At 69.9% G+C, this 42,545-nt stretch carries 44 protein-coding genes and 1 pseudogene (1 of these 45 only partly in view); 34 read left to right on the top strand and 11 right to left on the bottom strand.

The window, feature by feature from the left end; translation table 11 throughout:
• The first annotated feature begins 141 nt into the window (after nt 1-141).
• The 8 genes from AB0J66_RS44735 to AB0J66_RS44700 all read left to right on the top strand — a co-directional run bounded on the left by AB0J66_RS44735 (nt 142) and on the right by AB0J66_RS44700 (nt 6,682).
• Nucleotides 142-1,215 carry a Gfo/Idh/MocA family oxidoreductase gene (locus AB0J66_RS44735; RefSeq protein WP_364674119.1) on the top strand — a complete coding sequence of 358 codons (1,074 nt, stop codon included), beginning with the start codon at nt 142-144 and terminating at the stop codon, nt 1,213-1,215.
• Nucleotides 1,216-1,372: 157 nt separating this feature from the next.
• Nucleotides 1,373-2,065: an HAD-IB family hydrolase gene (locus AB0J66_RS44730; protein WP_364674116.1), complete on the top strand. Its 693-nt coding sequence runs from the start codon at nt 1,373-1,375 to the stop codon at nt 2,063-2,065.
• On the top strand, nt 2,062-3,408 hold the full coding sequence (locus AB0J66_RS44725) for a fatty acid--CoA ligase family protein (protein ID WP_364674114.1): 1,347 nt from the start codon (nt 2,062-2,064) through the stop codon (nt 3,406-3,408). The genes AB0J66_RS44730 and AB0J66_RS44725 overlap by 4 nt, the downstream gene beginning before the upstream one ends.
• A complete protein-coding gene (locus AB0J66_RS44720; protein ID WP_364674112.1) occupies nt 3,405-4,145 on the top strand; it encodes an SDR family oxidoreductase in 741 nt (246 codons plus the stop codon). Before AB0J66_RS44725 ends, AB0J66_RS44720 begins: the two co-directional genes overlap by 4 nt.
• The gene (locus tag AB0J66_RS44715) at nt 4,139-4,420 is read left to right on the top strand and encodes a phosphopantetheine-binding protein (protein ID WP_364674109.1); all 282 of its coding nucleotides are present in this window, start codon (nt 4,139-4,141) and stop codon (nt 4,418-4,420) included. Before AB0J66_RS44720 ends, AB0J66_RS44715 begins: the two co-directional genes overlap by 7 nt.
• Nucleotides 4,413-5,444, top strand: coding sequence for an AvrD family protein (locus tag AB0J66_RS44710; RefSeq protein ID WP_364674106.1), 1,032 nt, complete (start codon nt 4,413-4,415; stop codon nt 5,442-5,444). Before AB0J66_RS44715 ends, AB0J66_RS44710 begins: the two co-directional genes overlap by 8 nt.
• Nucleotides 5,441-6,157: an alpha/beta fold hydrolase gene (locus AB0J66_RS44705; RefSeq protein WP_364674104.1), complete on the top strand. Its 717-nt coding sequence runs from the start codon at nt 5,441-5,443 to the stop codon at nt 6,155-6,157. Before AB0J66_RS44710 ends, AB0J66_RS44705 begins: the two co-directional genes overlap by 4 nt.
• Before the next feature lie 105 nt (nt 6,158-6,262).
• The gene (locus tag AB0J66_RS44700) at nt 6,263-6,682 is read left to right on the top strand and encodes a MarR family transcriptional regulator (protein ID WP_364674102.1); all 420 of its coding nucleotides are present in this window, start codon (nt 6,263-6,265) and stop codon (nt 6,680-6,682) included.
• Nucleotides 6,683-6,693: 11 nt separating this feature from the next.
• On the opposite strand, the gene AB0J66_RS44695 is transcribed toward AB0J66_RS44700, so the two are convergent.
• Nucleotides 6,694-7,524 carry a helix-turn-helix transcriptional regulator gene (locus AB0J66_RS44695; RefSeq protein ID WP_364674099.1) on the bottom strand — a complete coding sequence of 277 codons (831 nt, stop codon included), beginning with the start codon at nt 7,522-7,524 and terminating at the stop codon, nt 6,694-6,696.
• A 198-nt stretch (nt 7,525-7,722) separates the two neighbouring features.
• The gene (locus AB0J66_RS44690) at nt 7,723-7,962 is read right to left on the bottom strand and encodes a helix-turn-helix transcriptional regulator (RefSeq protein WP_364674097.1); all 240 of its coding nucleotides are present in this window, start codon (nt 7,960-7,962) and stop codon (nt 7,723-7,725) included.
• A gap of 402 nt (nt 7,963-8,364) precedes the next feature.
• Between AB0J66_RS44690 and AB0J66_RS44685 the strand changes: the two genes are divergently transcribed.
• The 4 genes from AB0J66_RS44685 (at nt 8,365) to AB0J66_RS44670 (ending at nt 11,149) form a co-directional block, all read left to right on the top strand.
• Nucleotides 8,365-9,069, top strand: coding sequence for an AAA family ATPase (locus AB0J66_RS44685; RefSeq protein ID WP_364674094.1), 705 nt, complete (start codon nt 8,365-8,367; stop codon nt 9,067-9,069).
• A gap of 15 nt (nt 9,070-9,084) precedes the next feature.
• A complete protein-coding gene (locus AB0J66_RS44680; protein WP_364674092.1) occupies nt 9,085-9,699 on the top strand; it encodes an ATP-binding protein in 615 nt (204 codons plus the stop codon).
• A 187-nt stretch (nt 9,700-9,886) separates the two neighbouring features.
• Nucleotides 9,887-10,198 (top strand): winged helix-turn-helix transcriptional regulator, encoded by a 312-nt coding sequence (locus tag AB0J66_RS44675; RefSeq protein ID WP_364674089.1) that lies wholly within the window; start codon nt 9,887-9,889, stop codon nt 10,196-10,198.
• A 114-nt stretch (nt 10,199-10,312) separates the two neighbouring features.
• Nucleotides 10,313-11,149, top strand: a complete 837-nt coding sequence (locus AB0J66_RS44670; RefSeq protein ID WP_364674086.1) for an NAD(P)H-binding protein — start codon at nt 10,313-10,315, stop codon at nt 11,147-11,149.
• A gap of 13 nt (nt 11,150-11,162) precedes the next feature.
• On the opposite strand, the gene AB0J66_RS44665 is transcribed toward AB0J66_RS44670, so the two are convergent.
• Nucleotides 11,163-12,002 (bottom strand): MBL fold metallo-hydrolase, encoded by an 840-nt coding sequence (locus AB0J66_RS44665; protein WP_364674083.1) that lies wholly within the window; start codon nt 12,000-12,002, stop codon nt 11,163-11,165.
• Nucleotides 12,003-12,170: 168 nt separating this feature from the next.
• On the opposite strand from AB0J66_RS44665, the gene AB0J66_RS44660 reads away from it, so the two are divergent.
• From AB0J66_RS44660 to AB0J66_RS44635, 6 genes are all read left to right on the top strand, one after another.
• Nucleotides 12,171-12,761 carry a GNAT family N-acetyltransferase gene (locus tag AB0J66_RS44660; protein WP_364674080.1) on the top strand — a complete coding sequence of 197 codons (591 nt, stop codon included), beginning with the start codon at nt 12,171-12,173 and terminating at the stop codon, nt 12,759-12,761.
• A gap of 55 nt (nt 12,762-12,816) precedes the next feature.
• Nucleotides 12,817-13,167 carry an SAV_915 family protein gene (locus AB0J66_RS44655; RefSeq protein ID WP_364674078.1) on the top strand — a complete coding sequence of 117 codons (351 nt, stop codon included), beginning with the start codon at nt 12,817-12,819 and terminating at the stop codon, nt 13,165-13,167.
• The gene (locus AB0J66_RS44650; protein ID WP_364674076.1) at nt 13,168-13,449 is read left to right on the top strand and encodes a hypothetical protein; all 282 of its coding nucleotides are present in this window, start codon (nt 13,168-13,170) and stop codon (nt 13,447-13,449) included.
• Nucleotides 13,449-14,618: a WXG100 family type VII secretion target gene (locus tag AB0J66_RS44645; protein ID WP_364674073.1), complete on the top strand. Its 1,170-nt coding sequence runs from the start codon at nt 13,449-13,451 to the stop codon at nt 14,616-14,618. Before AB0J66_RS44650 ends, AB0J66_RS44645 begins: the two co-directional genes overlap by 1 nt.
• Nucleotides 14,600-15,418 carry a PH domain-containing protein gene (locus AB0J66_RS44640; protein WP_364674071.1) on the top strand — a complete coding sequence of 273 codons (819 nt, stop codon included), beginning with the start codon at nt 14,600-14,602 and terminating at the stop codon, nt 15,416-15,418. The genes AB0J66_RS44645 and AB0J66_RS44640 overlap by 19 nt, the downstream gene beginning before the upstream one ends.
• Before the next feature lie 112 nt (nt 15,419-15,530).
• Nucleotides 15,531-16,082, top strand: coding sequence for an ATP-binding protein (locus AB0J66_RS44635; RefSeq protein ID WP_364674068.1), 552 nt, complete (start codon nt 15,531-15,533; stop codon nt 16,080-16,082).
• Between the two features lie 77 nt (nt 16,083-16,159).
• Here the strand turns inward: AB0J66_RS44635 and AB0J66_RS44630 are convergent, their stop codons facing one another.
• Nucleotides 16,160-16,594 (bottom strand): cupin domain-containing protein, encoded by a 435-nt coding sequence (locus AB0J66_RS44630; protein WP_364674066.1) that lies wholly within the window; start codon nt 16,592-16,594, stop codon nt 16,160-16,162.
• Between the two features lie 198 nt (nt 16,595-16,792).
• Between AB0J66_RS44630 and AB0J66_RS44625 the strand changes: the two genes are divergently transcribed.
• Both AB0J66_RS44625 and AB0J66_RS44620 read left to right on the top strand, forming a co-directional pair.
• Nucleotides 16,793-17,464, top strand: a complete 672-nt coding sequence (locus AB0J66_RS44625) for a hypothetical protein (protein WP_364674063.1) — start codon at nt 16,793-16,795, stop codon at nt 17,462-17,464.
• Nucleotides 17,465-17,547: 83 nt separating this feature from the next.
• Nucleotides 17,548-17,985, top strand: coding sequence for a peptidase inhibitor family I36 protein (locus tag AB0J66_RS44620; protein WP_364674060.1), 438 nt, complete (start codon nt 17,548-17,550; stop codon nt 17,983-17,985).
• A 44-nt stretch (nt 17,986-18,029) separates the two neighbouring features.
• On the opposite strand, the gene AB0J66_RS44615 is transcribed toward AB0J66_RS44620, so the two are convergent.
• Nucleotides 18,030-19,463 carry an MFS transporter gene (locus tag AB0J66_RS44615; RefSeq protein ID WP_364674057.1) on the bottom strand — a complete coding sequence of 478 codons (1,434 nt, stop codon included), beginning with the start codon at nt 19,461-19,463 and terminating at the stop codon, nt 18,030-18,032.
• Nucleotides 19,464-19,565: 102 nt separating this feature from the next.
• Here AB0J66_RS44615 and AB0J66_RS44610 point away from each other — a divergent pair, with 102 nt between their 5' ends.
• From AB0J66_RS44610 to AB0J66_RS44600, 3 genes are all read left to right on the top strand, one after another.
• The gene (locus tag AB0J66_RS44610; RefSeq protein ID WP_364674054.1) at nt 19,566-19,949 is read left to right on the top strand and encodes a MarR family transcriptional regulator; all 384 of its coding nucleotides are present in this window, start codon (nt 19,566-19,568) and stop codon (nt 19,947-19,949) included.
• 547 nt (nt 19,950-20,496) lie between these two features.
• Nucleotides 20,497-20,829, top strand: coding sequence for a helix-turn-helix transcriptional regulator (locus AB0J66_RS44605; protein WP_364674051.1), 333 nt, complete (start codon nt 20,497-20,499; stop codon nt 20,827-20,829).
• Nucleotides 20,830-20,879: 50 nt separating this feature from the next.
• On the top strand, nt 20,880-21,626 hold the full coding sequence (locus AB0J66_RS44600) for a permease prefix domain 1-containing protein (protein ID WP_364674048.1): 747 nt from the start codon (nt 20,880-20,882) through the stop codon (nt 21,624-21,626).
• A 33-nt stretch (nt 21,627-21,659) separates the two neighbouring features.
• Here the strand turns inward: AB0J66_RS44600 and AB0J66_RS44595 are convergent, their stop codons facing one another.
• Complete coding sequence (locus AB0J66_RS44595) at nt 21,660-22,706, bottom strand: low specificity L-threonine aldolase (protein ID WP_364674045.1); 1,047 nt, start codon at nt 22,704-22,706, stop codon at nt 21,660-21,662.
• 71 nt (nt 22,707-22,777) lie between these two features.
• Between AB0J66_RS44595 and AB0J66_RS44590 the strand changes: the two genes are divergently transcribed.
• Nucleotides 22,778-23,683: a LysR substrate-binding domain-containing protein gene (locus AB0J66_RS44590; protein WP_364674043.1), complete on the top strand. Its 906-nt coding sequence runs from the start codon at nt 22,778-22,780 to the stop codon at nt 23,681-23,683.
• 20 nt (nt 23,684-23,703) lie between these two features.
• On the opposite strand, the gene AB0J66_RS44585 is transcribed toward AB0J66_RS44590, so the two are convergent.
• Nucleotides 23,704-24,540, bottom strand: coding sequence for a helix-turn-helix transcriptional regulator (locus AB0J66_RS44585; protein ID WP_364674041.1), 837 nt, complete (start codon nt 24,538-24,540; stop codon nt 23,704-23,706).
• Between the two features lie 100 nt (nt 24,541-24,640).
• Here AB0J66_RS44585 and AB0J66_RS44580 point away from each other — a divergent pair, with 100 nt between their 5' ends.
• Complete coding sequence (locus tag AB0J66_RS44580; protein ID WP_364674039.1) at nt 24,641-25,228, top strand: Atu4866 domain-containing protein; 588 nt, start codon at nt 24,641-24,643, stop codon at nt 25,226-25,228.
• Entirely contained in the window at nt 25,225-26,553 is a 1,329-nt protein-coding gene (locus AB0J66_RS44575; RefSeq protein ID WP_364674036.1) for an amidohydrolase family protein, read from the top strand. The genes AB0J66_RS44580 and AB0J66_RS44575 overlap by 4 nt, the downstream gene beginning before the upstream one ends.
• A 73-nt stretch (nt 26,554-26,626) precedes the next feature.
• On the opposite strand, the pseudogene AB0J66_RS44570 reads toward AB0J66_RS44575, so the two are convergent.
• From AB0J66_RS44570 to AB0J66_RS44560, 3 genes and pseudogenes are all read right to left on the bottom strand, one after another.
• Nucleotides 26,627-27,016, bottom strand: a pseudogene (locus AB0J66_RS44570) (glycoside hydrolase N-terminal domain-containing protein); the annotation flags it as partial.
• A gap of 21 nt (nt 27,017-27,037) precedes the next feature.
• Nucleotides 27,038-28,735, bottom strand: coding sequence for a ThuA domain-containing protein (locus AB0J66_RS44565; RefSeq protein WP_364674033.1), 1,698 nt, complete (start codon nt 28,733-28,735; stop codon nt 27,038-27,040).
• Between the two features lie 14 nt (nt 28,736-28,749).
• Nucleotides 28,750-31,524, bottom strand: a complete 2,775-nt coding sequence (locus tag AB0J66_RS44560; protein ID WP_364674122.1) for a PQQ-dependent sugar dehydrogenase — start codon at nt 31,522-31,524, stop codon at nt 28,750-28,752.
• Between the two features lie 369 nt (nt 31,525-31,893).
• On the opposite strand from AB0J66_RS44560, the gene AB0J66_RS44555 reads away from it, so the two are divergent.
• From AB0J66_RS44555 to AB0J66_RS44545, 3 genes are all read left to right on the top strand, one after another.
• Entirely contained in the window at nt 31,894-33,324 is a 1,431-nt protein-coding gene (locus AB0J66_RS44555; RefSeq protein ID WP_364674031.1) for a ricin-type beta-trefoil lectin domain protein, read from the top strand.
• Between the two features lie 332 nt (nt 33,325-33,656).
• Entirely contained in the window at nt 33,657-34,997 is a 1,341-nt protein-coding gene (locus AB0J66_RS44550; protein WP_364674028.1) for a ricin-type beta-trefoil lectin domain protein, read from the top strand.
• Nucleotides 34,998-35,031: 34 nt separating this feature from the next.
• Nucleotides 35,032-36,372, top strand: a complete 1,341-nt coding sequence (locus AB0J66_RS44545; RefSeq protein ID WP_364674025.1) for a PHB depolymerase family esterase — start codon at nt 35,032-35,034, stop codon at nt 36,370-36,372.
• 97 nt (nt 36,373-36,469) lie between these two features.
• Here the strand turns inward: AB0J66_RS44545 and AB0J66_RS44540 are convergent, their stop codons facing one another.
• On the bottom strand, nt 36,470-37,174 hold the full coding sequence (locus AB0J66_RS44540; protein ID WP_364674022.1) for a FadR/GntR family transcriptional regulator: 705 nt from the start codon (nt 37,172-37,174) through the stop codon (nt 36,470-36,472).
• A gap of 221 nt (nt 37,175-37,395) precedes the next feature.
• Here AB0J66_RS44540 and AB0J66_RS44535 point away from each other — a divergent pair, with 221 nt between their 5' ends.
• The 5 genes in view from AB0J66_RS44535 to AB0J66_RS44515 are tightly spaced (at most 29 nt apart) and all read left to right on the top strand, a layout consistent with a single transcriptional unit that may run on beyond the window.
• Nucleotides 37,396-38,457: a sugar ABC transporter substrate-binding protein gene (locus tag AB0J66_RS44535; protein ID WP_364674019.1), complete on the top strand. Its 1,062-nt coding sequence runs from the start codon at nt 37,396-37,398 to the stop codon at nt 38,455-38,457.
• A 29-nt stretch (nt 38,458-38,486) separates the two neighbouring features.
• On the top strand, nt 38,487-40,004 hold the full coding sequence (locus tag AB0J66_RS44530; RefSeq protein WP_364674016.1) for a sugar ABC transporter ATP-binding protein: 1,518 nt from the start codon (nt 38,487-38,489) through the stop codon (nt 40,002-40,004).
• On the top strand, nt 39,997-41,034 hold the full coding sequence (locus AB0J66_RS44525; RefSeq protein ID WP_364674014.1) for an ABC transporter permease: 1,038 nt from the start codon (nt 39,997-39,999) through the stop codon (nt 41,032-41,034). The genes AB0J66_RS44530 and AB0J66_RS44525 overlap by 8 nt, the downstream gene beginning before the upstream one ends.
• Nucleotides 41,035-41,050: 16 nt before the next feature.
• Nucleotides 41,051-42,373 (top strand): enolase C-terminal domain-like protein, encoded by a 1,323-nt coding sequence (locus AB0J66_RS44520; RefSeq protein WP_364674011.1) that lies wholly within the window; start codon nt 41,051-41,053, stop codon nt 42,371-42,373.
• On the top strand, nt 42,363-42,545 hold the start of the coding sequence (locus AB0J66_RS44515; protein ID WP_364674008.1) for an amidohydrolase family protein. 714 nt of this gene lie beyond the right edge of the window; the window shows 183 of its 897 coding nt (coding positions 1-183); it begins with the start codon at nt 42,363-42,365; its stop codon lies beyond the right edge, outside the window. Before AB0J66_RS44520 ends, AB0J66_RS44515 begins: the two co-directional genes overlap by 11 nt.

Genomic DNA, 42,545 nt, shown 5'->3' with positions numbered 1-42,545 from the left:
GCCCACCTCACCACAAGACTGGTGGCCGAAGTGGTCGAGGGTGACGAGTCACCGGTGCTCAGTGGTGCAGACTCGTTGACGGTGGCTCGGCGATGTCGCTCCGGCCCCGGGGCCGGGTCCGCCCGACGAAAGGACAACCCCGTGCCACCGGCCATCGGCGTCGGCATCGTGGGCCTCAGCGCCCGCGGTGGCTGGGCCGCCAACGCTCACGTGCCCGCCCTGCGAGCGGTCGACGGAGTAGAGCTGCGCGGCCTGGCCGCGTCCTCGCGGGAGGCCGCCGATCGGGCCGCCGCGCGGTTCGACGTGCCCTGGGCCACCACCGACGTGGCCGAGCTGGCCGCCCGCCCCGACATCGACCTGGTCGTCGTCGCCGTCCCGACCCCCTTGCACCGCAAGCTCATCGAGCCGGTGCTCGAGGCCGGGAAGATGGTCCACAGCGAATGGCCGCTGGCCGTCGACGCGGCCGAGGCGGCCGACCTGGCCGAGCGGGCCGGCCGCCGGGGTGTGCGCACGGTGGCGGGACTGCAGGCCCGCTCGGTCCCGATGGTGCGCTACCTGCGCGACCTGATCGCCGACGGGTACGTGGGGGAGGTGCTCTCCAGCACCCTGGTGGGGTCCGGAGGCGGCTGGGGCGGTGCCGTCCCCAGCCGCCTCCTCTACACCCTCGACCGGGCGAGCGGAGCCACCATGCTCACCATCCCGTTCGGGCACACGCTGGCCGCCTTCACGATGTGCCTGTCCGGCTTCGCGACGCTCACCGCCACCACGGCCACCCGCCGGCCGGTCGCCCGGAACACCGACACCGGCGAGGACGTGCCGGTGCGCACGGCGGATCAGGTCGCGGTCAGCGGCGTCCTGGAGACCGGCGCCGTCGCGGCGCTGCACTACCGCGGCGGCTCCAGCCGGGCCACGAACCTACGGTGGGAGATCAACGGCACCGACGGGGACCTGGTCGTGACCGGCGGCTCCGGGCACCTGCAGATGGGCCAGGCGGTCCTGCACGGCGCCCGCGGCAAGGACACCGCCCTGGCCGAGCTCGCGGTGCCGTCGCGCTACCACGCCGTTCCGGAAGCGGTGGCGCCCTGGTCCGGCGTGGCGCACTCCTACGCCCAACTGGTGGCCGACATCCGCGAAGGCACCTCGGTCGTACCGGATTTCGCCGCGGCCGCCGAACACACCCAGCAGCTGGAGCGAATCGCCCGCGCGTCCGGATAAAACGTTTCTCACCCCCGCGGAGAGGCCCCACGGCGAAATGCCGTGGGGCCTCTCTATTCGTGTTGGTCCCAGCAATCCTCTTCCTGGCGGTGGTGTCAGTTCTTGTGGTGGCATTCGAGGCTGGGCCGGCACCGATTCGCGGTCGAGAATCGACGGTATGAGAGCAACGGAGAAGCGAATTGCTTTCTTCGACGTGGACGGAACATTGACCACGTCCTCGACCATGTTCCATTTTCTTCGGTTCTATCTGCGGGAGATCGGCCGGCCCGACGGCGAGTACGCCGAACGGCGCCGGGCGGTGCGCACGACGGCCGAGCGCGGCACCGCGCGGGAGGAGGTAAACCGGGCCTTCTTCGCCGGCCTCGCGGGCTTCGAGGTGGCGGCGGTCGAGGAGGCCGCGCAGCGCTGGTACCACGCGGCCCAGCGGGTCGGCGGCTTCTACCACCAGCCGGTGCTCGACCGGCTACGCGGCCACCAGCGGCGCGGCGACCGGGTGGTGCTGGTCTCCGGCGCGGTGCCGGCCTGCCTGCGGGTGCTCGCCGAGGCTTTGGGCGTCGACGAGATCCACAGCACCGAGCTCGAGATCGAGCGCGGGCGCTACACCGGCGCCCTCATCCGGCCGCCGATGATCGGCATCGCCAAGCTCCTGGCCGTCCTCGACGTCATGGCGCGCTGCGGCACGGCCTCGTCGGCCTGCTACGCGTACGGCGATCACATCTCCGATCTCCCCATGCTGCAGGCCGTCGGATCCCCGGCGGTCGTGCGGGGCGACGCCGCCCTGGAAGCCGCCGGCCGAGCCGGCGGCTGGCGCCTGCTGCTTCCCCCGATCGCGACGAAGGAGAACGCATGACCACCTGGTTTTTCGACCGGCTGCACGGCTTCGGCTCGGCCGAGGCGATCGTCCATCAAGGGCACACCGTCACCTACGCCCGTCTGCTCGAGCTGACCAAGCAGTGGCTCGACTACCTCGACCGCGGCGGCGTGCACGCGGGACAGGTGGTGGCCCTGGAGGCGGTCAGCGGCATCGACGCCTGCGCGGGCCTGCTCGCGCTGATCTCCACCGGCGCCGTCGCCGTTCCGCTGACCCCGCTGCCGGCGGCCAAGCGGGCCGAGTTCATCGAAGTGGCCGAGGTCGAGACGGTCATCACGGTGGACCCCGGCTCGGGTGAGCGGTCGCTGACCGGCACGGGGCGCCGCGCCGAGCACCCGCTCTACAGGCGACTGCGCGCCGACCGTACACCCGGCCTGGTGCTTTTCAGCTCGGGCACCACAGGCCGCAGCAAGGCCTCAGTGCTGGACTTCGCCAAGATGCTGGCCAAGTACCGCGCCGTCCGCCGGCCCACCCGGACCGCCGGCTTCCTCAACCTCGACCACATCGGCGGCATCAACACGCTCATGCACACGCTGAGCCAGGGCGGCACGCTGGTCACGATCGCCGAACGCACCCCGGACAGCGTCTGCGCCGCCATCGCCGAACACCGCATCGAGGTCCTGCCGACCACGCCGACCTTCCTCAACATGCTGCTCATCTCGGGGGCGCACACCCGTCACGACCTCAGCTCGCTGCGGTTGATCACCTACGGCACCGAGCCCATGCCGCTCGGCGTGCTGCAACGGCTGGCCGCGGCGCTGCCCGAGGTCAAACTCAAGCAGACGTACGGGTTGTCGGAGCTGGGCATCCTCTCCACGCAGTCGCGCGGCAACGACAGTCTCTGGGTGAAACTGGGCGGCGAGGGGTTCGAGTACCGCATCCGCGACGGCGTCCTGTGGATCCGCTCGGACATGGCGATGCTCGGCTATCTCAACGCCCCGGCGCCCTTCGACGAGGACGGCTTCTTCAACACGCAGGACGCGGTGGAGGTCGACGGCGAGTACGTGCGCATCCTCGGCCGCAAGTCCGAGATCATCAACGTGGCGGGCGAGAAGGTCTACCCCAGCGAGGTGGAGAACGTCCTGCTCGAGCTCCCCTACGTCGCCGACGCCACGGTGTCCGGGCGGCCCAGCCACGTCACCGGCCAGGTCGTCACGGCGACGATCCGGCTGACCGGGCCGGGCGACGCCCGCGAGATCGAGCGCCGGGTGCGGGCGCACTGCCGGGAGCGGCTGGACGCCTTCAAGGTCCCGCAGATGGTCACGATCACCGGCGAGGAGCAGCACTCCGACCGCTTCAAGAAGATCCGGAGCGCCTCGTGACGGCGCCGGCCGACAGCCGGGCCGCGGTGGTCACCGGCGGCAGCCGGGGCCTGGGCCGGGTCGTGACCGAGCGGTTGCTGGCCGAGGGCTGGCGGGTGGCCACGCTGAGCCGCAAGCCCAGCGAGTTCACCGAGGAGGCGACCCGGCAGTACGAGGACCGCTTCCTGTGGGAGCCGGTCGACCTCACCGACCTGGACGCCCTGCGCGGTTTCAGCAAGGTCGTCAGCGGGCGCTTCGGCCGGCTGGACCTGCTCGTCAACAACGGTGGCGCGCTGCACCAGGAGCTGTTCCTGACCACCTCGGCCCAGCGCATGCGCGAGATGGTCACCGTCAACCTGCTCGCCCCCATGGTCCTGGCCCAGCTGTGCGCGCGGCAGATGATGCTCGGCCAGGGCGGAACGATCGTCAACGTCTCGTCGATCAACGCCGTCCGCGGCTACCGCGGCGTGTCCGCCTACGCCGCGGCCAAGGGCGGTCTGGAGGGACTGAGCCGCAGCCTCGCGCGGGAGCTGGGCCCGCTCAACATCCGGGTCAACACGCTGATCCCCGGGTTCTTCGACAGCGACATGACCACCGGCGTCACCCCCGAGAACCGTTCCACCATCCGCCGGCGCACCCCGCTGGGCCGGCTCGGCAGCGTCGACGAGATCGCCGACGCTGTGCTGTTCCTCGCCTCACCCCGGGCCGGATTCATCACCGGCCAGACCCTGATCGCCGACGGAGGAATCACATGCTGAACGACACCGGCCTCACCGACCTGGTCCGGCGCGAGATCAACGCCGTGCTGCTCGACGACGAGGGCGACCTCGACTACACGCTCGACGACGAGGTCGTCGCGATCGGCCTGAACTCGCTGATGCTCGCCCAGCTGCTGCTGCGCCTGGAGGCGGCGCTCGGCGCCGACCCGTTCGGCGGTGACCGCTCGATCGCCGACGTGCGCACGGTGCGTGACCTGGTCGAGGCCTGCGCCGCGGTCCGGCCGGGCGCGGTGGAGGTGCGGAGCCTTGGCTGACGACCGGCTGACGCTGAAGTCCATCGACGACTACCTGGGGCCGGGGGAGAACCGCTTCTTCTCCCGCGGGTACCAGCGGGCCGAGTACGACGTCCGCGACATCGTGATCGACAGCGGTGACGGCGACGCGGCCGGGGTGCGGGCGCAGGTCAGCCTGAGCTACCCGCCGGGCTGGTCGAGCAAGGGCGGCGTGGACCAGCGCCCGCACCTGAGCACCGTCGACGCGCTGGTCCTGGGGGTGCAGATGGCCGAGATCCATCTGGCTCGCGTTCGCTCGCTGGGGCCCGCCGAACGGGCGAGCGCCGTGCTGCGCAAGGCCGTGGTGCGGGCCGGTGGCGCCCCGCAGGAGGATCTGACCGGCATCGTGCTCAGCGCCGTGCCGGTCAAGAGCGAGGACGCCGGCCCGGCCGGGCGCGTGCGGTCCACGTACGACTGCGTGGTGGGCAGTCTGCGGGTCCGGTACGAGATCGAGCACCCGGTGGGCACACCCACCACCGCGCAGGAGAAGTTCGGCGGGCCGGACGAGGTGCTGGAGCAGCCGGCGAGCCGCTTCTTCGGCGCCGGCTTCAAGCAACGGCGACACCACATCGGCGACGTCGAGGTCGACATGGGCTCGCTCACCGCGACCGCCGCCGTGCACTTCGAGCCCGAGGACCGCGTGGCGGCCCGGGGCATCGACGGCGACCGGCAGCCGGGCGTCACCGTCGTCGACACGTTCGTGGTGAGCCTGCAGCTCGTTCAGGTGCTGCTCTACGAGCTCGACTCGATACGGCGGGCCGACAGCCGGACGCTGTGGATGATGCGGACGGTGCTGACCGCGCCGGTCGATCCGCCGCCGCTGCCGGTCGGCCCCGGCCAGGCGCAGCCGGCCGAGGCGGCGCTGACCGGCCGGCGGGTGCTCGACATGCGGGGCGGCCGGTGGCGCAGCGTCGACGTCCGCGCCAATTACGCCGGGGTGGAGGTGCGCTGCAGCTTCGCGCACGAGCTGCCGCCCGGGACGGTCCCGGCCGAGGAGCGCCCATGACGCTGCGCGTGCTGCGGGCACCCGAGGACGCCGAGCTCACGCTCGTGCTGCTGCACCACGCCGGTGGGTCCTCGGCCGGCTTCCGGCCGTTCGTGCCGCACCTGCCCGAAAGCTGGCGGCTGGTCGCGGTGGACCTGCCCAACCGGCTGCTCGGGCCGGCCGGCGTGGCCTGCCGGAGCACGGCCACCGCGGTCGAGCATCTGCTGCGGGCGCTCGGGCCCGAGCTGACCGGGCCCTACGCGGTGTTCGGTCACAGCCTGGGCGGGTTGCTGGCCTACGAACTGGTCCGGGAGCTTGAACGACGGGGCAGCGACCCGCACTGGCTCGGTGTGTCGGGCTTCCCGGCACCGGCGGTGCCCCGGGCCACGCGGGACGAGGTCGTCGCCGCGGTGGGTGGCCCGGTCCGGCTCGGTGGACGGGACAAGACGATCAGCGCCGTCGTCGAGGCACGCTACACCCGGCTGCTGCGCGCGGACCTGGAGATCGTGCGCGGCTACACCTACCGGGACGGGCCGCCGTTGCGTACGGCCTTGACCGTCTTTCACGGCGACACCGACCCGATGACGCCGGTGGAGGTCGTGCGGCCGTGGTCGGGCTACGCCGGCACGGTCGACTTCCACGCCTGGCCGGGTGGGCACTTCGGTCTTTTCGACCAGCCGGCCGCGGTCTGCCGCCGCATGGTGGAGGCGTGCGCGAGACTCGCCCCCGTGTGAGGCTCAGTGTGCGGACCGGGCCGTGGCGCCGCCTGATCGGGCGGCGCCACGGCCCGGGCGATCGCGGCCTCGGATCCGGCGACGATCAAGAGCTACCATCGTTTCATGGCGCAAACCCGCAAGTCCGTGCCCGCCGACAGCGAGATGTGCGGGCTGGTCAATGCGCTGTCACAGGCGATAGACCGGCACACCCGCAAGGTGGCGGAGCAGTTCGGTCTCACCGCCGCGCAGACCATCGCGCTGCGCGAGCTTCCCGAGCCGCGCACGCTGGGCGCGCTGGCCGAGCGGATGCACTGCGAGGCCTCCAACGCCACGTTCGTCGCCGACCGGCTCGAGGCCATGGGCATGCTGGAGCGCCGGCCGCATCCCACCGACCGGCGCGCCAAGTTGTTGCATCTGACGCCCGAAGGCGTCGCGTTGCGCAAGCGCGTCGTCAAGCATCTGAATGTCGACGCGCCGCTGAGCCGGCTCAATGACCAGGAGCAGTCGCAGCTGCGCGAGCTGCTGCTGCGGACGGTCGAGTAAGGCGGCGTCGATCAGCCGGCGCTGCTGCCCTCGGCCGCCCACCGTCGCAGGCCCGCAGCGGCCCGGTCCGTGCGCGGCCGCAACAGGACCAGCTGATAGCCCGGCCGCGCGGCGACCTCCAGCGTGAGCCGTTCGAACGACTCCTGACCCAACTCCGGGTGACGCACCGTCTGGACGGTGCTGAGCTCGTCGGTCAGGTGATGCCGGTCCCACAGCCGGGCGAAAGTGGGGCTCATCTCGCGCAGAGCCGCCACCCTGTTCTCCAGGGCCGCGTCGCCCAGCAACTCGACGCTCTGCGAGCGCAGCCGGGCCACCGCGTCGGCCGCGTCCTTCTCCCAGTGCGGGAAGCGCCGCGCGACCTCCGGATCGCCGAACAGCAGCGTCAGGTAGTTGGTGCGGGTGACGTCCAGGCCGAGCAGGCGGGCCGCCGTGGTGTTGGCCGCGACGACGTTCCAGTAGCAATCCATGAAGTACGCCGGATTGGGCAGGAAGCCGTCGACGAAGCACCGGCCGAAGTCGTGGGCCGGCGGTGAGCGGCGCTCGGCCGGCGGCGCGTACCCGGCCAGCCGCATCATGTACCGGCGCTGGGCCGAGCCGAGCCGCAGGACGTCGGCGATCGAGGTGAGAATGCCGGGCGAGACGTTCTTGGCCCGGCCCTGCTCGATCCACGCGTACCAGGAGACGCCTACCCCGGCCAGCATCGCGACCTCCTCGCGGCGCAGGCCGCTGAGCCGCCGCGAGCCGGAGGACGGCAGCCCGACCTCGGCCGGGGTCACCTCGGCCCGGCGGGCGGCCAGGAAGGAGCCCAATTCCGTGAATTTGACTTCGTGGGTGGTTTGCATGATCTTCCGACTCCCCGTAGAACAGCGCGGAATGCTCTTACCGGCCGATGTGGACGTTAGGCAATTACGAATAACGTCGTCAAGGCAATGGCGGCCACCCGCCATTTCGCGCAATGCGGCCCCTTCGAAAAGTTAAGGAAGGGTTTCGTCATATCCCCTCGGTGAAACAATTTCTCAATGTTGGCGTCGCGGTCGCCGTCAGTTCCGGCGCGCGTCACCGGCCAGCCCCGCGCGCGCCGCGGCGACACCGGCTTCGAACCGGCTGCGAGCGTGCAGATGCCGCATGATGCGCGAGACGTGCCGTTGCACCGTCCGCAGCCCGAGGCCGAGGCGGTCCGCCACATGGTCGTCACTGCATCCCTGGGCCAGCAGTCGCACGATGGCCAGCTGAAGGGGAGTCAAGTCGCCCGGCGCGGCGCCGGGGTCGTTGTCGGTCACGTCAACATCCGTTCCGTCAGTGCTGTGGTGCTCCGGGGGCGGGCTTCATCGACCGGCCTCGCGCGGCACCGCCTTCACCGCATCACATCCGTTCACCGTACGTATTTATCACCTCACTGTCCGGGTAGCGCAACCGTCGTCGGAGACCGCACGTGCGCTTGCGCGAGTAGGTGTTCGCGCTGTTCCGGCTCATGGAACACCCAATGCCGGGCGCGAGTGTGATGTTGCAAACACTGCCCGATCGCACGTTGTTGGTGCCGCCAAGCGCATCCGTGACGGTGGTGACAGTGGAGTCTGGGGCACCCGCGGGCCCGCCGCCATGCTTTCGGGGAGTCGCCGGCGTGACGGTCAACAACGTCGTCCACTGTGCCCGGCCGGCCTCTGCCGACCCCAGGAGGAGCAATGAACCTGTCCGTATCGGGAACCTATTCGGTGGGTAAAACCCTGACCAGCATGGCGCTGGCCAACCTGACCGGCATTCCCCGCACGGCGGCGCTGACCATGCGGGAGCTGCTGCCCGTCTCGGTGCCCGGCAAGACGCTGGAGGAGTGCAACGGCGCCGAGATCATCATGCTGATCTCCCGGCGCAACCAGGGCCGGGCCGTGGCCGAGAGCCACCTCACCGACGGATTCGTCTCCGACGGCTCGACCCTGCACGAATGGGCCTACGCGACGGTGCGCGTCACCGTCGGCATCAACCCCAACGACTCGGTGAACCTCGACAACGTCGAGATGACCGACGAGATCCGCTTCTACGCCGAGGTCATGAAGCAGCTCGGCGTGCCCGCCAAGCAGCACGCCAAGAAGGCGTACGACGCCTTCATCCACCTGCCCATCGAGTTCCCCATCGTCGAGGACGGTCACCGGCCGGTGAACGAGCGGTTCCGCGCCCTCGCCGAGGAGCTGCTGCTCAAGACCCTCAACGAGCTGGAGATCCCGGTGCATGTCGTCGGCGGCTCGATTCCCGAGCGGCTGGAGAAGACCCTGGCCATCTTCGATCTGAAGCCGGTGATGACCATCGACCAGGCCATCGCGCTCGCCCAGGAGGAGTACGCCCAGCTCGATACCCGCAACGAACTCGACCGCGCGGCCGACGCCCGCGTCTGAACCCGAGGAGACGGCATGAGAATCGCATTCGTGGGCGCCTACGGCAACGGCAAGACCACGCTGACCACCGAGTTGTCCCGGCGGCTGGGTCTCGAGCGATCGCACGGCAGCGCCATGCGTGACCCGGCCGGCGGTGCTCGCAAGGCGCTGGAGGAGACCAGCGCCCCCGAGCTCATCCAGTTGGCCGTCCGGCGCTTCGCCGAGCGCGCGGCCGAGGAGGCCCGGATGGAGCGCGGGCTGGTGTCCGACGGCTCGGTGCTGCACGAGTGGGTCTACAGCAAGGTGCGCCTGCAGGCCGGCCGGCACCCGGAGCCGTCGGTCACCCTGGCCGACGCGCCCGCGCGCGACGACACCAGCCGGCCGTACGAGGAGGTGGTCGACCAGGCGGGACTGCTGGCCCAGGAGTACGCCCGCAGCCACTACGACCTCATCGTGCACTGCCCGGTGGAATTTCCGTTGCCGGCCGGGCACAGCCCGATCAGCGAGCGCTTCCGCACGCTCTCGGACGAGCTCATGCTGCGGATGACCGGCACCCTCGGCCTGCCCGTGCACATCGTCCGGGGCAGCCTGGAGGAGCGCATCGCCCAGGTGATGGCGCTGCCCGGGGTTCCGTCGCTCGTGCAGGCGTGAGCCCGGGCTGAGTCGGCGGCGAGGATCTCCGGTGCGGCGCCGCGCCGGAGATCTCGCCGTGGGCGGTCCGGTTCGATCCTGAAAATTTCTGATTAAAAACTTCCGAGTCATACATGTATCGCGAAGGAGGCGCCCCGGGTGGCTTAGACTGGCATCGATCGGTTGGCGTGACGGCTACGGGGGCGACGTGTCCAACGTGATAAAGAGCGTTGTCAATATCATCAAGCTGCGGTGGTCGGTCGACATTCTCCGCGCGCTGGCGAAGGAGCCACTCCGCTACACCGATTTGCAGCTGGTCATCACGGTTTCCACCGGCCGCACCGTCTACAACAGATCGTTTACCGAGGCGCTGCGGCGCCTCGAGGACGGGCGCCTGATCGAGCACCACATCGGGCCCGAGGGCACCGCCTTCTACGGCCTGACCCAGGTCGGCGCCGAGCTCATCTCGCTGCTCGACGGACTCGAACGGTGGGGCGCGCGGCACCCCGCGCTCTGCTGACCCTCCTTTGTGTACGCCGGTCGCTGTCACTCTGTGTCGGTGATCACTTCGGTCGATCACCGGCCGGTCGCTCTCGTTGGCATGGCATCACGTTCATTGCCAGGAAGGGCGATCATGATCCTGATCAGTGGTGCGGGCGGACATCTCGGGCGACTCGTGGCCGAGCGCTTGGCGCATCGTGACGACGTGGTGCTGGGCACCCGCGATCCGAACGGGTCCGGCGCGGCGGCCAGGCGCATCGACTTCGACGATCCGGCCACCCTCGGCCCCGGGTTCGACGAAGTGACCACCCTGCTGCTCATCTCCGCCGGCTACGCGGAGGACGACGTGGTGATCAGGCGGCACGGCGCCGCCATCGACGCCGCCGAGCGCGCCGGCGTCCGCACCATCGTCTACACCAGCCTGTCCGCGGCCGGGGACCATCTCACGTACGCGCTGGCCCACCGCTGGACCGAGCGCCGGCTGAGCCGCAGCCCGATCCCCTCGGTGGTGCTGCGCAACGGCCTTTACACCGAGCTCCTGCTCGACCTGACGGCCCCGGGCGACGACGGCGTCATCACCGCGCCGCTGGGCACGGGACGGCTGGCCGCGGTCGCCCGGGAGGACCTGGCCGACGTCGCGGCCCGGGTGACCGCCGACGCGCCGGTCCACGCGGGCCGCACGTACGAGCTGGTGGGCACCGAGGCGATCGGCGCCGAAGAGGTCGCCGCGCAACTCAGCCAGGTTCGTGGCCGGCCGGTGACCTACCGGCCGGCCACGCTGGCCGAGACGCGGACCGCGCTCGAGGCCGACCCGGCGTTCCAGTCGTTCCAGGTGCCCATGGTGTGCAGCACCTACTCGGCCATCGCGGGCGGCTTCCTCGCCGAGACCGGAGGCGACCTGCCCGAGCTTCTCGGCCGGCCCCCGCGGCCACTGAGCGCCGTCCGGCACGCCGCTCTCGCGGCGGGCTGAGCCACCCGACCTGTCAGGCGGTCACCGGCTCCCATCGGAGCCCGGTGTCCGCCGGCACGACACGTCCGAAGACGACGTCGGCGAAGTGGCCGCCGAACCCGATGACGTCGCCGGCGCCGAGATCGGCCAGCAGGCGCCGGCGGCTCGCGGCGGCCTGCTGCGGTGAGCTGTCGAACACCGCGGCCCAGTCCGGCTGCCCCACTTGAACGGGGGAGTGCATCACGTCGCCGAACGCGATTACCTCTTGCTCACCGGTGGCGATGCGGTAGGTCAGGTGCCCGTCCGTGTGCCCGGGTGCGAAGCCGACGGTGACACCGGGGAAGATCTCCTGGTTCTCGGTCGCCGTGACGCGACGGGCCCCGCGCAACTGCGTACCGGCCGAGGACTGCCAGTCCTCGGCGGTGGCGAGCATCGGCGCGTGCGCGAACTCCGTGCGGGCGCCGATCGCCCAGCCGACGTGGTCGTCGTGCAGGTGAGTGAAGGCGACCAGCTCAATGGTGGACGGGGCGCGGCCCACCTGCTCCAGGCTGTCGATCAGGCGCCCGCCCTCGAGCACCCCGAGCGCCGGATGCGAGATGTCGGCGGCCAGCCGCCGCGGCCCGTACCCGCAGTCGATCAGCATGGCCCGGTCGCCGTGCTCCACCAGGAGCCCGCCGACCGAGCCGGCGAGGAAGCCGTCCCGGTCGAGATAATGCCCCAGCCCTTCCCAGTCGCCGGAGGTGGACGCCGGAAACCAGGCCCGCGGATCCATCTGCACCGACCCGTCGGGGATGAACGTCAAACGATGCGAGCCAAGCTCCAGCGAGCGCACCGGCGAGACCCGGCGGTAACGATCGGCATCGGCCGGATTCACGAGATTCGCCTCCGATAGGCAGGACGTCGTGGACATGCGCCATCCAACCTATCGGTTCCGGCCCGCGTCTCGCCGAAGCCATGATCGCCGCCGGCCTCGGCCGGCTCGATGCACCTTCTGACAACGGGCAACTCGGAAAGGCCCCGGAGGTCCAATACTGTCAACGGCATGGCTACCGAGTCGTCGTACACGATCGCGCCTCTCAGTCCTCAGACCTGGCCCGCCTTCGATGCCCTGGTGCAGCGGCACAACGGCATCTTCGGCGGTTGCTGGTGCATCTGGTTCCATCCGGACGGACCCGAGCGTGGCCAGGGCGCGGAGGCCAACCGGGCGCTGAAGAAGGCCTACGTCGAGCAGGGCCGGGCGCACGCCGCGCTGGTGATGGACGGCGACGAGGCCGTCGCTTGGGCGGAGTACGGCACTCCGGTCGAGTTGCCGACCCTGCATCACAGCAAGCAGTACGAGGCCACCAAGACCGCGGACCCGGACTACCGGATCACGTGTGTCTTCGTCGACAAACGCTACCGGCGACGGGGCGTGACGGAGTTGGCCATCACCGGAGCCCTCCAGCTGATCGCGCAGGCCGGCGGCGGCCGGGTCGAGAGCTATCCCCACGATCTGACCAACCAGACCAAGAAGATGTCGTCGTCGTTCCTCTACAACGGCACCCGTCGACTCTACGAGCGGCTCGGCTTCACCTACGACCGCCCTAAAGGACTGAAGAACTGCGTCATGGTGAAGACGGTCAACCCCGCATAGACCCGAAGTATTCTCACGATGATGTGTGTTGTCGGTCGTGCATAGACTGCTGCGCATGGTGACGACACCACCGACCGATGAGAGCAGCCTGTGGCCACCGGACCGGGAGCTGCCGTCCGCGTCGCCGCAGGTGATCGTCCCGCCGTTCGTCTATGTGCCCTGTGCGCCGCCGCAGGCCGGCGACACCGAGTTGAGCGTGGACCTCCGGCAGACCCGGGAGGGGCAGTTGGCGCTGCTGGCGTACACCGCCCTTGATCGGCTGGTGGATTGTTGCGGGCCGGAGCAGCCGTGGACCGTCCTGCCGACGGCCAACCTCGAGCAGGTACGGCTGGCCACCGGTTACGAGCTGATCCTGTTCGACTTGGAGATTCCGCCGGAGCAGCGCCGTCACGCGGAGGTGGAGTGAATGGCCGGCGAGACCAACGCCGACCTGGCGACGTTGCAGTCGCTGGCGGCGCGCCTGCGCCAGGCGGGGGAGTCGCTCGACGAGATCGGTAGCGGCGTCCCCGCGACACCCTCGGCCGGAGATCTGACCCCCGACATCGCCGCGCTGGTGGGGCACCTGACGGATGTCTGCGGCAACCTCGTGATCGGCTTGAAGGAAGCCGGTGACCGGGTCGAGCAGACCCACGCCTCGTACGCCGGTACGGATACGGCAGCCGCGGCCGGCCTGAACGGGCTCTTCTGATGCCGATCGACACCCGCATCGAGGGCGACCCGGACGGCATCCGTGCCTCGTCACAGTGGATGAAAGGCAGCCTGGCCGGCGGCGTCGACGACACCGTCTCGCAAATGAAGTCGGCCCGGGCCGATGCCGCTCGCGGCTGGAACGGTGACGCCGGTCCGGCCTTCCAGGCGCGCATGGACACCGCCAGCCAGAAGGCCGACGCGCTGCGGACGGACATCGAGACCGCGGCCAACTCCCTGGTCACGTACGCCGACGAGCTGGAGGACGCCCAGCGGGGGATGGCCCGCACCCGGCAGATGGCCGCGGACGCCGGGCTGACCGTCGTCGACGACCAGATCCAGCCGCCGGGTGACGGCCCGGTCGTCGCTTCGATCCCCACCGACGGCACAGCGACGGCGGCTCAAGTGCAGGCGTACGACGAGGGTGTCGCCGCCAGCCGCGCCCATCAGGCGAAGGTCGACGCCTTCGTGCTCGCCCAGAAGCAGGCCGACGGCTACTGGTCGGCCAACAACGCCGCCAAGGCCATCGCCCGCAACATGTGGGACGACCTGTACGGCAAAGCGTTCCTGCAAGCGGGTGACGTGGTCAACGGCGCCGTGGTGGGCGGCCTGGTCGCCAAGCATCGCAGCATCCTCAAGGCGCAGTCGGCCGCCCTGCTGGACGACTCGAAACGCCTGGCCGAGCACTACCTGAAAACACCCGGCGGCACACCGCAGTCCAAGTATTTGATTAAGGCGTCCTGGAAGAGCTATCTCGACGCCGATGAACTGGCCCGCCGCGCGCCGAAAGCAGGCGCCCGGGTCGCCGGCAAGATCCCCATCATCGGGCTCGGCATCACCGCGGCCGGCATCGGCTACGACATCCACCAGGGCAAACCGGTCGGCAAGGCGGTCATCTCCGGCGTCGGCGGCGCGGTCGCGGCGATGGCCGCCGGCGCGGCGATCGGTACGATGGTGCCGGTCCCCGTCGTGGGCACGGTGCTCGGCGCGGTCGGTGGCCTCGCCGTCGGGCTGGTCGCCAGCGGCACCCTCGACTTCGTCTACGACGGGCTACCGCAGGGCGTCAAGGACGGCATCGAGAACGGCTTCTCCGCCGCCGGCGATGCCATCGGCGACGCGGGCAGCGCCATCGGCGACGGCGCCAAGAAGGCATGGGACGCGATTTTCTGATGGAGACCTTGCCGTACGCCTCCACCTGGCCGGCCGAGTGGACCGGTCAGCGACGCTCGGGCCTGTTGCTGTTCGGCACCGTGTTCATGGGGCTGCTCACCGTTGGCGTCGCCGTCCTGGCCGTGACCAGCGAGGATCTGGCCGGCGCGCTCATCTTCGCGGCGACCGCCGTGTATTTCGCTCACCTGACCGCCCTGAGCCTGCACTCCTACCGCGGCGGGCGGCATCGCAGCGACACCACAGGCGTACGCCACGAAGCCGCCGGCCTGGTCTTCCGATACGGGGCGGCACCCACGTACTTGCTCGGCGCTTTCGTCGGCATGACGGTCTTGGCGCTGCTGGGTATGAGCGTCCGTGCGGCTGTGCAGGCCACTACTCAGGGCTATGTCATCGCGGTAGTCCTGGCTCTGCTTGCGGTTGTCACCGGCGTGTTCCTGGCAGTGTTCCTCAAGCTGGCGCCGGGCCAGGTCGTCGTCGGGCCGGACGGCATCCACCATCGCGGGCTCACCTTCACCCATTTCGTGCCGTGGGAGGCGGTCGTCGACGTGGCCGCACTCTGGGCCCACTCACCGGTCATCTTCATCCGCACGATCGGCTCGTCGGCCACGGTCACCCGCAACTATCTGGGCCGCTCCACCGCAGGTCCCCAGGCGCTGTCACCCTTCGACACCATCAGCGGCCGCTGGCTGGCCGCCGACCCCGCCCTGCTGCTCCAAGCCGTCGCCCACTACATCGTCCACCCGCAGGACCGGCCGGAACTGGCCAGTGACGCAGCACTCCGGCGCATCGCGGCGAGTTGAGCAGAGCCTCATTCGTTGATTCGAAGCAGGTCACAGGGGTGAACCGGTACTGCCCGGGTAGCTACTCGTTGTGGTAGCTGAGTTGGTCGAGAAAAGTCGGAAGGTCGCTCCCTTGACTGGAACGACGCTCGCCGACTCGGCGGCGCTTTGTGATCGGGCGGCTGTTGCCGTACGGGTGGCTGCCGCTCTCGTCACGCGGTCGGCCGTTGCGCAGCGTTCCCGGCTGCGCGTCGACGGGCCTGCTCACCCGGCTGTCGCGGACGAGGGCGTCGTCCTTCTGTCGCAGTCAGTGACCGCTGTTCGCGTGGGTGCGGTCCGCCAGCTGGTGAAATGCGTGGCCCGCAACAGCGGCTTGGCGGTGAGCGATCAGGCGGACTTCGTGCTCGCCGTGCAGGAGCTGGTGACCAACGCGATCCGTCACGGCGGCGGCCGTGGGCGCCTTGTTCTGCGCCTTGCCGGAGACTGCTTGGTGTGCTCTGTCACCGACACAGGCGCCGGCTTCGCCGGCCTACCGGCCGCCGGAAGCGGACCGCCTCCCGCAGGTCGCGAGGGCGGGCGGGGCCTCTTCCTGATCCGGCAGCTGACGCAAAGCGCGGAGATCATCAACGGGGCTACCGGATGTACCGTCACCATCACGATGCTCCTGCCGTCAGCGGCCTCGTAGAGCGGCGGGGCGGACCCCACGGCAAGGCCGACGTGCCGCGCGGCGCCCGGAATGTTGGTTCCGGGCGCCGTCGCCGCTTACTGGAAGGCGCAGCCCGGGTTGGGGGCGTCGACCGACAGCGGGGATCCGGTCGGCAGGACGTACAGGACCTCCAGGATCACCGGGACCCTGCCGCGGTTGATGCCGATGTGCACGTTGTCGTCGCCGCTGGGCTCCTGGATGAAGCTGCCGCGCTTGTAGACGCCGTCGGAGGCGCAGGTGTGGTCGAAGTGGCTGAGGGTGCCCTGCTTGACCCAGCCGTAGAGCTCGCCCGTGTGGTAGTGCCAGCCGGTGGCCTGGCCGGCCGGGATGGTGATCTCCCGCAGGATGTAGTCGGTGTTGCCGACCGTGCGCTGCGAGAGGATCGTGCCGGCGACGCCGGGACCGGCCGGCGTCGCCTGGGCCGGGGCGGCGAGGGCGAGCGAGGCGACGGCGGCGGCCAGTCCACCGCCGAGGAGCATCCGCTTGTTCAAGACCGTTCCTTTCGGTACAGGGGTGATCGGGTGCTCGACGCTAGGCCGCGGCGCTGACCGGACAGTTGACTTCTACTTGATGGCCGAACCGAGTGGACCCGCCGATGAGAGCTTCACAGATCGTCAACTGCGATCGACGACCGTCATAGGTGACGTCCCGGGGAAGGCCGGCCGCCGGCCGGCGCGGAGGAGGAACCTATGACTGGAACGCGTGCCGCCGAGGAGTCGCCGCCCGGATACGATGCCCTGCTGGCGGCCGATCCGGTTCTGCGCCGCATCGCCCGCACACACGGCCGGCCGGACCCTTTCCACTGGTCTGCCGGTGGGCGGCGTACGGCGACCAACTTCGGCGCGCTGCTGTTGCACATCACGAGTCAGCAGATCTCCACCAGCGTTGCCGTCGTGTTGTTCGATCGGCTGGTAGCCGCTGCCGGGCCGGAACTGACCGCCGCCGCCGTCGCGGACCTGGGTCCCGAACGGATCCATGCGCTGGGTCTCTCTCACGCCAAGTCGGAGTCGATGGTCGACGTCGCCCGGCGCCAGATCAGCGGGGTCATCGACGTCGAGAACCTGGAAGCTCTCGGCGACGACGAGGTGGTCGCCGCGTTGACCTCGGCCCGGGGCGTGGGTCCATGGACGGCGCAGATGTTCCTGCTGCACCAGCTGCGCCGGCCCGATGTCCTGCCGGCAGGAGATCTCGGCATCCGGCACGCGATACAACGAGCATGGCGGCTGCCGGCGGTGCCCAGCGTCGAGGAAGCGCAGGAGTTCGGCACCAGATGGTCACCGCGCCGCTCCTACGCCGCGGCTCTGCTCTGGGCCTCCCTGTCACCCCCGGCAGCCGGACCCGCTGCACCAGCGCCGCCGTAAAGTGGCGACTCACTTCTTCTCCAGAGCTGATCGCTAGTTTCGGCCCGTCCACTTGCCGAAAGATCACCGGTTCGGAGCTTTGAATGAACAAGCGTTTTGCCCTGGGGAGCGCCTTGGGGTCGCTGGTGGCCGTGATGGCCTCGTCGGCGGTGTTGTCGTCACCGGCGCAGGCCGTCCCGTACAAGTGCGGCACCAACGGCGCCGAGGTCTGTTTCTACAGCGGCCCGAACCTGACAGGCACGGCCGCCGTCCCGGCCCGGCTCAGGACCGGGAGCGTGGCCGCTCGCCAGATGGTCGACTTCACCGGGTGGACCTTCTACAACGGGGACGGGATGAACGACGCCGTCTCGTCGGTGTGGAACCGTACGCCTTACACACTGGGCATCTATGAGCACCGCAACTACAACGTGGGCCAGAGCGGCGGCCTGATTCTGGTTGCTCCCGGGGGACGCGTGAACGCCTTCACCGGCGGCAACAGCCTTCGGGACAACGCCGCTTCGTCCGCCGCGATGTTCTACTGATCGGGACCCGGGTCCTTCACCCTGCACAGGTGAAGGACCCCCGGTCAGGCGCGCTGGGTGGGCCGGCGCCTGGTCAGTAGCGGGACCAGGTTGAGGAGCAGGCCGGCCACGGCGACGCCGGTGACGAGGTTGATGCCGGGGTGGAACTCGGTGAGGTCGTCGCCGCCCGCGCCGCCGGCCACCAGGGCGGTGACCACGGCCAGGACCAGGGCGGTGCCGACCTGGCCGGACGATTGGACGAGGCCGGAGGCGAGGCCCTGTTCGGAGTCGGCGATGCCGTCGGTCGCCTGGGCCATGATGGCGCTGAAGCCGAAGCCGAAACCGCCGCCGAGCAGCAGCATCGTGGGCAGCACGGTGACCAGGTAGTGCGGCTGTGTGCCGGCGGTGGCCAGGAACCAGATGTAGCCGAGGCTGAGCGACACCATCGCGGCGACGATGAGCCGGCCGGTGCCGTAGCGGTCGATGAGGCGGCCGACGAAGGGTGACCCGAACGCGACGACCAGGCCGGCCGGGAGCAGCGCGAGCGCCATGCGCAGCGGCGACCAGTGCCGGACGTCCTGCAGGTAGAGGGTCATCATGAACTGGAAGCTGACGTACGAGCCCATCAGGGCGGCCATGCTGGCGTTGGCCCGGACGATCGCGCCGATGCGCAGGATGCCGAGCCGGACGAGCGGGTGCCGGACCCGGTTCTCGATGATCACGAAGGCGGCGAGCAGGGCCAGCGCGAGCAGCAGCGAACCGATGGTCGTCGGGTCCAGCCAGCCCCGGTCCGGGGCCGACACGACGGTGTAGACGGCCAGGAGCATCCCCGCGATCAGCGTCGCCGCTCCGAGCAGGTCGTGGCCGCCGCCGGCCTCCGGGCGGTCGCGCTTGATCAGCATGTAGCCGGCGATCAGGGCGGCCAGGGCCAGCGGTACGGGGACCAGGAAGTTCCACCGCCAGCCGAGGCTCGTCAGCACACCGCCGAGGATGAGACCGGACGAGTATCCGCTCGCGCCGAAGACCGTGAAGATCGACAGCGCCCGGTTGCGGGCCGGCCCCTCCGGGAAGGTCGTGGTCAGGATCGACATGGCGGTGGGTGCGGTGAAGGCGGCCGCGAGTCCCTTGACGAAGCGGGTGGCGATGAGCAGGCCCCCGTCGTCGACGAGCCCGCCGATCAGCGACGCGATCGTGAAGACGCCGAGCGCGATCAGGAAGACGCGGCGCCGGCCGAGCAGGTCGGCGGTGCGGCCGCCGAGCAGCAGCAGGCCGCCGTAGCCCAACACGTAGCCGTTGACGATCCACTGCAGGGAGGTGGTGGACAGGCCCAGTTCGGTGCCGATGGACGGCAGGGCCACGCCGACCATGGAAACGTCGAGGCCGTCCAGGAAGAGGACGGCGCACAGCGTCGCCAGCACGCCCCAGAGTCGCGGGCTCCAGCGCAGCTCGGCCGTCGGCGGGGCGACGGGGACGGCGGTGGGCTTTTGGGTGATGGTCACGGCCGTGACGTTATATGCGTACGCATTCAATGTCCATGCATCAAATGTCTGTGCATCTAATGCAGGTGCATAAGCCCGCTGGGCGGGAGTAGGATGCGCGGCATGGAGGCCGAGTCCGCTCTGATCAGCCGCTGGCAGGAGTTGCTGTCCAGCTACAACACGGTCGCCGCCCACCTGGAACGCGCCCTGCAGGACGGCCACGGCCTCACCCTGAGCGATTTCGAGACCCTCGACCGTCTCGTCACCCGAGACTGTGACAAGCGACGCATGCAGGAGCTGGCCGCGGCCATGTACCTGAGCCAGAGCGCCCTTTCCCGCACCGTGGCCCGCTTGGAGAAGCAGGGTCTGGTGGTTCGCTCCCACTGCGTCGACGATCGCCGGGGCATCTTCGTCGAGCTGACCGAGGCCGGCCGGCTTCGCCACGCCGAGGCCCGGACCACGCACCTGCGCGTCCTGGCCGACCGTCTGACCCCGGCTCAGGCATAGCACGCGCCGCTCGCAGGTCACGGTGCCGCCCAGGCGCAGGGCCAGAATCCTCGCGTCCTCGGAACCGACCCCAGCCGGCCCGGGCAGTCAGCCTGAGCCCGCTACCGCGCCGCTGCGCCGTAGGCCCCGACGGCCTCCGGTTCGCCGGCCGCGGCGGTCACGTGCCGGTTCTTGCCGCCGGCCTTCGCCTGGTACATGTCCAGGTCGGCGCGCCGGACGAGGCCCTCGACGTCGTCGCCGTTGCGGTGAGGCGCTCGAGTCCGGCCCGGTCCAGCAGGTAATTCAGGCCGACGGCACCGGCGGGCGGCTGTCCGAGGTGATGGAACGGATGGAGGCCGAGGCGGCCGCCGGCGCGGTCAGTCCCGAGACTGACAGACGGTTTCACGAGCTGCTCTTCGAGCTACTGGACAACCCGCTCGTCATATCCAGTTACTGGCTGCGTTCTAAGAGGTCTATCACGGGTTGACGTGGCCACGGCGGCGTGGGGAGAGCGGACCGCGCAACCCGTCGTTGACACCTAGGAACGCTATGCCTAGGGTCGCTAGGCATGGACATTCGTGGCCACATCGATCTCCTTCTTCTCTCCGTTCTCCACGACCGGGGCGCGGTGCATGGATACGCCGTTATCACTGCGTTGCGCGACCGCTCGAAGGGCGCGTTCGATCTGCCTGAAGGCACCATCTATCCAGCCCTGCAGCGTCTCGAGCGTGCTGGTCTGGTGGGCAGCCGCTGGGATGACAGCGCGCCGCGCCGCCGCCGCGTCTATGAGCTGACCGAGGACGGCCGGCGGGCCTGTGCCGATAAGAAGACCGAGTGGCGCGGCTTCGTCGTGAGCGTCCAGGCTGTGATCGGGCCGATGGCCGTTGGCGGGCCGGCGTGACCGACGGCGGCCAGCGCGGAGCGGGACCGCTCGAGCTTTATCTTGATCAGATGTTCGATCGGCTGGCCGGCACCGGTGCCGCCGGCCGGCGAATGCTCACCGAAGCCGAGGAGCACCTCCACGAGGCCGCTGCCGAAGGGCGCGCGCGGGGCCTCGACCCGGAGACCGCCGAACAGGAGGCGGTCGACCGCTTCGGGGAGGCGGACACCATCGCGTATCGGCTGCGAATCGACAACAGCGTCACGCGGATTGCCCTTCGCAGGGTGACGCTCGTGGCCTGGGCGGTGGCCGGCGCGGCCATGGCCTGGTTCGGGCTCAGCGGCGGCTTGACGTACCTCCTGAGCGAACCATGGACCAAGCTGCTCATCGCGACCGATCGCTTCGGCGCTCATCCGATGTGTGAGCCTCCGTGGTTCACACCAGACATCGGACCATGTGCTGGCGTCTACCGCATGGACGTCAGCCTCCTGCCCGGGGTCGACAACGGCTTCCCGTACGCGGTCACCGGCGCGATCGGTGCGGTACTGACTATCGCCCTGCTGATTCTCCGGCGCACAACCGTTTTGGGCACACCGTCCTGGACACCATCGCGCCGCGTCGTTCGCCTTGTGCTCGGTCTGTCATTCGGTCTGATCGGTGTGGGTCTGGTTGTCGAGGCGATCGACGGGATCTTCAAAGACGTTCAGTACTACGTGTTGGCCGACTTCGTCGCCGGTCTGCTCGCGATCATCGTCGCCGCCGTGGCGCTGGGGTGGCGAAGCCCTCCAGGGCGTAGACACTTCGACGCCGTGCGCTGAAATCGCGCGTTCGAAACACCGGCGACCGTCTCGCTACTTCGTCAGAGCCGCTTGCACCGCTGTGGCGAGGTTCTTGACGTCGTCCGGGGTGGTGTCGAAGGTGGTCATCCAGCGGGCCTGGGTGGCGGATCCGGACCAGTTGTAGAAGGAGAACTGGTCGTGCAGGGTGGCCAGGGCGGTCTCGGGTGCAGTGACGAAGACGGCGTTGGCCTGGACCGGGTAGCTGATGTCCAGGCCGGGCAGGTCGCGGATCTGGTCGTGCAGCAGCGTTGCCATCGCGTTGGCGTGGGTGGCGTTGCGCAGCCACAGGTCGCCTTCGAGGAGGGCGAGGAACTGCGCGGAGATGAAGCGCATCTTCGAGGCGAGCTGCATCGACGTCTTGCGCAGGTGATCGGCGCCGCGGCCGAGGGCGGGGTCGAGGATCACGACGGCCTCGCCGAGCAGCATGCCGTTCTTGGTGCCGCCGAAGGAGAGGATGTCGACGCCGGCGTCGGTGGTGAGAGCTCGCAGGGGCACGCCGAGGTGGGCGGCGGCGTTGGCCAGCCGGGCGCCGTCGAGGTGGACCAGCATGTTGTGGGCGTGGGCGAAATCGGTGATGGCGCGGATCTCGGCCGGGGAGTAGACGGTGCCCAGTTCGGTCGACTGGGCCAGGGAGATCACCTGCGGCTGGGCGCGGTGCACGTCGTCGAAGCCCCAGGCCTCGCGCCGGATCGCCGCCACGGTCAGCTTGCCGTCGGTGGCGGGGACAGGGAGAAGTTTGAGGCCGCCGACCTTCTCCGGTGCCCCGCACTCGTCGACGTGAATGTGGGCGGTGTCGGCGCAGATGACCGAGGCCCAGCGGTCGCAGGCGGCCTGCAGAGCGATCACGTTGGCGCCGGTGCCGGTGAGCACCGGGTACACCCGGGCTTGGGGGCCGAAGTGGTGACGGAACACCTCGCGCAGCTGCTCGGTGTAGACGTCACCGCCGTAGCTGACCTGGTGGCCGCCGTTGGCGGAGGCGACGGCGGCCAGGATCTCGGGGTGGACGCCGGCGTAGTTGTCGCTGGCGAATCCGCGGAAGCCCGCGTCATGCTTGATCACGCGGTCATTGTCGATGCCGGCGGGACCACTCGGAAAGCTGGTATCCGTATCGTCGAGGCTAAGATTTTCCGATGCTCGCCACACGCCGGTTGCACCTGCTCGTCGCTGTCGCCGAGTCCGGGTCGATCGCGGGCGCGGCCGCCGCGGCCGGGTGCAGCGCGGCCGCCGCGTCGCAGCAGATCAGCATTCTGGAGAGCAACCTCGGCGTGCCCCTGCTCGAACGCGCGGCCCGCAGCGTCCGGCTCACCCATGCCGGCGAGGTGCTGGTGGAACGCGCCCGCGTGATCCTGGCCGATCTCGAGGCGGCCGAGCAGGCCGTGCTCGCCTCGGGCACGGCCGGGCACGGCCGGCTGAGAGTGGCTGCCTTCGCGACGGCGACCACCCGATTCGTGGCGGCGGCGCTGGGCGCGCTGCGGCGGCGGCACCCCGGGCTGCGGCTGACCTTCACCGAACTCGAACCGGAGGTGGCCCTGCCCGCGTTGCGAGCAGGGGAGATCGACGTGGCGGTCACCCATCAGTACGCGCCGCTGCCCGCTCCCGACCTGCGGGGACTGGTCCAAACCCCCCTACTCGCCGACCCGATGGTGCTGGCCGTGCCGCCGCGCCTGCGTCCCGCGGATGAAGGACCGGTCCGGCTGGCCGACTTCGCCGACGCCGAATGGATCGCCTCCCGGGCCGAGTCGGGTTTTCAGGCGGTGACCGAGGCCGTGACGCGATCGGCCGGCTTCGAGGCGCGGATCAGCCACCGCGTCGACAGCGCCCAGGCGGTGCTGGCGATGGTCGCGGCCGATCTCGGCGTCGCCCTGCTGCTGCGCTCGGCGGCGTCCTCGCCGGCCGGGACAGCCCTGCTCGAGATCGCCGGTCCGCCGACGGTCACCCGTCAGATGCACATCACCCATCGCGATGGTGACCCCAATCCCGCGCTGGGAGAGCTGTGCAAGGAACTCACCCGCTCCACCCGCCGCAGTCACTGGTAGGCATGTTCGCCTCGCTCGAGTTACGCCTCTGGTGAACCGTCACGAAGGCCGGCGGGGGCCAGCATGCCCAGCAGGCGTACGGCGTCGGCGTCCGGGCTGTCCGGGGCCGGGCGGTAGACCAGAAGTTGCTGTCCGGAGGAGCCGCGGACGTCGAATGCGCGGTAGGTCAGCGTCAGCGTGCCGACCGCGCTGTGCCGGAAGGTCTTCGCCTCGTACGTCTTGCCGCGCACGTCCTGCCGCGCCCAGAGCCGGCGGAATTCCTCGTCCGTGGCCAGCTCCTCCACCAGCGCGAGGGTGCGCCCGTCACCGGTGTCGGGGCCGAGCGCGAGGCGCAGGTGAGCGACGCAGGACTCGGCCGCCCGGGGCCACTCGGCGAAAAAGCCGCGCCCGGCCGGGTCGAGGAAGGTCATGCGGGCCAAGTTGGCCGTCTCGGCGAAGTCGGAGTAGAGGGCGTCGGCGATCGCGTTGGTGGCGAGCACGTCGAGCCGCCGGTTGACGACCAGGGCGGGCAGGTGCGGCCACTCGGCGAGCAGCTCCCGCAGATCGTCGTCGACCCGGTCGGTGGCCGGGCCGCGGCCGTCCACCGGCACGCCGGCCAGGTGGAACAGGTGCTCGCGGGCGTCCGGGCCGAGATCCAGGGCGCGGGCGACGGCGTCGAGCACCGAAGCCGACGGGGAGCGTTCGCGTCCCTGCTCCAGCCTGGTGTAGTAGTCCGCGCTCACCCCGGCCAGGACGGCGACCTCCTCCCGGCGCAGCCCGGCCACCCGGCGACGGCCGTGCGAGACCAGGCCCACGTCGTCGGGACGGAGCCGGGCGCGCCGGGCGACGAGGAAGGCACCGAGACCGGTAGTGGGCATGTGGCCAGGCTAAACGCTGCTCCCGGCGGTATCCAGGGTGCGTCGCACCCCGGGTAGGCCCGCACTGGTTGCTTCTCGCAGCAGCGTCGACGGTTGGTGCATGAACGCACCGAAAGTCTTCGTCAACGCGAGGATCCACACCCTGGATCCGCGCCTCGGCGACCTCGAGAACGCCGGCCTGCTGGTCGACGGCGATCGGATCGCCGCCGTCGGGCCGGACGTCCACCCCACGCCCGGCGCCACCGTGGTCGACGGCACCGGGCTCGCCATCGTCCCCGTCGCCGGGCACAGCACCCTCGCCCCGGGCAGCCCGGCCACCTTCGCGGTGATCGCCGCCGGCAGTCAGGCCTGGGAGTACGTCATCTGGCGCCCCGAGAACGCGGTCGAGGTGCTCATCGACGGAGCACCGGCGGCGCCGGACGGACGGCCGGCGGCGACCGGCAGCCCGTACGTCGGGATGTGGGTCGACGAGTCGCGTCACCTGCGCCAGGAGCTGACCGCCGAGGGCCGCTACGACGAGACCCGCGACGGCCGCCGGCACGCCTACGAGGGCAATTTCTGGATCGCCGGCGATCGCATCGTCTACCTCGACGACCAAGGCTTCTGGGCCTACGGCGAATTCCGCGACGGGGTGCTGCACCACGCCGGCTACATCCTTCACCGGGCCGTCGGCCAGGAGCGGTCATGACCATGCTTTTTTCCGGTGGCGCCGTCGTCACGATGGACCCCGGCCTGGGCGATCTGGAGCAGGGTGACGTGCTGGTCAGCGGCGAGCACATCGTGGCGGTCGGGCCGGATCTGCGCGACCATCCGCAGGCCCACGGCGCGGAGCTCGTCGACACCACCGGCCGGATCGTCAGCCCCGGTTTCGTCGACACCCACCGGCACGCCTGGCAGGCTCAGCTGCGCCGCAGCATTCCCGACGTGACCGACCTCGGCGCGTACGTGATGAGCACGCTGGCCGGCCTCGCGCCCGCCTACCGGCCCCACGACATGTACGTCGGCACCCGGCTGGCCGCCCTGTCCGCGCTCGACGCCGGCATCACCACGATGCTCGACTTCTCCCACAACTCGCGCAGCGCCGCCCATTCCGACGCGGCGATCCAGGCGCTGGCCGACTCCGGCCTCCGGGGCGTACACGCGTCGATGGCTCCGCACTTCGGCGAATGGGACGGACAGTGGCCGCAGGACGTGGAACGGCTGCACGCGGCCTACCCGAGGGGACCGGTCACGGTCCGGTTGGCGACGCTGGCCACCGGGGAAGTCGCCGGACCGCGCCTGGCGTACGGGAAGGAACTCGCCGCCCTCGCCCGTGATCAGGGGATCGGTGTGAGCATCGACGCGGTGTTCGGTGCCGCCTCCTCCGCGGCGATCCTGGGATGGGCCCGTGACGGGCTCCTCGGCCCGCAGGTCACGCTGATTCACGCGACGGGGCTGACCACCGACGCGTGGCGGGCGATCGGAGACACCGGCGCCACCGTTTCGCTGGCGCCGACGTCGGACGCGCAGATCGGCCTGGAGACGGCGGTCCCGGCCGTCGACGAGGCGCTGGCGGCCGGTGTCCGCCCGGGATTGAGCATCGACGTGGAGGTCGCGCTGGCCGGCGACATGTTCTCGCAGATGCGGGCGCTGCACACCATCCAGCGGATGCGGGCGGTCAACGCCGCGTACGGCACGGAGGCCGAGATCCACCGGATCACCACCCGCGACGTGCTCGACTTCGCCACGGTGCAGGGCGCCCGCACCATCGGACTGGGCGCGGTGACCGGCTCGCTGACCCCCGGCAAGCAGGCCGACCTGCTGGTGGTCAACGCCTCCGACATCAACACCATGCCGCTCAACGATGCCGTGGGCACCCTGGTGCTGGGCGCTGATCCCCGCAACATCGAGACCGTGCTGGTGGCCGGCGTGCTCCGCAAGGCCGAGGGCCGCCTCGTCGGCGTCGAGGTGTCCACTCTGCACGAGGAGGTGCTCGCCTCCCGCGACGCGATCCTGTCCGCCGCCAAGAAGTAAGGGCGCCGTCGCCCGTGTCTCGCTCCGGCGGGGTCCGGACGATCCTGGGCTCCGTTGCCGCTCCAGACCCGGGGCTTGTCGTCTGGTTGATCAGGTCCTGGGCCGGGACCCACTGGCCGGCGAAGACCCGTCGCCGGATCTCCGCGAGGTTGGCCGCGCCCTGCGTGTTGGCCGAGTCGTACGGACCGCCCGCCCACACCGTGTCCTCGTTGAGCTGCAGCCGATCGGTGTCAAGGTTGCCGAACACCATGGCCCCGAGGCGCCCGTTGCCGATCGGCAACGGGCGCAGCCAGTCCGTCCCCGCGGGCTCGTCGTAGCGCAGCGCCAGGTCGCCCGCGGCCGGCACGGCCGCCGACGGTGCGGCGCCGGCCGGGGCGGCCGCGGTCCATCCGGCCGGCAGCAGGGTGGCCCCGGCTCCGGCCGCGCCGGCGGCGAGGAGCTTCCGGCGAGTCAGGTCAGTCATGTGAGGTCTCTCAGGATCGCGTCACGGAAGGGTCCAGCGCTGGTTGGTGCCGCCGTGGCAGGTCCAGATGATCAGCTGGGTCCCGTCGGCCGAGCTGGCGCCGTTGGCGTCGAGACATTTGCCCGACGCCGGATTGACCAGGGCGCCGTTGGCGCCCGGGGTCCAGTTCTGGCCGCCGCTGCCGGTGCAGGTCGACAGCTGGACCAGGGCGCCGTTGGCGGTGCTGTTCCCGGCGACGCCCATGCATTTGTTCAGCGACCGCAGCGTGTTCCCGTTGACCGTCCACTGCTGGTTGGCGCCACCGGTGCAGCTCCACAGCTGGATCTTGGTGCCGTCGGCGGAGCTGCCCCCGCTGACGTCGACACACTTGCCCGTGGCGCTGGTGATCCGGCCGGCCCGGGGTGTCGTGCCGCCCAGCTCCTTGATCCGCACGTTGCGGAACGAGACGTCGTCGCCGGCGCCGTTGTTCTGCAGGCCGATGGAGCCGGAGGTCAGCGAGCGGGCGGGGTCGGTGTTGGTGAAGTCGTTGACCCGTACGCCGTTCAGGAAGACCTGCAACCGCTCGCCCTCGACCAGCAGCTCGTAGGTGTTCCATTCGCCCGGCGGGTTGAGCGCCGCGTCGCGGGCGGCGATGTCGGCCGACTTGGCCCCGTACACCGCGCCGGTGGTCCGGTCCGAGGTGTCGCTGGCGTCGATCTGCACCTCGTACCCGGCGGTCAGCGCGGCGGCCGGGTCGCTCCCGGCCGGGAATCCGATCAGCACGCCGGAGTTGTCGTCGCCCGGCATCATCCAGTCGAGCTTCAGCGAGTAGGAGCCGAACTCCTTGGCGCTGTACCAGAGCATGCCGGGTCCACCGGACGAGGTCAGGGTGGCGTTGCTGTTGCCGAAGGAGCCCGGGCCCGCCTGCGACCAGCCGGTGGTGGAGCCGTTGTAGAGGGTGGTGTAGCCGGTCTCCGGCCGGCAGTCGGCCTTGGTGCGGTTGGCCGCGTACCGGATGCCCCCGAGGATCAGCGACCGGAAGCCGGCTTCGGTGTAACCGGCCTGGGTGTGCCCGGCGCCGGTGTAGAACGAGCGCCCGCCCTGGTAGCTCTTGCACCAGGTGTGCGGGTGGTCGCCGCCCATCGTGCCGCCGGAGTAGGTCGACTCGTCCAGCGTCGACAGCACCCGGGCGGTCGAGCGGGGGTTGGTCCGGAAGTTGTACCACTCATCCGTCCGGGTGGCCGCCGGGGCGAGCCCGGCGGTGGCCGCGTGCGCCCGGTTCTCCGTCCGCACCGTCGCCGGCTGGATCGCCGGGTGCGAGGCGAAGTAGGCCCCGACCAGCTCGCCGTAGAACGGCCAGTCGTACTCGGTGTCCGAGGCCGCGTGCACGCCCACGTATCCGCCACCGGCCCGGATGTAGTTCTCGAACGCGGTCTGCTGGGTGGAGTTGAGCACGTCGCCGGTGGTGTTGAGGAAGACGACGGCCTCGAACTGGGCCAGGTTGGCCGCGGTGAACTGCCCGGCGTCCTCGGTCGCGGTCACGGTGAAGCTGTTGGCCGCCCCCAGATCCCGGATCAATTGGATGCCGGCCGGGATGGCGTCGTGCCGGAAGGCGGCGGTCTTGGAGAACACCAGTACGTCGTACGGCGCGTCGGCCGCGTGGGCCGGGGTGCCGCCGGTGCCGGCCAGGGCGAGCAGCGCTGCTGCGGCCGTGGCGAGGACGCGGGTGAGTGGTCGCATGACCGGGGTTCCTCTCATGGCAGGGTCCAGCGCTGGTTGGTGCCGCCGTGGCAGGTCCAGATGATCAGCTGGGTGCCGTTGGCCGTGCTGCCGCCGTTGGCGTCGAGGCACTTGCCCGAGGCCGCGTTGACCAGCGAGCCGTTGGTGCCCGCGGTCCAGTTCTGCGCGGCCGCACCGGTGCAGGTCGACAGCTGCACCAGGCTGCCGTCGGCCGTGGCGCCGCCGGCCACGCCCATGCACTTGCCCAGGGCCCGCCACGTGCTGCCGTTACGGGTCCACTGCTGGTTGGTCCCGCTGTTGCAGGTCCACAGCTGGATCTTGGTGCCGTCGGTGGAGCTTCCGCCGTTGACGTCGACGCACGACCCGTTCGCGGCGACGATCCGGCCCGTGCCGCTCCCGGTCGGGGTGCCGCCGAAGGTGAAGGCGTCGACGTCGAACAGCGTCCCCGAGCCGCCCTGGAAGGTCAGATACAGGGTGGTCGTGCCGGCCGGGACCCCGGACAGGGTCGTCGACACCTCGGTGAAGGTCTCATAGCTGCCGGTCACGGGCACGGTGACCGAGCCGAGCACGGTGCCGGTGGCCGAGCCGGCGCGCACCGAGATCGTGCCGCCGGCGCCGCCGGACGAGACCCGGGCCGTGAACCGGCTCTCCCCGGCGAGGGAGTACCGCGAGAACGCGATCCAGTCACCGTTCTGGATGTCGCCGACGGTCTGCCCGCCCTCGGCGGTCGTCTTGCTGTACAGCGCGGTGCCGGACTGCGAGCTGCGGTGCTCGGCCTGCCGGTGCCGGGGCTGGAGGATCTTCTGCGCGCGGGTGGTCAGCGCGGGCTGGCCGTTGGCGCCCAGGTCGGTGTATTCCGCGTCGAGCACCGCGAACAGGTTGGCCGCCGTGTCGTGCTCGCCGTCGACCGGGATCTGCAGCGTTCCCGAGCATCCGGTGCTCGAGCTGATCGGGTGCGCGTGGTCGTCGTGGCCGAGCAGATAGCTCAACTTGACCCGGCTGCAGTCGACGGTGCCGTCCTCGGGATCCGACACGGTGATCGTGTACGGCACGCTGTCACCGAAGCTGAACAGTGCCCCGTCGGCCGGCGTGTTCAGCACGACCGTGGGTGCGGTGTTGCCCACCGTGACCGTCATCGAGGCGGTGGCGGTCAGGCCGGCCGGATCTCGTACGGTGAGGGTCACGGTGCGCTCGCCGGCCGCGGTGTAGGTGTGGCTGGGGTTGGCCGCTGACGAGGTGCCGCCGTCCCCGAAGTCCCAGGCGTAGGTCAGCGCCCCGCCTTCGGGGTCCGCCGAGCCGCTCGACGAGAAGTTGACGGTCAGGGGCGCTGCCCCGGACGAGGGGTTGGCCGCGACGCGGGCGATCGGCGCCTGGTTGTTGCCGGCCCCGTTGTACTCGATGCGGTACAGGGCGGAACTGGCGTCTCCGTTGCCCCAGCCGGTGCCGTAGTCCAGCACGTACAGGGCTCCGTCGGGGCCGAAGGCGCTGTCCATGACCTGCGTGCCGCGCCACGGGAAGTCGTTGATCTGCCCGGCCGACCCGTCGGTGTTGACGTCGATGGTCTTGATCCAGCGCCGGCCGAACTCCATGGCGAAGAAGTGCCCGTCCAGCGCCGCCGGGAACTTGACCGTGGACGGGTTGGCCGCGTCGTACCGGTAGACCGCGCCGCCCATCGGCGACTCCGACCCGCAGCCGAAGGCGGCCAGCGAGCAGTTGTCGTACTTGATCCATGCGGGCCGAGCCGCGGGCAGGGTGGTCAGGCCCGTGTTGCGCGGTGAGTTGTTCACCGGTGCGGCGCAGTTGAACCGGCTCCCCGAGGGCCCCGACGGGAACGTGTAGTCAACGTAGGTCTCGTTCGTCGTGTTCGAGCCGGTGCAGTAGGGCCAGCCGTAGTTGCCGGCGGAGGTGATGCGGTTGAACTCCACCTGACCCGCCGGCCCGCGCGTCGAACTGGTCGTACCGGCGTCGGGTCCGTAGTCGCCGACGTACAACGCGCCGGTCGCCTTGTCGACGCCGATCCGGAACGGGTTGCGCAGGCCCATCGCGTAGATCTCGGGCCGGGTGCGGGCGGTGCCCGGCGGGAACAGGTTGCCGGACGGGATCGAGTACGACCCGTCCGCGTTCACCTTGATCCTCAGCACTTTGCCCCGGAGGTCGTTGGTGTTGCCGGCGCTGCGCTGCGCGTCGTAGACCGGGTTACGGTTGCTGCGCTCGTCGATCGGCGTGTACCCGGCCGAGTCGAACGGATTCGAGTCGTCCCCGGTGGACAGATAAAGATTCCCGGCCGCGTCGAAGTCGATGTCACCACCGACGTGGCAGCACATGCCCCGGTTGGTGGCGACCTCGAGAACGGTCACCTGGCTGCCGGTGTTGAGGGTGTAGTCGGAGTTGAGCGTGAACCGGGCGAGCCGGTTCACCCCGTTCCAGGCCGAGAAGTCGGTGCCGGTGGCGGGCGCGTCACCGCTGGGCGTGGACAAGGGCGGCGCGTAGAAGAGGTAGATGAACCGGTTGGTGGCGAAGCCGGGATCGACTCCTACGCCCTGCAGGCCCTCCTCGTCGTGGGTGTAGACCGGCAAGGTGCCGATGGTGCTGGTCACCCCGGCGGCGGTGGTCCGGCGCAGCACGCCGTTGCGGGCCGTGTGCAGCACCGAGCGGTCCGGCAACACCGCCATCGACATCGGCTCGCCCAGCTCGCTCACGCCCCGGGCGAGTTCGACCTGCTGAAAGTCGGCCGCGTTCACCGGGTGGGCGGCGGCGGGAGAATCAGTGCCGGCAACGGTCGCCACCATGCCGGCGGCCGTCAGGACAGCGGTCGCTACCGCCGCCATCGCGCGTGTTCTCATACGTTGGTCACCTTTGTCGTCGGCTTCGATCTCGGACATCGCGCCTGCGCTCAAGGTGGGCCACGAGGGTGACGTGGCTTGTGGGGAGCGGCCGTGGCGGGCCTCGCGGAGTGCTCCAGCGGGGTCACCACGAAAGTGTGAACGTTAACATCCTGCGATCGGGGTGCGGGATGCGTCACTGCGCGAATGGCTAGGGGAGGCGCATGTCGTCACGCTAGGTGTTGCATCGAATACAGTCAATACTTGACGCGGCGTTCACCGGTCGGAAACATCGATGCTTCTCGCGAATGCCGCACTCCTCGGAGAGGGAGCATGATGACCTCTTTTCACCTCGGCCGGCTGGCCGCGGCGCTGGCCTTCCTCGTGGCGATCCCGCTGACGCTGGTGGCGACCGCACCGAGCGCTTCCGCGGCGACGAGCCAGTTCCGCGGCGTCAACTGGGCCCGCGCCGGCGACAACTTCACCGGCGAACCGCTGGTGCTGTACGGGTTGAGCAGCAGCGACAGCTACGCCACAGTGCGCGCCAAAGCGGACGCCGTCCTCGCCGGATTCGAGCGCAATCTGGGCGCGAACACCGTCCGGCTGCCGGTCAACACCTCGTCCGTCGGCACTCCGTGGTGGAATTCGTACACCGGCGTCATGGACTCGGCGACCGCCCGGGGTATGAAGGTCGTGCTCTCGTTCTGGGACGACGGCCGGGCGTCGTCCGGGGGTCGGATCACCGACACCACCGCCTTCAACGCCATGTGGGACACCGTCGTGGCCAAGTACGGCGCCAACCCGCTGGTCTACTTCGAGCCGATGAACGAGCCCGCTGGCTACAGCGCGGCCGACTGGAAGACCGTGGCCGCCGCCTGGCTCGCCGCGCGGCCGTCGGTGCCCCGCAATCGGGTGTTCATCAGCGGCTCCGGCCTGAACCAGGACATCAGGACGATGTGCTCGGACAGCCGCTTCGACGGAACCTACCTGTCCCTGCACCACTACACGTTCTTCAGCGGCGCGAAGACGTACGACGGATGGGTCGACTTCCTGCGCGACGCCATCGGCACCTGCGCCGGCCGCACCGTCATCGACGAGTTCGGCGCCCCGATGGACACGGGCCTCAACTACGACGACGCCGCCGGCACCGACAATTTCGTCCGCTACTTCCGCGCCACCACCCAGGTGCTCCGCGAGCTCGACATGGGCTCGATCTACTGGCCCGGCATCGGCGGCAAACTCACTGCCGGGCAGAACGACGACTGGTACGCCATGCAGAAACTGCAGGGCAGCGGCACCAACCTGACCCTGACCACGCCCAACGCGACGGGAGCCGGACGGCTGCGGTACGCCTGGGGCCTCACCGGCACCGACCCCACGCCCGGCAACCGGCTCCGCAACGGCGGCTCGGGCCGCTGCCTCGACGTTCCCGGCGCCACCACCGCCAACAACACCCAGGTCGCCCTCTACGACTGCAACACCGGCAGCAGCCAGCAATGGGTCAGCACCGCTGCCCGGGAGCTGCGGGTGTACGGCTCCAAATGCCTCGACGCCCGCGGCCGGGCCACCGCCAACGGAACCGCGGTCGTCATCTACGACTGCAACGGGGGCACCAACCAGCAGTGGAACGTCAACAGCAACGGCACCATCACCGGCGTGGCCTCCGGCCGCTGCCTGGACGTCACTCAGAACGGCACCGCGAACGGCGCCCGGATCCAGCTGTGGGACTGCACGGGCGGATCCAACCAGTCCTGGTCACCCGCCTGACGGCTCAGGTGACGGCTTTCAAGACCGAGCGCCGGGGAAGGTCATAACAGTTTATTCGAAGAAACTTTCGGGAGACTTCATCACCTTCGGTGGGCCTGAAGCTGGCGAATAAGCCGCATAAGCCCCTTCGATGTCCTGGTCCCGCGAGAAACTTACGAAACAGTTCCGAAACCTATTGTTCGCCGGCAACCGGCCTGCTTAGCATCCTTCCCATAGACGTATGTCCATGCCTGGTCTGGTTGTTGTCACCTCGGCGTAGGGGCGTTCTCCACCCTCCAGCGTGCCCACGATCGCGACCTCGGGCGCGGATTCGACAAGGAGGGGCCATGGCGATGGACAGTTTTTCGGACCACCTCGGCGGTCAACGTCGTAGACGGTCGGCGGCGAAGTGGACTGCGGTCCTGTCCACGATCATGGCGGCCGCCGTCGCGGTGAGCATGATCGCGATGTTCCCGAACGCGAGCGCGGCGGCCGCTGAAGACAACCCTTACCAGCGGGGACCGGATCCCACCGTGGCCAGCGTCGCCGCCCCGTACGGGTCCTTCGCCACCGCCCAGATCACGGTGCCACCCGGCAACGGCTTCAACGGCGGCTTCATCTACTACCCCACCGACACCAGCCAGACGTACGGCGCGGTCGCCATCGTGCCCGGCTACACCGCCCTGTTCGCCAACGAGGAAGCCTGGATGGGCCCGCGGCTGGCGTCCTTCGGGTTCGTCGTCATCGGCGTCGAGACCAACAGCCGCAACGACTTCGACACCGCCCGCGGCACCCAGTTGCTCGCGGCCCTGGACTATCTGACCAACTCCAGCGCGGTCCGCGACCGGGTCGACCGCAACCGGCTGGCGGTCATCGGCCACTCGATGGGCGGCGGCGGCGCCCTGTACGCGGCCACCCAGCGCCCGTCACTGAAGGCGGCCATCGGTCTCGCGCCGTACAAGCCGTCCGGCAACCTGGCCTCGGACACCGTGCCGACGATGATCATCGGCGGGATCAACGACACCACGGTCACGCCGTCCTACCTCGACGGTCTCTACCCGACCCTTCCGGCGGCCACGCCCGGCGCGTACCTCCAGCTCGCCAACGCCGACCACCTCTACTTCACCCGGCCCAACGACATCGAGCTGCGCAGCCAGATCGATTGGCTGAAGATCTTCGTCGACAACGACACCCGCTACACCCAGTTCCTCTGCCCGAGCATCAAGGACACCACCGGCATCGCCCGGTCGACCGTGAAGTGCTCGACCATCCCGGGCGGCGGTACGACACCTCCGCCCACCACGACGCCGCCGCCCACGGGGTCGAACCGGATCGTCGGAACGCAGTCGGGGCGGTGCGTCGACGTGCCGGGCGCCTCGCAGAACAACGGCACCCGCGTGCAGCTCTACGACTGCAACGGTCAGGCCAACCAGACCTGGACGCTCACCTCGAGCAAACAGCTGACCGTCTACGGAACCCGGTGCCTGGACGCCGCCGGCTCCGGCAACGGCTCGGCCGTGCAGATCTACAGCTGCAACGGCCAAGCCAACCAGCAGTGGAACGTCAACGCCAACGGCACCATCACCGGCGTCCAGTCCGGACGGTGCCTGGACGTCTGGGGCACCGGCAACGGCCAGCAGATCCAGCTCTACGACTGCAACGGCCAGGCCAACCAGCGGTTCAGCCTGAGCTGACCGAGCCGGCATCGCGTCGTCGAAAGAAGGTTTGATGAAGCGCCTCTTGACCATCCTGCTCGCCGCCGGCACGGCGCTGGTCGCCGGTCTGGCCGCGGTCCTGGTGTCCGGTTCCCCGGCGATGGCGGCGAGCCTGACCCGGGTGACCAACTTCGGCACCAACCCGACCAACCTCAACATGTACATCTACGTGCCGGAGAACCTCGCGCCCCGGCCGGCGCTGCTGGTACTGGTGCACTACTGCAGCGGTTCGGCGAGCGCCGTCTTCAACGGCAACGGCCACGACTACGTCACCGCCGCCGACCGCTACGGCTACATCATGGTGCTGCCCGAGGCCACCCGCAGCGGCGGCTGCTTCGACGTGTCGACCGCCGCCGGGCTCCGGCGCAACGGCGGCAGCGACTCCACCGGCATCAAGTCGATGGTCGACTACGCCCGCTCGCGCTATCCGAGCATCGACTCCTCCCGCATCGTGGTGTCCGGGTTCTCCTCCGGCGCCATGATGACCAACGTCCTGGCCGCCCAATACCCGGATGTCTTCAGCGCCGGGTCGGCCTTCTCGGGCGTACCGGCGGGGTGTTTCGCCACCAGCGACGGGTCGATGTGGAACAGCCAGTGCTCCGGCGGCAACGTCATCCGCACGGCCCAGCAGTGGGGCGACACCGCCCGCGCCATGTACCCGGGCTACACCGGCGCCTACCCGCGCATGCAGTTGTGGCACGGCACCACCGACACCACGCTCGCCTACCCCAACTTCGGTGAGGAGATCAAGCAGTGGACCAACCTGCACGGCCTGTCGCAGACGCCGGCCTCCACCGACCGCCCGCAGTCCAGCTGGACCCGGACCCGCTACGGTGACACCGGCACCCAGGCGACCGTCGAGGGGATCAGCATCTCCGGCGTCGGCCATCAGCTTCCGATGAGCGGCCAGATCGCGTACGCGATCTCCTTCCTCGGACTCGACCAGTCGTCGACCCCGCCGACGTCGCCCCCGCCTTCCGGGAGCGCGAACAGGATCGTGGGGACCCAGTCCGGCCGGTGCATCGACGTGCCGAACGCGGCGCGCACCAACGGGACGCGGGTGCAGCTCTACGACTGCAACGGCCAGGCCAACCAGCAGTGGACCTACACAGCGAGCAAGCAGCTCCAGGTGTACGGCAGCATGTGCCTGGACGCCGCCGGGTCCAGCAATGCGTCGGCGGTGCAGATCTACGCCTGCAACGGCCAGAGCAACCAGCAATGGAACGTCAACGCCGGCGGCGCCATCACCGGTGTCCAGTCCGGCCGCTGCCTGGACGTGTGGGGCACCGCCAACGGGCAGCAGATCCAGATCTACGACTGCAACGGGCGGCCCAACCAGCAGTTCACGTACTAGCCGTCATTTCCGGAGCCGGCTGGAGGGCCGCGGCTGAACAGCCGCGACTTCCGGCCGGCGTCTCTGGCCGAGTCGGCCGCCTTTGAACCGCGAAGGCTCAGATCTCGTCCGGGTCAGCCGCCTCGGTCTCGAGGTGGGCGCGCAGCCAGCTCTCGGTCGTGGCGACGTGCAGCAGCGCCGCCGCGTGCGCCAGCGCGCCGTTGCGGGCGGCCAGAGCCGCGTAGATCGCTTCGTGCTCGGCCAGGGTTCGTCCCGCGGCGTTGTCGTCGACGAGGCCACGCCAGACCCGCGCCCGCAGAGTCTGGCTCGACACGCCGTCCAGCAGCGTCGACAAGGTCCGATTGCCGGTGGCGGCGAAAACGGCACGGTGGAAGGCGGAGTCGTGCTCGTTGAGCAGCTCCACGTCGTCGCGGGCGCCGCGCATGGCCTCCAGGTGTCCGCGCACGGCGTCGAGCTGATCGCCGGAGATGCGCTCCGCGGCCAGGCCGGTCGCCACGGGTTCGAACAGCCGGCGTACCTCGGTCAGCTCCAGCAGGGTGTGACCCTGCAACAGCTCGACCGCCACGCCCACGCCCTCCAGCAGCAGCTCGGGCTCGAGGCTGGTGACGTAGGTGCCGGTGCCCCGGCGTACCTCCAGGACATTGGCCACCACCAGCGCTTTGACCGCTTCGCGCATGAGGTTGCGGCCCAGACCGAGGTCGGCGGCGAGCTGCTGCTCGGGCGGCAGCCGGGAGCCCGGGCGCAGCTCCCCGGTGAGGATGAGCTCACGGATGCGGGCGATGGCCTTGTCCGTCAACGACACTGTCGGTCCTCCTCGAAGTGAGCCCACGGTAGCAGGGACATCCCATGTCCATGGACTGCGTCGGTGGCTCGGCTTCGGTTAACTCGGCATTACGCGGCAATTTCGGCGCGATCTATGGACAGGAATTGGTCTACGGGTCTACAAAGACATCCCATGTCCTCCTCATCGACGGAGATCATTCTTAGTTCCTGACGCCTCGTGCGACATAGATCGGAGCACCGATGAGACTTCGAACCGGCACCGTGGGAGCCGCCCTTCTGCTGGCCGCCGCGCTCACCGCGGCCTGCGGCGACGACGGCAATGCCGGCGCCTCCGCCGACGGCAAACCCCTGGTCGGGGCGGACTACCCGCGTTCCGACACCGACTTCTGGAATTCGTACATCAAGTACACGCCGCAGTTCGCCGGCGAGCTCGGCGTCGACCTGAAGACGACCAACTCGCAGAACGACGTGGCGAAGCTGACCGCCAACGTGCAGACCTTCATCAGTCAGGGCGTCAAGGGCGTCGCGATGGCCCCGCAGGACACCGCGGCCATCGCGCCGACGCTCCAGCAGCTCGAGGCCAAGAAGATCCCGGTGGTCACGGTCGACACCCGGCCCGACACCGGCAACGTCTTCATGGTGGTGCGGGCCGACAACCGGGCGTACGGCGAGAAGGCCTGTCAGTTCCTGGGGGCCAAGCTGAACGGCGCCGGCAAGGTCGTGATGCTGCAGGGCGGCCTGGACTCGATCAACGGCCGGGACCGCACCGAGGCGTTCAACGACTGCATGAAGAAGAACTACCCGAACATCACCGTCTTCGGCGAGGCGACCAACTGGGACGGGGCCGTCGCCTCACAGAAGCTGCAGACCCGGCTCACCGAGCACCCCGACATCAAGGGCGTCTACATGCAGTCCAGCTTCGCCCTGGCCGGGACGCTGCAGCTGCTCAAACAGCGCGGCCTGCTGGTGCCGCCGACCGATCCGAAACACGTCTTCGTGGTCAGCAACGACGGCATCCCGCAGGAGCTGAAGGGCATCGCCGCCGGTGAGATCGACGCCACGGTGTCGCAGCCCGCCGACCTCTATGCGAAGTACGCCCTGTCGTACGTGAAGGACGCCATCGACGGCAAGACCTTCCAGCCGGGGCCGACCGACCACGACAGCACCATCATCCAGGTCCGGCCCGGGCTTCTCGAGGACCAGCTGCAGGCCCCGCTGGTCACGGCGGACGGCGCCACCTACGGCGGCGTGCCGAGCGTGAAGTCCGACGACAAATCGCTCTGGGGCAACAACCTCAGCTGAGGCGACGCGGCGAGCGGAGGCACCACGAGATGAGTGACAACCGAGAGGCCGCCCCGCCCGTGGTGGAGGCGACGAAGATCAGCAAACGGTTCGGATCGACCGTGGCCCTTCACGACGCCGGCCTGGTCGTGCAGCCGGGGCAGACGCACGCGCTGGTGGGCCGTAACGGGGCCGGGAAGTCGACGCTGGTCTCGATCCTCACCGGACTGCAGCAACCGGACGCCGGCCGGCTGCGGTTCGGCGGGCGGCCGGCGCCGAGGATCAGCGACCGGGACGGGTGGCGCCGCGAGGTGGCCTGCGTCTATCAGAAGTCGACCATCATCGGCTCGCTGTCGGTGGCCGAGAACCTCTTCCTCAACCGGCAGGATCGCGGTCGCGCCGGTCTGCTGGACTGGCCGGGGGTACGGCGGCGGGCGCGGGAGCTGCTGGCCACGTACGGGGTGGACGTCGACGCCCGTACCCTGGCCGGCGACCTCTCGGTGGAGCAGCGGCAGTTCGTCGAGATCGCCCGCGCGCTGTCCTTCGGGGCGCGGTTCATCATCCTCGACGAGCCCACCGCCCAGCTGGACGCGGCCGCGATCGCCCGCCTGTTCAGCAAGATCCGCGAGTTGCAGGCGCAGCGGGTCACCTTCCTGTTCATCAGCCACCACCTGCAAGAGGTCTACGACATCTGCGACACGGTGACGGTCTTCCGGGATGCCCGCTGGATCGTCACCGCACCGGTCGCCGAGTTGCCGCACGCCGATCTCGTCGCCGCGATGACCGGCGACGCGGGCGGCTTGACGGCGAACCGGGAACGGCCGGCGGTCAGCGCCGCCGTGATGCCCACGCTGCAGGTCAGTGATCTCAGCGGGGACAATTTCGCCGAGCTGAGCCTCGAGATCCGGCCGGGCGAGATCGTCGGCGTGGCCGGAGCCGGCGGCAGCGGGCGGACCGAGCTGGCCGAGACCGTCGTCGGGCTGCGGCGACCCGCGTCCGGGACGACCACCGTCGGCGTCACGCGGGTCAAACCCGGCGACGTCGGCGCCGGTCTCGCCGCGGGTATCGGCTTCGTCCCGCAGGACCGGCACCGCCAGGGCTTCGTCGCCGACATGTCGATCGCCGACAACGCCACCATGACGATCGCCGGGCGCCTGGGGCGGGCCGGCCTGATCAGCCGGCGCCGGACCGACGCGGAGGCGCGCGCCATGATCGAGAGCCTGGCGATCAAGACCACCGGTCCGGAGCTCGCGGTACGTGCTCTCTCCGGGGGCAACCAGCAGAAGGTGGTCATGGCGCGCGCTCTGGCCAGTCATCCGCGCCTGCTGGTGCTGATCAACCCGACCGCGGGCGTCGACGTCCGGTCCAAACAGTTCCTGCTCAGCAAGGTCGACGAGGCGGCCGATGGCGGCACCGCCGTGCTCGTCGCCTCGGACGAGCTGGACGACCTGCGCCCCTGCGATCGGGTCCTGGTGCTGTTTCAGGGGCGCCTCGTCGCCGAGATGCCACGGGGCTGGCATGACCACGAACTCGTGGCCGCGATGGAAGGATTGAACCGGCATGTCTGACACCGCAACCGCGCAGGCATCCCAGCGCGACGCCCCCGACCCGCCGCGCTCCGGCCGCCGCCCCGCCGGGCTCCGGCTGGCCCGGCTGCGCGATCTGGTGCTGGTGCCGGCGATCGTGGCCATCGCCGTCATCGGGCAACTGGTCAGCCCGGTGTTCCTCAACCGCGACAACCTGATCAACATCCTGCAGACGATGTCGGAGATCGCCCTGCTGGTGCTGGCGCAGACGCTCGTCCTCGTCGCGGGCAAGATGGACCTGTCCCTGGAGTCGACCTTCGGCCTCGCGCCCGGCATCGCGGCGTGGCTGACCGTGGCCGCCGGCGCCGGACACGGCCTCGGCGCGCTCTCCGGCGTCTGGGCGGTGCCCATCACGTTGCTGGTCGGTGTTCTGGTCGGCGCCGCCAACGCAGTTCTGATCGTGCGGTTCGGGCTCAACGGATTCATCGTGACCCTGGGCATGCTGATCGTGCTCCGCGGCCTGCTCACCGGCATCTCCGGCGGCCAGACGTTCTTCGGCCTGCCCTCGTCGATGATGTACCTCGGCACGGCCGTGTGGCTCGGGCTGCCGGCGTCGGTGTGGCTGTGCCTGGTGCTTTTCGCGGCCGGCGTCGTGGTGCTCGGCTACACCCGGTTCGGTCGTGCTCTCTATGCCATCGGCGGCAACGCCGACGCCGCCCGGGCCGCGGGCATCCGCGTCGAGCGGGTTCTGGCCATCGTGCTGATCGTGGCCAGCGTCCTGGCCGCCCTGGGTGGTCTGCTCCTGTCCGGGCGACTGGCATCGGTCGCCGCGGCCCAGGGAAACGGCTACATCTTCACCGTCTTCGCCGCGGCGGTGATCGGCGGCGTCAGCCTCAACGGGGGCAAGGGCACCGTGTTCGGGGCCTTCACCGGCATCCTGCTGCTCTATCTGATCCAGAACGTGCTGACCCTGGCGTCCGTGCCGGCGCAATGGATCGGCGCCCTGAACGGCGCGATCATCCTGATCGCCCTCGTGCTCTCGAGGATCACCTCGGGCAAAGCCCAAGACTGACGACCGGAGTGATCCCATGACTGCTGTTCGCGCTGCTTCGATCACCGGCCTTGACGTGCTCGACGTGCGCTTCCCGACCTCGGAGCACCTCGACGGATCCGACGCCATGAATCCCGAACCGGACTATTCCGCGGCCTACGTGATCCTCCGGACCGACGCGCCGGACGGTCTGGAGGGCCACGCGCTGGCCTTCACCACGGGACGGGGCAACGATGTACAGGCGGCCGCCATCGCCGCGCTGGCGCCGTACGTGGTCGGTCGGGAGGTGGGCGACGTCTGCTCGGACCTGGGCGGCTTCGCTCGCGGCCTGACCCACGACCCGCAGCTGCGCTGGCTCGGGCCGGAGAAGGGCGTCATCCACATGGCCACCGCAGCGGTGGTGAACGCGGCGTGGGACCTGGCCGCGAAACGGGCCGGCCTGCCGGTGTGGCGCTTCCTCAGCCAGATGCCACCCGAGGAGATCGTGTCGCAGGTGGACTTCCGCTGGCTCAGCGACGCGCTCACCCCGCAGGACGCGCTTGAGTTGCTGCGCCGGGCCGAGCCAGGACGGTCGGAGCGCACGGCGCGGCTCATCGAGACCGGCTACCCGGCGTACACCACCACACCGGGCTGGCTCGGCTACTCCGACGAGAAGCTGACCAGACTCGCGCAGGAGGCGGTGGCCGACGGTTTCACCCAGATCAAGCTGAAGGTCGGCGCGTCGCTCGAGGACGACATCCGCCGGATGCGAGCCGCCCGGGCCGCGGTCGGCCCGGACGTCCGGATCGCCGTCGACGCCAACCAGCGCTGGGACGTCGCGCCGGCGATCGAATGGATGCGGGCCCTCGCCCCCGGCCGGCCGTACTGGATCGAAGAGCCCACCTCGCCCGACGACATCCTCGGGCACGCCGCCGTGCGGGCCGGGGTGCACCCGATCAAGGTGGCCACCGGCGAGCACGTCGCCAACCGGGTCATCTTCAAGCAATTGCTGCAGGCCGGCGCCGTGGACATCGTGCAGATCGACGCCGCGCGGGTCGGCGGCATCAACGAGAACATCGCGATCCTGCTGCTGGCGGCGAAGTTCGGCGTCCCTGTGTGCCCGCACGCGGGCGGCGTCGGCCTGTGCGAGATGGTGCAGCATCTGGCGATGTTCGACTACGTCGCGGTCTCGGGCACCGTCGAGGACCGGGTGATCGAGTACGTCGACCATCTGCACGAGCATTTCGTCGACCCGGTACGTCTACGCGACGGCTGTTATCAGGCCCCGGCCCGGCCCGGGCTCAGCGCGCAGATGCTGCCGCAGGCGCTCAAGGAGTACGCATATCCCGACGGACCGGTGTGGTCCTCCCGTGTTGCCTGACCCCGGCCTGGTCGACGCCCACCACCATCTGTGGGATCTGGACCGGCGCCCGCAGCCCTGGCTGGACGAGCCTGCCCACCAGCCGATCCGCCGGACCTTCGACACCGCGGATCTGACCGCGGCGGCCACCCGGCCGATCGCCGGCCGTCGGTTGCGGACCACGGTGCTGGTG

Origin of the sequence: Actinoplanes sp. NPDC049598 (assembly GCF_040675435.1) — a bacterium.
Lineage (GTDB): Bacteria > Actinomycetota > Actinomycetes > Mycobacteriales > Micromonosporaceae > Actinoplanes.
The sequence above is the reverse complement of the archived record's forward strand: the minus strand, read 5'-3'. Positions and strand labels throughout refer to the sequence as shown.

Bases quoted from the DNA above. Each gene is read 5' to 3' on its own strand.
- AB0J66_RS44730 (WP_364674116.1), top strand. From the start codon at position 1,373: ATGAGAGCAACGGAGAAGCGAATTGCTTTCTTCGACGTGGACGGAACA.
- AB0J66_RS44725 (WP_364674114.1), top strand. From the start codon at position 2,062: ATGACCACCTGGTTTTTCGACCGGCTGCACGGCTTCGGCTCGGCCGAG.
- AB0J66_RS44715 (WP_364674109.1), top strand. From the start codon at position 4,139: ATGCTGAACGACACCGGCCTCACCGACCTGGTCCGGCGCGAGATCAAC.
- AB0J66_RS44705 (WP_364674104.1), top strand. From the start codon at position 5,441: ATGACGCTGCGCGTGCTGCGGGCACCCGAGGACGCCGAGCTCACGCTC.
- AB0J66_RS44700 (WP_364674102.1), top strand. From the start codon at position 6,263: ATGGCGCAAACCCGCAAGTCCGTGCCCGCCGACAGCGAGATGTGCGGG.
- AB0J66_RS44695 (WP_364674099.1), bottom strand. From the start codon at position 7,524: ATGCAAACCACCCACGAAGTCAAATTCACGGAATTGGGCTCCTTCCTG.
- AB0J66_RS44685 (WP_364674094.1), top strand. From the start codon at position 8,365: ATGAACCTGTCCGTATCGGGAACCTATTCGGTGGGTAAAACCCTGACC.
- AB0J66_RS44680 (WP_364674092.1), top strand. From the start codon at position 9,085: ATGAGAATCGCATTCGTGGGCGCCTACGGCAACGGCAAGACCACGCTG.
- AB0J66_RS44670 (WP_364674086.1), top strand. From the start codon at position 10,313: ATGATCCTGATCAGTGGTGCGGGCGGACATCTCGGGCGACTCGTGGCC.
- AB0J66_RS44660 (WP_364674080.1), top strand. From the start codon at position 12,171: ATGGCTACCGAGTCGTCGTACACGATCGCGCCTCTCAGTCCTCAGACC.
- AB0J66_RS44655 (WP_364674078.1), top strand. From the start codon at position 12,817: ATGGTGACGACACCACCGACCGATGAGAGCAGCCTGTGGCCACCGGAC.
- AB0J66_RS44650 (WP_364674076.1), top strand. From the start codon at position 13,168: ATGGCCGGCGAGACCAACGCCGACCTGGCGACGTTGCAGTCGCTGGCG.
- AB0J66_RS44645 (WP_364674073.1), top strand. From the start codon at position 13,449: ATGCCGATCGACACCCGCATCGAGGGCGACCCGGACGGCATCCGTGCC.
- AB0J66_RS44640 (WP_364674071.1), top strand. From the start codon at position 14,600: ATGGGACGCGATTTTCTGATGGAGACCTTGCCGTACGCCTCCACCTGG.
- AB0J66_RS44625 (WP_364674063.1), top strand. From the start codon at position 16,793: ATGACTGGAACGCGTGCCGCCGAGGAGTCGCCGCCCGGATACGATGCC.
- AB0J66_RS44620 (WP_364674060.1), top strand. From the start codon at position 17,548: ATGAACAAGCGTTTTGCCCTGGGGAGCGCCTTGGGGTCGCTGGTGGCC.
- AB0J66_RS44610 (WP_364674054.1), top strand. From the start codon at position 19,566: ATGGAGGCCGAGTCCGCTCTGATCAGCCGCTGGCAGGAGTTGCTGTCC.
- AB0J66_RS44605 (WP_364674051.1), top strand. From the start codon at position 20,497: ATGGACATTCGTGGCCACATCGATCTCCTTCTTCTCTCCGTTCTCCAC.
- AB0J66_RS44600 (WP_364674048.1), top strand. From the start codon at position 20,880: ATGTTCGATCGGCTGGCCGGCACCGGTGCCGCCGGCCGGCGAATGCTC.
- AB0J66_RS44590 (WP_364674043.1), top strand. From the start codon at position 22,778: ATGCTCGCCACACGCCGGTTGCACCTGCTCGTCGCTGTCGCCGAGTCC.
- AB0J66_RS44585 (WP_364674041.1), bottom strand. From the start codon at position 24,540: ATGCCCACTACCGGTCTCGGTGCCTTCCTCGTCGCCCGGCGCGCCCGG.
- AB0J66_RS44580 (WP_364674039.1), top strand. From the start codon at position 24,641: ATGAACGCACCGAAAGTCTTCGTCAACGCGAGGATCCACACCCTGGAT.
- AB0J66_RS44575 (WP_364674036.1), top strand. From the start codon at position 25,225: ATGACCATGCTTTTTTCCGGTGGCGCCGTCGTCACGATGGACCCCGGC.
- AB0J66_RS44565 (WP_364674033.1), bottom strand. From the start codon at position 28,735: ATGCGACCACTCACCCGCGTCCTCGCCACGGCCGCAGCAGCGCTGCTC.
- AB0J66_RS44560 (WP_364674122.1), bottom strand. From the start codon at position 31,524: ATGGTGGCGACCGTTGCCGGCACTGATTCTCCCGCCGCCGCCCACCCG.
- AB0J66_RS44555 (WP_364674031.1), top strand. From the start codon at position 31,894: ATGACCTCTTTTCACCTCGGCCGGCTGGCCGCGGCGCTGGCCTTCCTC.
- AB0J66_RS44550 (WP_364674028.1), top strand. From the start codon at position 33,657: ATGGACAGTTTTTCGGACCACCTCGGCGGTCAACGTCGTAGACGGTCG.
- AB0J66_RS44545 (WP_364674025.1), top strand. From the start codon at position 35,032: ATGAAGCGCCTCTTGACCATCCTGCTCGCCGCCGGCACGGCGCTGGTC.
- AB0J66_RS44535 (WP_364674019.1), top strand. From the start codon at position 37,396: ATGAGACTTCGAACCGGCACCGTGGGAGCCGCCCTTCTGCTGGCCGCC.
- AB0J66_RS44530 (WP_364674016.1), top strand. From the start codon at position 38,487: ATGAGTGACAACCGAGAGGCCGCCCCGCCCGTGGTGGAGGCGACGAAG.
- AB0J66_RS44525 (WP_364674014.1), top strand. From the start codon at position 39,997: ATGTCTGACACCGCAACCGCGCAGGCATCCCAGCGCGACGCCCCCGAC.
- AB0J66_RS44520 (WP_364674011.1), top strand. From the start codon at position 41,051: ATGACTGCTGTTCGCGCTGCTTCGATCACCGGCCTTGACGTGCTCGAC.